Origin of the sequence: Streptomyces sp. A0592, assembly GCF_004795115.1 — a bacterium.
Classification (GTDB): Bacteria; Actinomycetota; Actinomycetes; order Streptomycetales; family Streptomycetaceae; genus Streptomyces; species Streptomyces erythrochromogenes.
This window is the reverse complement of the sequence record NZ_SSBM01000004.1, coordinates 343,579-387,796: the sequence shown is the minus strand read 5'-3', so window position 1 is coordinate 387,796 and position 44,218 is coordinate 343,579. Positions and strand designations below refer to the sequence as shown.

The window sequence follows — 44,218 nt, the reverse complement described above, 5'->3', positions numbered from 1 at the left end:
CGACCTGCCCGGCGTGTTCCTCGCGATCATCCTGATCCTCGTCGTCGGCATCGCCATCGACCTGCTGATCTTCAGCCCCATCGAGCGGTACGTCCTGCGCAGCCGCGGCCTCCTGGTCAAGAGCTGAGCCGCATGGCACCCGTACTGCTGATCATCGCCCACGGCAGCCGCGATCCGCGGCACGCCGCGACCGTGCACGCCCTCACCCGGCGGGTGCGGGCGCTGCGGCCCGGACTGCGGGTGGAGACGGCCTTCCTGGACTTCAACGCGCCGCGAGTCGAGCAGGTGCTGTCCGCGCTGCACGCCGACGGCGTCCGCGATGTCGTGGCCCTGCCGCTGCTGCTGACCCGGGCCTTCCACGCGAAGGCCGACATCCCGGCGGCGCTGTCGGACGCGCTGACCCGCCTGCCGGGCCTCTCGGTCTCGGTGGCGGACGTCCTCGGCCCGTCCCCGCTGCTCGTAGGGGCGCTCGAACGCCGGCTGTCCGAGGCCGGCCTCACCCCGGCGGACCGCGCCACCACCGCGGTGGTGCTCGCGTCCGCCGGCTCCACAGACCCGGAGGCGATCGCAGTGATCGCTGAAATCGCGCGGGAGTGGCGGCACACCGGTTGGTGCGCCGTGCGGCCTGCGTTCGCCTCCGCTGCTCTTCCGCGCACGGAGGACGCCGTACGGGCCCTGCGCGCCGATGGCTTCGCCCGGGTGGCGGTGGCCCCGTACGTCATCGCCCCGGGCCGGCTGCCGGACCGCATCGCGGCCGGCGCCGAGGCCGCGGGCGCCGACGTGGTGGCCGACGTCCTGGGCGCCGCCCCGGAACTGGCCCTCCTGCTGCTGCGCCGCTACGACGCTGCCGCCGCGGCACCCGCCCGGCTCCCGGCCCTGACGGCCTGATCCGCCGACCGGGAGGGGCGCCCGCGTACTGGACGTACTCGGGCGCCCCGACAACCTGGGGGTCCCCCGGGCGGAGTCTGGGGGATGAGGTGCGGTGCCGGGCGGCGCGGGCCCGGCAAGATCCGAAAGAGCCGGCCTAAGCGCGGGCGGCGGCCTCGTCGGCCAGGGCCGTCAGGTCCACGATGGACATCGCGCCCGGTGGCAGGCCCTCCCGGGCGAAGATGTTCGCCGCGTGCCGCAGGACGTCGTTGACCGGGGCGGGCACCCCGTGCAGCCGGCCCAGCAGCGAGATCTCGCCGTTGAGGTAGTCCGCCTCCACCGAGCCCGTGCCGCGCGCCAGGCTCTGCCAGGAGGATCCGCCCCGCACGCCCGGCGGCTGCTCGACCTTCCCGTCCCGGGCCTGCGCCTGCTCCGCGTCCGAGGCGTAGGCGATGCCGGCCGCCCCGAAGGCGGCCTTCGCCTCGCGGACGGCCCGCAGCAGCAGCGCCGCCTTCGCCGGGTCGGGCTCCGGTCCGGTCGTCGCCTGGATGGCGTTGCCCAGGTTCCCCAGCAGCTTCGCGTACTTCCACCGCATGACGTCCTCGACCACCGGCGCCTCGAAGCCGGCCTTGGCGAGGTCCGCCGCGACGGCCCGGGCGAGCGCGTCCGTGCCGCCCACGGCCCGGCCCAGGTGCAGGATGCCGGTCAGCGGGGTGCACAGCGCCGAGACGGCACCCGGCTCCAGGAAGGTGGCGGGCAGCCAGACGCACACCCCGTACACGCGCGCGAAGCGCCGCAGCGCCAGCCGCTCGCTCTCCACGCCGTTCTGCGCGCAGAGCACCGGGAGCCGCTGGGCGGCCGTGCCGCCGCCCGCGACCTCCGCGTCGCCCCACGCGTCGAGCGCCGCGATCGCGTCCTGGGTCTTCACCGCCAGCAACAGCACGTCGTCCGGGCGGAGTTCGCCCATCTCGTCCGGTCCGGTGACCACCGTCAGCCGGTGCACCCGGCTCCCGTCCGCCGTCGTGAGCCGCAGCCCCTCGGCCCGCAGGGCCTCCGCGTGCGCCCCGCGCGCGGCGAGGACGACCTCGCCGCCCGCCTCCGCGAGCCGTCCGCCGATGGTGGCGCCCACGGCGCCCGCGCCGATGATGATGTACCGCATGCCGATGAGCCTGGCACACCCCGCCGGCTCCGTCGCCCCCGGGGCCGGGCCAGGATGGTGCCATGGGTATGGACGCGGAGGGCGTGGCCGAGGCGGTCGCGTGCGAGATGCAGTTGATGAGTCCGGGTGTGCGGACGTCGAGGGCTCTGACGGAGCGGCTCCTCGATCCGGAGTTCGTCGAGGTGGGCGCCTCGGGCCGCAGGTGGGACCGGGAGTCGATGCTCGCGGCGCTGCCGGACCTGGAGGGTGCCGCGGAGGACGGTCCTCAGTACGAGGCCGCCCACATGGCGGGGGTCGAACTGGCGCCGGGGGTCGTCCACCTCACGTACGAGACCGAGATCGACGGGCGCCGGGCGCGCAGGAGTTCGATCTGGCGGAAGTCGGCCGACGGGACCGGCTGGCGGATGTACCACCACCAGGCCACGCCGGTACCGCACTAGGCCGTGGCCGGGTGGCCGGCGCGTCGGCGGCGGAGCTCCTTCAGCCATCCCCGTACCTGCTCGTCGTCGTGCAGGTACGGCTCCTCGGGGCCCGGTCGCAGGTCGATGCCGTGCAGGAGCTGCAGCGCCCACCAGGACAGGTCGTCCCATTCCAGCCCGTCGTCGGTGACCCAGCGGGCGGCCCACCGGTCGGCCGCGTCCCGGCTCGTGCGGCCTTCGGCCACGGCGGCGAAGCGCGCGTCGATCTCGTCCAGGTCCGGCTGGTCACCCTCGTGCATGCGCACAACGTACCCGGGTCAGGGCGTGGTCAGTTCCACGAGCTTGGCGACGGTGTTCCAGTTGCGGGTGGTCACGTCGATGCCCTTGACGACGGCGGGCCTGGCGAGGGCCTCGGCCAGTTTGGAGCGGCCGAGGCCGTCGGGGGCGTAGAGGTAGAGGACGCGGTCGCCGAGCCGGTACTCCTCGGGGAGGAACGCGGCCCCGTCGAGCGCGGCGAAGCGCTCCGGGCCCGGCTGCTCGGCGAAGAACGTGGCGTGGAGCTGCCGGCCCTCCAGCTCCGCGGCCGGGAAGGGGCAGGCCTCCGCGACGGCCCGCAGGTACGTCCCGTCCACCACCAGGCACGCGACCCGGAAGCCGAAGTGGTCCTCGATGGCCGTCTCCAGCTCCCGGGCGAGCGCCACCGGGTCCCTCTTCGCGCTGCTGAAGACCGCGTTGCCGCTCTGCAGGTACGTCTGCACGTCGCCGTGCCCGAGTCCGTCCAGCACGGAGCGCAGCTCCGCCATCGGGACCTTCTTGCTGCCGCCGACATTGATCCCGCGCAGCAGCGCCGCGTACTTCGTCGTTTCCGTGGCCTTCTTGGTCATGGGGGCACCTTAGGTGGCGCCTATGACAGTTCGGCCTCGATGAGGTCGGCCGCCCGGCGTGTGCCGCCCTCGGTGGCCATCGCGGCCCGGATCTCCTCGGCGCGGGTGGCGACGGCGGGGTCGGCGACGAGGGCGAGGACGGCCTCGCGGAGGGTGGCCGCGTCCGCGTCGGCCATCGGGACGTGCCGGGCAACGCCCAGGGAGGCGAGCATGTCGGCGTTGCCGAACTGGTCGACGGCCTGGGGGACGGCGACCATCGGGGTGGCGGTGGCGAGCCCCTCCTGGCTGCCGCCGGCGCCCGCGTGGGTGATGAAGGCGTCGGCCTGGCGCAGGATGTCCAGCTGGGGCACCCAGCGGTGGACCTCCACGTCGGCGGGGACCTCGCCCAGGTCGGCCTCGTCGGTGAACTTGCCGATCTGCAGGACCACGTACCAGTCGGGCAGGTCCGCGAAGGCGTCGATGCAGGCGCGGTAGAAGGCGGGCTGCTTGGTGAAGGCCGAGCCGAGCGAGACCAGGACGACCTTCTTGCCGTCAGCGGCCTCGGGCCTGTTCCAGGTGCCCTGGGTGGCGCTGCGGTCGCCCTGGCAGGCCCCGACGAAGGTGTGGACGGAGGCGTCGACGCGGTCGGCGTGGGGCTGGAGGGCCCTGGGGATCAGGACGAGGCTGCGGCGGGGGCGGCTCTGGAGGCGTTCGATCTGGCCGTCGAGGCCGTTCTCGGTGAGCCAGGCGGTGAACCGGGCGTAGTACGCCTGCCCGCGTTCGGAGGCCTTCAGTCCGGCGAACATCGGCTCGGCCACCTCCTCCTCGTAGCCCTCCCAGGCGACGAGGTTCGGGGAGAGGGAGACGGCGGGGACGCCCCAGCGGTGGGCGAGCACGGGCGCCGGGTAGGAGGTGATGTCGTGGATGACGAGGTCCGGTTCGTCGCCGTCGAACGCGGCGGCGAGCTGCGGGAGGACCTGGATGGCGTCGTTCAGGAAGGGCTCCAGGTTGTCGATGAGTTCGGTGCCCCAGGCCTCCGGGTCGTCGTCGGTGGGGAGGGTGGAGGTGTAGATCACGGGCGTGGCCCCGGTCTCGGCGACCTTCTCGGCGAAGGCGGCGGGGATGGCGTAGCTGACGCGGTGGCCGCGGGCGACGAGCTCCCGGATCACCTCGATGCTCGGGTTCACGTGCCCGTGGGCGGCGATGGAGAACATGGCGATGTGGGCGGGCTTGGCTGAGGTCATGATCCGACTCTAGCGAGACGATACGTCTCGTGCAATCTGTTTCAGGTCGACCGCGGCGGACGGGGCGCGGCCTCGGCGGTGGAGTCGGTCCCGGCCGGACCGGGGGCGCGGTAGGGCGCCAGCACGCGCTCGACGTCGAGGGTGAGCGAGTCGAGCCAGGTCTGGGCGGCGAAGAACTCCGACGGGGCGACGACCTCCGGCACCTGCGCGGCACCGCCGCCCGCGCCACCCGCGCCACCCGTACCGCCCGATCCCGCTGCACCATCCGTACCGCCCGATCCGGCCGCGCCATCCGCTCCGGCCGGCGGCACGGCATCCGCTGCGACGGCGTCGGTCCCGGCGCCCTGCGAACCGTCCGCCGACGGGATCGTGGCCGCCCGCTGCGCCGCACCCCGCATCCGGGTGGCCACACCGTCCGCCCGCCCGCTGAGCCGCTCCCCGTTGCCCGCCCCGAGGTCCGGGCCGGCCCGGGCGAGCAGCCGGCGGGAGCCCCAGAGCACGTGGTGGCCCGTGATCATGGCCGCCTGCCAGTCGGGCGCGCCGGCCACCGGCGCCCGCGGCTCGATCTGGCGCTGCGCGTACGCGCTCTCCGCCAGCGAGAGCGCGAGCTGGAGCGCCCGGTCGTCGGGGTCGGTGTCCCGCCTGCCGGCCACCACGGCGGCCGTGGTCGCCTCGACCGTCTCGGCCTCCCGCGCCAGCAGCAGCGCGACCGCGCGGTGCAGCTCGGCCTGCGCGCCCCGCGGCCAGGCCAGCAGTCCGAACACGACCCCGACCATGCTGCCGATCATCACGTCCATGAGCCGGACGCCGGCCAGCCTCCAGGTCACGGGCGCCAGCTGCGCGAAGACGAAGGACACGACGAGGGTGAACATGCCCTGGGCCCAGCCCACGCCCCGGACCGGCCCCACCGTGAAAGCGACGAGCATCACCAGCGGCAGGATGACGGCGTAGACGGTGGTGTGGCCGCCGACCAGGGCCAGGACGCCGGCGGCCAGGAGCGCACCGAGCAGGGTCCCGGCGAGTGCCTGGCGGACGGTCGCCCTGGTCTGGGAGACCGTGGTCCGGGTCAGGCTGAGGACGGCCAGCATCGCCCAGAAGCCGTGGGGCAGCGACTCCACGCCGGCGAGCGTGCGGGCGGCCGCGAGCGCGAGGCTGATCCGGACGGCGTTCTGGAAGTGCACGGAGCGCGGACCGGCGTGCGCCGCCAGCCGGTGCCACCACAGGCGGGGCGCATGACGGCCCGCGTACCAGAACCGGCCGGCGTCGGTCCCGGGGGGCAGCGGGGCGCGTCGCCCGCGGACCGCCAGCTCGGCGGCGGTCGCGAAGGCCACGGCGGCGTCCGCCACCTCCAGCAGTGCCGCCCGGCGGCGGCCGGGCAGCTCTGGCACCGGCTGCGACTCCCGCGCGGCGGCCTCCCGCACCTCTTCCCGCAGTCGCCGCAGGGCGTCGGCCTCGGCGGTCGCGCGGCCCGTTCCGGCCAGCAGGGCTCCGGTCTCGGCGGCGGACCGGCCGACGGTCTCCAGCAGCTGCTGTCCGGTCCTGTGCGGGGGCTGCCCCGGAGGGGGCGGGGGCAGGGTCACCAGCCGCCCGAGCAGGGTGCGCGCCCCCAGGCCGGTGTGGGCGAGGGCGCGGTCGCGCAGGCCCGGCCCGGCGGGGCGTTCGGCCTCCTCCACATGGAGGGGGCGCAGCGACTCGCCGGTCCTGCGGGCGGCCTCCACCTCGGCCGCGGGCAGCGTGTACGGGGGCCGGCCCAGCTCGGCGGCGAAGCGGGCGGCGGTGCCGGCAGCCCCGGCGGCCAGCTCCCGGTAGGTGGTGCCGCGCTGCTCGGGGAGGATGAACTTCTCGGCGAGGACGAGCAGGATCAGACCGAAGGTCGCGCCCCCCAGCCGCTGCCCGAGGGTGTCGGGTGCGTAGGGCGGGAAGCACGGCAGGATGTAGAGCAGTTGGAGCCCGGGGGCGGCGCCGGCCGCCCGGGGGCCGGCCGCGGCCACGAAGGCGATGGCGAAGCCGATGACCAGCATGCCGGCCACGGCGGTCCAGGTCCGCACCGCGAGGAAGGTGCCGGCGGTGAGCAGCAGCCACACCGCCGGCAGGGTCCTGACCAGTACGGCGGCCCGCTGGCCGCCGGTACCGGGGATACGGGAGAGGGCGGCCATCGAGACCACCGCGAAGAGGGCGTACGTCGCCGCCACGGGCCGGTCCAGCCCGTAGAGGCACACGTAGAACGCGCCGCACGCGCAGAGGGTGGTGCGGATCGCGCGCCGCGCCACGCTGCTGGGGCCGCGGCCTGCGCTCACGTCTTTTTCGGCACCCATCACTCCAGCATCGGGCCGGTCACCGGAAGCCACCACCCGCCGGCCGGGCTTGCGCCGCCCCCGACCGGAGAGTTTAATGAATGAACAGGCATTTATTAATAGGAGGTGGCCGGTCGTGGCACGCCCGCGCGGGGTCGAGGACGCGGTGATCCTGCGGGCCGCGGCCCGGGTCATGGGCCGGGTGGGGCCGACGGGACTCACCCTGGCGGCCGTGGCCGGCGAGGTCGGTCTGGTGCCCGGCACCCTCGTGCAGCGGTTCGGGTCCAAACGCGGCCTGCTGCTGGCGCTCGCCGACCGGTCCGCCGAGGAGGCGGGCGAGCTGGCCGCCCGGGCGCGCACGGCGCACCCGTCCGCGCTCGGGGCCCTGGCGGCGCTGACGTCGCAGACCCTGGCGGGGATGGACACGCCGGAGACCTTCGCCCACCACCTCGCCTTCCTGTGCACGGACCTCACCGATCCGCAGCTGTACGAACGCGCCCTGGCCGTGCACCGGGCCCAGCGGCGGGCGGTCGAGGAACTGCTGGCGGAGGCCGTCGACACGGGCGAGCTCCGCGCCGGCACGGACGTCGCGGCGCTGGCCGGCACCGTGCAGGCGATCACCGCCGGCGCGGGCCTGACCTGGGCCGTCGAACGCCGGGGCGGCCTCGCCGAGCGGGTGCGGCGCGAGCTGGATGCCGTACTGCGCGCCCACCTCCCCCACCTCCCCCATCCCTCGCCGGGCCACGGCCACGAACCGGAGGAATCATGACGACCGACACACACCCGCTGGCCGGCACGGTGGCCCTGGTCGCCGGCGGCACCCGCGGCGGCGGCCGCGGTATCGCCGTCGAACTCGGCTCCGCCGGCGCGACGGTGTACGTCACCGGGCGCAGCAGCGGCGCCGGACGCTCGGACCTGGACCGCCCGGAGACGATCGAGGACACGGCGGCGAGGATCACCGCCGCGGGCGGCCTCGGCATCGCCGTCCGCACCGACCACAGCCGGCCCGAGGAGGTCCGGGCCCTCGTCGAACGGATCGCCGCAGAACAGGACGGGCGGCTCGACGTCCTGGTCAACTCGGTGTGGGGCGGGGATCCGCTGACCGACTGGGAACACCCGCTGTGGGAACAGGACCTGGAGACCGGTCTGCGGCTGCTGCGGCAGGCGGTGGAGACCCATGTGATCACGAGCCGGTTCGCGCTGCCGCTGATGGTCGCCCGCGGGAGCGGCCTGGTGGTCGAGGTCACCGACGGCAACACCGCCCGCTACCGCGGCTCGTTCTTCTACGACCTGGCGAAGTCGGCGGTGATCCGCCTCGCGTTCGCGCAGGCCGCCGAGCTCCGGCCGCACGGCGTCGCCGCCGTGGCGATCACTCCCGGGTTCCTGCGTTCGGAGGCCATGCTCGAGCACTTCGGCGTCACCGAGGCCACCTGGCGCGACGGCGTGGCCCAGGACCCGGACTTCGCCCACTCCGAATCCCCCGCGTACCTGGGCCGAGCGGTGGCGGCGCTGGCGGCCGACCCGCAGATCATGGCCAAGTCCGGCCGGGCCCTGGCCACTTGGGGCCTGTACCAGGAGTACGGCTTCACCGACGCGGACGGCACCCGGCCCGACTTCGCCGCCCACTGGGCGAAGAGCCTGGCGGCGGAACACGGCCCGCTCGGCGACCCCCTCTGACCGGGGAACCCTCCTGCGGCCGGACCCTCCCGGCCGCCCTGTCCGGGCGGTGGTAGAACAGCCGCATGGACGAAGCGCGGGCAAGGGACGTACTGACGGCGGCGGGCCTCACCGGGGGCGGGACCGCGGGGCCCGTCCTGCTCGCGCTCGGCGAGAACGCCGTGTTCGCCGTCGGCGACCTCGTGGTCAAGGTGGGCCGGGAGGCCGCGCTGCTGGAGCGGGCCGAACGCGAACTGGCCGTGGCGGACTGGTTCGCCGCGTCCGGCATCCCGGCGGTCCGCGCGGCCGAGCCGAGGCCGCGACTGGTGGGCGGACATCCGCTGACCCTGTGGCACCGGCTCCCGGACGCGGTGAGGCCCGCGCGTCCCGAGGACCTGGCGGTGCTGCTGCGGGCCGTCCACGCGCTGCCCGAGCCGCCGTTCACCCTGCCGGCACGGGACCTGCTGGGCGGGGTGGAGCGCTGGCTGCGGTTGGCGGGGGACGCGATCGACCCGGCCGACGCGGCGTATCTGCGTTCCCGCCGCGACGGCTACGCGGACGAGGTGGCGGCCCTGTCCCCGCACCTGCCGCGCGGCCCGGTCCACGGTGACGCCCTGCCCCGCAACGTCCACGTCGGCCCGGACGGCCCGGCCCTGGTGGACCTGGAGACCGTATCGGCGGACCTGAGGGAGCACGACCTGGTGGTGATGGCCCTGTCCCGCGACCGGTACGGGATGCCCGCCGGGGAGTACGAGGCCTTCGCGGCGGCCTACGGATGGGACGTCCGCGACTGGGAGGGCTGCGCGGTCCTGCGCGGCGCCCGTGAGACGGCCAGCTGCGCCTGGGTCGCCCAGCACACCCCCGCCGACCCGGGCGCCCTGGCCGAGTTCCGCCGCCGGGTGGCCTCCCTCAGGGACGGCGACCCGCGGACGCGGTGGCGTTCCTTCTAGGGTTCAAGGGTGGTGGGCATACCACCGAGCTGCGAACATCTGCGGATGATCACACTCTCCGATGAACTCGGACACCTTTCCTACGTCGTCACCGGCGACGGACCGCCCGTGGTGCTCGTCCACGCCGGGATCGCCGACCACCACATGTGGGACGCGGTCGTCCCCGCCCTTGCGGAACGGCACACCGTCATCCGCTACGACCTGCGGGGCTTCGGTCAATCCGCGCCGCCGAGCGGCCCGTTCAGGGAGACCGACGACCTGCGCCGCCTCCTGGACCACCTCGGGCACGAGCGGGTCCGCCTCGTGGGCGCGTCCTGGGGCGGCCGGGTGGCGGTGGACTTCACCCTGACCCACCCGGACCGGGTCCACTCCCTGGCGCTGCTGGCCGCGCCCTGGCCGGGATACGACTGGTCCGCGGAGATGATCGCCTACGACGAGGCGGAGACGCAGGCCCTGGCCTCGGGCGATCTGGACGCTGCCGTCGCCACGAACCTGGACATGTGGGTGCGCGGTCCGGCCCGCGCGTGGGAGGACGTCGCCACGGGCCTGGCCGACCGGCTCCGCGAGCCGATCCGCACGTCGCTGGTGAACCAGGACGTCGTCGGGGAGCACTCCCAGGGCGTCGTACGGGGCGACCTGTCCGGGATCCCCGTTCCCACCCTGGTCGGGATCGGCAAGCTCGACGTCGCCGACTTCCAGGACATCGGCCGGCGCTACGCCTCCGAGATCCCCGGCGCCGCCCTGGTCGAGTTCCCGACGGCCGCCCACCTCATCGCGATGGACGCGCCCGCCGAACTCACCGCGGAGCTGGCCCCGTTCCTGGCCCGCTAGCTCCTGCCCCGTCCTTGCGCCGGCCCCCATGAGCAGGCGCAAGGACGGGGGTTCCGGCGCTACTTCGTGTAGTAGCCGGCCACGTCGGCGATCAGGTCCACCGAACCGGCGTTGTTGTAGAAGCTGACCTTTCCGTTCACCACGGGGACGACGACCAGATTCGGAATCGTCTGCCCGGTGGTGAAGTTGAGGTTCGACGCGCTGGTGCGGGTCGTGCCGTCCGGGTACACCGACACGTAGCTGTCCGTGGTCGGGTCCGTCGCCGTCACGTTCAGGACCACGGCCGTGACGCCCGACGCCGGCATTCCGGCGCTGCCCGCGACCTGCAGGGTCACCGTGCCGCCCTGGCCCACCTTCGCCTTCGGCACGCCGAGCCCGCCGCGCGTGTCCATCAACCGCGTCGGCGTGACCGGCTTGTAGGAGGAACCCGAGCCGTCGGTCGTGTAGTAGCCGGCCACGTCGGCGATCAGGTCCACCGATCCCGCATTGTTGTAGAAGCTGACCTTCCCGTTCACCACGGGGACGACGACCAGGTTCGGAATCGTCTGCCCGGCCGTGAAGTTGAGGTTCGACGCACTGGTGCGGGTCGTACCGTCCGGGTACACCGACACGTAGCTGCCCGTGGTCGGGTCCGTCGCCGTCACGTTCAGAACGACGGCGGTGACCCCGGACGCCGGAATCCCGGAGCTGCCGGCAACCTGCAGGGTGACCGTGCCCCCCTGTCCGACCTTCGCCTTCGGGACGCCCAGCCCGCTGCGCGTGTCCATCAACCGTGTCGGCGTGACCGGCTTGTACGTCGAGCCGGAGCCGTCGGTCGTGTAGTAGCCGGCCACGTCGGCGATCAGGTCCACCGAACCGGCGTTGTTGTAGAAGCTGACCTTTCCGTTCACCACGGGGACGACGACCAGATTCGGAATCGTCTGCCCGGCCGTGAAGTTGAGGTTCGACGCGCTGGAGCGCGGCGTCCCGTCCGGGTACACGGACACGTGGCTCGCCGAGGTCGGATCGGTTGCCGTCACGTTGAGGACGACGGCCGTGACACCGGACGCCGGGATCCCGGAGGTGCCCGCGACCTGGAGGGTCACGGTCCCGCCCTGGCCCACCTTCGCCTTCGGCACACCCAGCCCGCTGCGCGTGTCCATCAACCGCGTCGGCGTGACCGGCTTGTACGTGCCCAGGCCGGAGACCGCGGGCGGTGTCACTGTCAGCGTGCCCGCCCCGTACGAGAAGTTCAGGGCGCTCACGCGGATGTTCCAGTTGCCCGCGGGAGCCGAGCGCAGGTCCACGGTCGCCTTCAGGGTGCGGGCGTCCTCGGAGACCGAGACGGTCGTGGCCGTCAGCGGCGCCGGGCCGCCGGTCAGCTGGACAGTGGTGCTCATGCCCAGCGCCGTGCCCTGCACGGTGAGGGTGGCGACCGTACCGCTCTGCACGGTGGTCGGTGTGACCGTCCCGACGGTCACCTCCTCCGAGCCGCACGGCGCGGTGGTGCAGACGAGCTCGGCGCGGTAGGCCGTACGGTCCGTCCGGTCCGGCAGCGCGAGGACGAACAGGCTCTGCTCGGATCCCTGGCACTCGTACGAGGACGAGCTGTTCATGCAGAGGTTGGTCCCCGCCTTGCTGTACAGCGCGGGTTCCGGGGTGTACGTCCCGCCGTCCGTGGCGGTGATGTCCGCCCTGAACCGGTCGCCCGAGACACTCGGCAGGACGGCGCACACACCGGTCCGCTCCTCGGAGAGCGTGCCGGTCAGCGGGCCGTAGCCGTACGCGACCGAACCGACGCGCTTGCATTCGGCGGCGGGCCCGGCGGCCGTGGCGATCCGCCAGGCGTCGAGGCGGTAGGAAGCAGGCAGGGACCAGTTCTCGGGAGCCTGGGTGACGACCTGGTAGCCGGTGGACCCGGTGGGCGTGCACGCCCAGGTCCGCGGATGGCATGCGATGTTGCCGGCGTTGTCCATGATCAGCATGTTCGTGCTGTCGTGGGTATCCCGGACGTCGACGTGCAGCCGGTCCGTGGCGGCGGCCGTGGTGACCCGGTGGCAGCGCAGGGTACCGCTCTGGCCGGACGTCCCGGTCGTTGCCGGGGCTCCGACCGCCGTAGCGGCGGAGGTGGCGCAGCCGCGGGCCGCGGCGGTGACGTCGCGGCGGTCCAGGGTGTGGCCGCGCGGGACGTCCTGGCCCTCCAGGAGCACGGTGTAGGCCTTGCCTGCGGTGAAGGAGCAGCTGGTGAGGCCGTCCGTCCGGAGCTGCTGGCCCGGGGTGGGGTGGCTGTAGCAGGACGGCCCGTCGCCATCGGTGTCGATCATGGTGATCGCGTAGTCCGGGAACAGGTCCGCGTCGTCCGGAAGGCTGTAGCGGACACGGAGGAGCTCGGCGGTGGAGTGCGCGTCGGCCGGGATCGTCAGGCAGTGCGAGAAGACGCCGTTGCCGGTCTCCAGCCGCACCGTTCCCGAGTCGTCGGCGAACGTCCCCGCGGGCAGGGTCCGGCACTCCTTCTGGAGGACGTCCGTACGGACGAAGTGGACGCCGTACGGACCGGTGGCCTCGGTGTCGTCGGCGTGGACCAGCGCGCGGAACGGCGCCGTCCCGGTCAGTGCGCACTCGCCCCGCACCAGATCACCGGCGGTGCACTGGGCGGTGCCGTTGCGGTCGACCACCTCGACCTGGACGGTCAGGCCCGCGCCACCGCGCGAGGTGAGGGCGGCGATCCGGGCACCCTGCGGGCTCGGCAGCTCCAGGCAGTGCGTCTGCCCGGCCGCGGCGAACGTGCCCGCGTACCGCCCCTCGGTGACGCCGACGCAGTCCTCGGCGACCGGTGCGGCCTGTGCTGCGCCCACCGGCGCGAGCAGTGCCGCGAGGATGGCGAACAGACACGTCAATACAGTGGAAACCAGGCGTCTTCCGGACGCCGATGCGGTTGTCATGGACCCCCCACGGTGATGCGCGACGAGCGATCGTCGCACATCTGTACGGGGTCGGCGTGGCCGATCTTCGCGCGCCCCGCCACCGCCCCGCCACCGCCCCGCCACCGCCCCCGTCCGGCCGGGTCCGGTCAGGCCGGGACCAGGTCCCGCAGGGGCCAGGCGGTGTCGATCACCGCGTCCGGGGTGCCCTGGCGGCGCAGGTAGGACTGGAAGTCCCGGGCCCATCGGGCGTGCCAGGTGCCCTGCCGGTCGTGCAGGTCGGCCGGGGTCAGATCGGCCACCTGCGGGTGCCGTTCGGCTATCGCGCGGGCCACATGGACCGCGGCCAGCGCGTCCGCGCCCGCGTCGTGCGCCGACTCCAGCGTGACCCCGTACACTCCGCAGACCGCCTCCAGGGTCCGCTTGCCGCGCCGGAAGCGGTCCACCGCCCGGTCGATGGTCAGCGGGTCGACCACCGGACCGGTCGGTGCCCCGCCCAGCCGGTCGGCCAGCGAGGGCAGCCCGTGCCGGGCCAGTTCGGCGCTCAGGAGCGTGAGGTCGAAGGCCGCGTTGTACGCGACGACCACCGCCCCCGCACGCCACTGCGCGACCAGCGCCTCCGCGACCTCGTCGGCGACCTCCCGCACCGGGCGCCCCTCCGCGACCGCCCGCTGCGTGCTGATCCCGTGGATGGCCGAGGCCTCCTCCGGGATCGGTATCCCCGGATCCGCGAGCCAGCCGCGCCGCTCGTGCACCGCACCGCCGCGCACCTCGACCACGGCCGCCGTCACGATCCTCGACTCGCCCGGCTCCGTGCCGGTCGTCTCCAGGTCGAACCCGATCAGCACCCGGCCGTGCCAGCCCCCCGTACCGCGCTGGTCCTCCACCCCTTGTCCCTCCCCCGTACACCTTCGGTCAACGGGTTTCAGCCTGCCACGGGCCACTGACAAGCCCGGCGACGCCCCCTGCCGGGAGGCGCTCACGACACCGGTCGGGAGTCCTCCCACATCGACTCGAACTCCTCCCGGTAGGTCGCGAAGAGTCCGTGGTCCGCGTCCTTGGGCACCCCGCGTCCGCCGCCCCGCAGCACCAGCACGGGCGATTCCATGCCGCGCGCCCGCCGCAGGTACGACTGGACCACGGCGATGCCCGAGGCCTGCCCCTCCACCAGGTAGGCGGTGAAGCGCGGCGTCTCGTCGAAGACGTGGATCTCGAAGCGCGAGGGGTCCCGCAGGCCCGCCCGGACCCGTCGCACGTGCAGGATGTTCATCTCGACCGAACGGCTCAGCTCGCCCTTGCGCAGCCCCAGCTCCCGCTCGCGCCGTTTGACCGCGCTGCTCGCCGGGTTCAGGAACAGCAGCCGCACCCGGCAGCCCGCCTCCGTCAGCCGGACGAGTCTTCGCCCCGAGAAGTTCTGCACCAGCAGGTTGAGCCCTATCCCGATGGCGTCGAGCCGCCGCGCGCCACCGAAGAGGTCCTCGGCCGGCAGGTTGCGCTGGAGGCGCACCCGGTCCGGGTGGACCGAGACGACGTCCGCGTACCGGTCGCCCACCAGGTCCTCGACGGCGTCGATCGGCAGCCGGTCCGCGGCGGGGCTGCCGGAACCTCCGCCCAGCACCTCCAGCAGCCGCGCCGAGGCCCGCTCCGCCTGCTCCAGCACGGGCCGCGACAGGGCCCGGTTGCGGGAGACGACGTTGCGGGTGACCTCCAGCTCGTCCAGGGCCAGCTCGATCTCGCGCCGGTCGTCGAAGTACGGCTCGAAGCACGGCCAGTGCTGGACCATCAGCTCCCGCAGCTGCGGCAGGGTCAGGAAGCTCAGCACGTTGTCGTCGGCGGAGTCGAGCAGATAGCCCTTGCGCCGGCTGACCTCGCGCACGGCCACGGCGCGCTGCACCCACTCCTGCCCGGCGGGCCCGGCGGCCGCGACGACCCAGTCGTCCCCGCCGTGCACCGGTTCGTAGATCGGCCGCAGCACCGCGCCGACCACCGACCGCAGCCGCTGTTCGATCAGGTTGAGCCAGATGTACGCCCGGCCGGCCCGCTGCGCCCGCGTACGGACCTCGCTCCAGGCCTCCGCGCCCCAGTCCAGTTCGGCGCCGGCCCGCGCGCTCCCGGCCTCCGCCGGCCCGCCCGCCAGGGAGACCGCCCCTGCCGGGATCCCCGTCGGCGCCCCGCCGGGGACACCACCTGGGGCGTCCGCCGGGCCACCCTCGTGACTGCTGTCACCAGGGGGCAGCTCCAGACCTCCCGAGCTCACCCGTGCACCGCCTTCTGCGTCTGGACGCCCGTCTCCAGTGATCACGGAAGGGTATCCCGCGCGCGCGGCCCGGTGCAGCCCGATGGCCCGCACACGGACTGTCCATTGACCCATTGTCCGATGCACCGACAGTCGGCTGACCCGACTGTCAGCTCTGCGGGTCACCCGGTAGGACCACTCCCAAGTCCGCGCGTGGGGCCCCTCTTTCGGGGAAGATCTGGCAGTGACGCGGTCCACGCCGGATCATCCGGGAGTCTTTCGATACGAGGGAAGAGTCGTTGTCTATGCAGGTCTGGCCGGGACAGGCGTATCCCCTCGGCGCCACGTACGACGGCGCCGGAACCAACTTCGCTGTCTACTCCGAGGCCGCACGGCGCATCGAGCTGTGCCTCCTCCACGACGACGGTTCCGAGACCGCCGTCGAACTGCGCGAGACGGACGCCTTCGTCCGCCACGCGTACCTGCCCGGCATCATGCCGGGGCAGCGCTACGGCTTCCGTGTGCACGGACCCTACGAGCCCGAGCGGGGCCGGCGCTGCAACGCGGCGAAACTGCTGCTGGATCCGTACGCGCGGGCGATCAGCGGCAAGGTGAACTGGAACGAGGCGGTGTACGGGTACCACTTCGGCCGCCCCGATTCCCGCAACGACCTCGACTCCGCCCCGCACACCATGAGCTCGGTGGTGGTGAACCCGTACTTCGACTGGGCCAACGACCGCCCGCCGCGGCACGAGTACCACCACACGGTGCTGTACGAGGCCCACGTCAAGGGGCTGACCATGCGTCATCCCGACCTGCCCGAGGAGCTGCGCGGCACGTACGGGGCGCTCGCGCACCCGGCGGTCATCGGCCACCTCGCCAAGCTCGGGGTGACGGCCCTGGAGCTGATGCCGGTGCACCAGTTCGTCAACGACCACCGGCTGGTGAACGACGGGCTGAGCAACTACTGGGGCTACAACACGATCGGCTTCTTCGCCCCGCACAACGGCTACGCCTCGGGCGACCGCGGGCAGCAGGTGCTGGAGTTCAAGTCGGCCGTGCGGGCCCTGCACGAGGCGGGGATCGAGGTGATCCTCGATGTGGTCTACAACCACACCGCCGAAGGCAACCACCTGGGCCCGACGCTGTCCTTCCGCGGGCTGGACAACGCCTCGTACTACCGACTGTCGGAGGATCCGCGGCACTACATGGACACCACGGGCACCGGGAACTCGCTGCTGATGCGCTCCCCGCACGTGCTCCAACTGATCATGGACTCGCTGCGCTACTGGGTCACCGAGATGCACGTGGACGGCTTCCGCTTCGATCTCGCGGCGACGCTGGCCCGCCAGTTCCACGAGGTGGACCGGCTGTCGTCGTTCTTCGACCTGGTCCAGCAGGACCCGGTGGTCAGCCAGGTGAAGCTGATCGCGGAGCCGTGGGACCTGGGCGAGGGCGGCTACCAGGTGGGCAACTTCCCGCCGCTGTGGACGGAGTGGAACGGCAAGTACCGCGACACCGTACGGGACCTGTGGCGCGGGCAGCCGCGCACGCTGGCGGAGTTCGCGGGGCGGCTGACCGGCTCCTCCGACCTCTACCAGGACGACGGGCGGCGGCCGCTGGCGTCCATCAACTTCACCACCTGCCACGACGGGTTCACCCTCAACGACCTCGTCTCGTACGACGAGAAGCACAACGAGGCCAACCGGGAGGGCAACCGGGACGGCGAGAGCCACAACCGGTCCTGGAACTGCGGGGTGGAGGGACCGACCGAGGATCCGGAGGTCCTGGCCCTGCGCGAGCGGCAGATGCGCAACTTCACGGCCACCCTGCTGCTGTCGCAGGGCGTGCCGATGCTCAGCCACGGCGACGAGTTCGGCCGTACGCAGGGCGGCAACAACAACGCCTACTGCCAGGACAACGAACTGTCGTGGGTGGGCTGGCCCGAGCCCGGCAAACCGGCGCCGTCGCTGCTGGAGTTCACCCGCCGCATGGTGTGGCTGCGCCGCGACCACCCGGTCTTCCGGCGGCGCCGGTTCTTCCACGGCAGGCCGGTGGAGGGCACGCACGACGAACTCTCCGACATCGCCTGGTTCACCCCGCACGGTGAGGAGATGCGGGCGCGGGACTGGCAGGCGCAGCACGCGCGGGCGCTGACCGTGTTCCTCAATGGGGAGGCGATCTCCGAGCCGGGCAGCCGCGGGGAGCGGATCACCGACGACTCGTTCCTGCTGATGTTCAACGCGGGTGCGGAACCCCAGGACTTCACCGTCCCGCCGGGGCACGGCGCGCAGTGGCGGCTGGTGGTGGACACCTCCCGGGCGGACGTACTGCCACCCGGCACCGGGCCGCAGTACGCGGCCGGCGACCGGGTGGCGTTGACGGGGCGGTGCCTGGTGGTGCTTCAGCGGCCGGCGTAGGCGGGGTCCGGGACCGGTGGCCGGGCCTGCCCGGCCACCGGGGCGGCGGCCGGGGCCGTGTGCGTACGGGCGGCGGGCACCCGGGTGACGAGGGCGAGCGTCAGGCAGAGCGCGGCCGCCCCCACGGCCACGGCGAAGGACCCGCTCGGGCCGTACCGCTCGGCGAGGCGCCCGGCGACGACGAGGGCCATGGCCTGCCCGGCCACCAGGCTGCTGGCGGCGAAGGCCATCGAGGTGGCGAGCCGGGCCGGTTCCACGGACCGCTCGGTGAGCGCGAACGCGGTGATCAGGTGGGGTGCGTAGGCGGCCCCGAGCACGGTGACGACCACGTACAGCGGCCACAGGCTCTCGGTGACGAGCAGCGGCGCCGAGAGCACGAGGGCGGCGCCGGTCGCGACCCGCCAGCGCAGCCGCAGGCCGAAGCGGGCGGGCAGCGCGCCGAGCGCGAGGCCGACGGCGGCGCTGACGACGCCCATCGCGGAATAGACGACGGCGGCCTGGTCCGGGACGCCGAGGCGGATGGTGAGCGCGGTGATGCCGGCCTGGCAGGCGCCGAACATCACGCCCTGGAGTGCGAGGGAGCCCCGTACCGCGTAGACCACGGCGGGCGGCCGGACCCGGCGCCCCGTACGCCGTCCGCGCGCCGGGGAGCCGGTGGTGGCGGAGGCGGTCGGGTGCAGGGCGAAGGCGCTGCCGAAGACGGCGACGAGGCCGGCCGCGCCGGCCAGGGCGAAGGCCGGGTGCGCGATCAGTGCGGCGAGTCCGACCAGGGCGGGTCCGAAGACGAAGGAGACCTCGTCCAGGGTGCCTTCGAGCGCGTGTACGGCGCCCACGACCTCCTCGTCGGCCTTGGTGCGGCGGGCGAGGGCGACGGAGCGGGTCCGGGCGAGCGGCCCGATCAGCGGCACGGAGGCGCCGGTGAGGGCGCCGATCGCGGCGAGCGGGAGGGTCGCGAGGTGGGTGAGCGCACCGGCGACCAGGGCGGCGGTGGCGACGGCGTTGACCGCGGCGGCGGCCAGGACGACGGGCCGCTGCCCGTGCCGGTCGGCGAGCCAGCCGAGGACGGGTCCGAAGAGGACCTGGCCGATGGAGAGCGTGCCTCCGACGATGCCCGCGGTGGCCAGGGAGCCGCTGGTCTGGGCGACCAGCAGGAAGCTCCCGAACTGGGACATCGCCACGGGCAGGCGGGCGAGGAAAGAGACGAGCGGGAGTAGGGGCCCGGTCAGGGCGATGACTCTTCGATAGGTGTTGACGGTTCCGACCACTTGATCGACACTAACCCGGCGCAGTCACTCGGATGCATTGGGTCATGGCACGGAATCCGGCAGGTTGGGTACGTACGTTCTCATGAGCCAGCCGCGCCCGACCCCCGCATCGGAATCTGATGTTCCGAAACCCGTCACCCCGGCGTCGACCTACCGTCTCCAACTGCGTCCGGAATTCCCCTTCGCGGCGGCCGAGGCGGCCGTGCCGTACCTCGCCTCGCTCGGCGTGTCGCACCTGCACCTCTCCCCCGTCCTGGAGGCGGCGCCCGGATCGGCCCACGGGTACGACGTCACCGACCACTCGCGCGTACGGGCCGAGCTGGGCGGCGAGCCCGGCCTGCGGGCCCTGGCCCGCTCCGCCCGGGAGCACGGGCTCGGCCTGGTCCTCGACATCGTGCCCAACCACATGGCGGTGCCGACGCCGCTGCGGCTGAACCGGCCGCTGTGGGAGGTGCTGCGGGACGGGCCCGACTCGCCGTACGCACGCTGGTTCGACATCGACTGGGAGGCCGGCGGCGGGCAGGTGGTGCTCCCGCTGCTCGCCGACCCGGTGGACTCCTGCGACCTGAGGGTCGACGGCGGGGTGCTGCGCCACGGGGAGCAGGAGTTCCCGCTGCGGGAGGGGACCGAGGGCCTGGCGCTGCCGGAGCTGCTGGCGGCGCAGTGGTACCGGCCGGCCTGGTGGCGGGAGACCTCCACGGCTCTCAACTACCGCCGCTTCTTCACCATTTCGGAGCTGATCGGCGTCCGGGTGGAGGACCCCGACGTGTTCACCGCCACCCATGCGAAGGTGTTGGAGCTGGTCCGGGACGGGGTCGCGCAGGGACTGCGGATCGACCACGTCGACGGCCTGGCCGACCCCGGGCAGTACCTGGGCCGGCTGCGGGCCGCCGCCGGCGACGGCTGCTGGGTGGTGGTCGAGAAGATCCTGGCCCGCCACGAGCGGCTGCCGGCCGACTGGCCGGTGGCGGGCACCACCGGGTACGACGCGCTGCACCGGGTCGACGGGGTGTTCACCGATCCCGAGGGCGCCGCGGAACTGGCGGACCGGTACGGGGAGTCCACCGGCCTGCCGCAGTGGCCGCAGACGGCGCGGGCCTGTGCTCGGGAGGTGCTGACCGGCGACCTGGCCGCCGAGCTGGGGGCGCTGGAGCGCCGAGTCGGCGGTGAACTGGCCGGTGCGGTACGTGAGTTGCTGATCGCCTTTCCCGTCTACCGGCCCTACCCCGGCGAGCCGGAGCTGCCGCCGCAGGCGCTGGAGCGGGCGGCCGAGCTGGCCGGTCCGGCCGCGGTGGCCGGCGTACGGGAGCTGCTGCTGCGGGATCCGGCCTTCGCCGCCCGGTTCGCCCAGACCTCGGCCGCCCTGCGCGCCAAGTCCCTGGAGGACCGGGCCTTCTACCGGTACGCGCCGCTTCTGTCGGCCACCGAGGTGGGCGGTGAGCCGGGGCGTCCGGCGGTGTCGCCCGAGGAGTTCCACGCGTACTGCGCCGTCCTGGCCCGGGACTGGCCGGAGACGGGCACGGTGCTGTCCACGCACGACACCAAGCGCAGTGCGGACGTCAGGGCCCGGATCTCGGCGCTGTCGCAGGCGCCGGAGCTGATGGACCGGGAGAGCGCGGCCCCCGACCCCCACCTGGCCTGGGTGGCCCGGCAGACGGCGCTGGGGCTCGGCCGGGCCCCCGAGGCGGTGCCGCGGCTGGCCGACGCCCTGCTCAAGGGGGCCCGCGAGGCCGCCCTGCGCACCAGCTGGACCGACCGGGACGAGGAGTACGAGACGAGCGTGCCCGGCTACGCCCCGGCCCCGCTCGACCTCCCGGCGGAGCTCGCGGGGGCGGCCCGCGCGAACCTGCTCGGCATGGCGCTGCTGCACCTCGCGATGCCGGGGGTGCCGGAGGTCTACCAGGGCGCGGAGACCGAGTACCGGGCCCTGGTCGACCCGGACAACCGGCGCCCGGCGTACTTCCCGCGCGACGAGCTGGGGCGGCTGGACGCGGGGGCCGCCCCGCACGGCCCGGCCGAGGAGAAGCTGGCCCTCACCGCCGTGCTGCTGCGGCTGCGGCGGGACCGGCCGGAGCTCTTCCGCGGCTACGCCGCCGTCGCGGTCCGGGGCCCCGCGGCCGGCCACCTGGTGGCCTTCACCCGGGCCCCGGGCCTCCTGGTGGCGGCCACGCGGCTGTCCCACCGGCTGGCGGCCTCGGGCGGCTGGCGCGACACCCAGGTGGACCTGCCGCCGGGCACGTGGACGCCCGTCCTGCCCGCGCACGCCGGGCGGAACACCGCGGCCGCGCACAGCGGCTCGGCCCGGGTGGCCTCCCTGCTGGACGACCGCCCGGTGGGGGTCTGGGTCCGCCGGTGACGGCCCGCCCGTGACCGGTCCGGCTGCGGCACGATCCACGGCGGCCGGACCGGCGACGCGGAAGCCCCTCCGGCCGGACCCGTCCCGGCCGGCGCCCGGAGGAGGCCGGCGAAGTCCGCGGCCCCTCCGGCCGACGGGACCCGCGCCCGCCGCGGTGCCCTGCTCCTCGGCGGGCCCGAAGCGGTCGGACGAGCGGTCTCCGCCCACCGGACCCGGCGCCGCAACACGGGTCCGCCCCACCGCAGACCGGTGCCCACCGTACCGACCCGGGGCAGAGGATCCGCAGCCGTTTCACCGGCCGTCCGTTGCGGGCCCGCCGCCTCCGGGTCAGGCGCGCATCGCCGCGTACGCTCCGAGCCACCCTGCCGCCAGCCGGTCGCCGCGGGTGAAGACGGCCGCGCCGCAGCACCCGGCCGACGGGTCGGCCGGGTCGGCCGGCGGGAGGAGCAGTGTGGTCTCCTCGCCGTCGGCGACGTGCACCGTGGTGGCCACGCCGTTCCACAGGCGGATCGCCGATCCGGGCGGGGCCCACACCCGGACGGCGTCGCCCTGGAGGGCGAGGCGCGTGCCGGTGGCGCGCTCCGCGAGGAGGGCGTGGTAGCGGTCCGGGGAGAGGGCGCAGTCGCCCGGTGGAGTCGTGCCGTTCCAGTCGGGCGCGTCGATGCCGCGGGCCCGGGCCGCGTTCCACATCCGGGGGACGAGGCCGGGCGCGAGCGGGGCCGTGGCCATGCGCTCGCACATCCAGAGGAGGCGTCCGGCCCCCCGGTCGACCCCCAGCGTGCGCCAGCGGATACGGAGGGCGAGGTCGGCCGCGACGACGGCCACCCAGGGGTGGACCGTGCCGAGGGGGCCCTGCGCGCCGAGCCAGGCCAGGTAGCGCCGGGCCTCCTCCAGGATGCCCGTCATGGAGTCCATGGGGATGCCCAGGACGTAGGCGGGGCGGCCGCGGAAGAGGCGCGGACGGGTCGCGGCAAGGAGCAGGACCGCGCGGGCCAGATCCCCGGCCTGTGGCCGCTGCTCGTCCTCGGTCGGCGTCGGCGCAGGTTCCTTGGCCGTGCCCAGCCCCCAGGGGTCGTCCGGCTCGTCGTCCGCGTGCTCGGCCTCACGCAGGACTCGGCGCAGGGCAGCCTTCGCCCGCTCGGTGAACGGCGCCTGTTCGAGCACGGGCAGACGGGTGCTGAGCAGGGTCGCGAGCAACTGCTCGGCCGTGAGCGGGTCTTCGGGTACCGGGGCCAGCCGCAGTGCCGTCGCCAGATCGTCGGCGACCCCGGCGTCTACCATGAAGCGGCTGGTCAGCCGGCCCAGCGCGCTGGGCTCCAGGCGGGCATCGCCGGCGATGTCGCGCAGGCAGCCCACCTCGGCGAGGAACCGGGCCGCCTCGTGCAGGGGCTCCACGCTGTCGTGCCCCTGGTGGGCGGCGAACGTGCCGGCCCACCACCGCTCCGCCTCGCCGAGGGTCGAAACGCGCTCCTGAACCGCTTCGGCGAGCAGGTGGTCGGCCAAGCGCTCGTCCAGTCGGGACCGCACGCTGTATCCGGCGGCCAACCGGGCCTGCCAGTGGGCCCGTTCCGCCGGGTCGGTGAGGAGGAACGCCCAGCCCTCGCGCTCTCCGGCGCCGATGCGCCCCGCGCGTCCGAACATCTGCTGGACCATCGACACCTCGACGCGGTCCAGACCGATGGTGGTGTCGCTGACGATCACCGCGCGGGCGGGGAGGTTGACGCCCGCCGCGACCGTGGAGGTGGCGACCAGGACCTCCGCCTCGCGGGCACGGAAGGCCTGCTCGGCCTCCCGTTTGTACGGCCAGTCCCGGTAGTGCAGCCGCACCCCCGCCTTGGTGCACAGCCGCTCCACGGCTTCGGCGTCGTCGGCGTCCACGCCTGCGGTGGGCACGCCCCGGTCGGCGGCCATCGCGAGCGCCGTGGTCCGGACGCGGCGCTTGCTGCCGCAGAAGACGAGGACGCTGCCACCGTCCCCGGTGACCTGACGGGCGATGCGCACGGCGGCCTCGGTGCGGACGGCGGCCCGCTTCGCCCAGTCCGTCTCGTCGACCGGCGGCAGGAGGGGCAGTTGCCAGGTGAGCCGGGTGGGCCGCCAGGTGGTGCGGACCAGGCGGGCGCCCAGCCACCGGGCGACTTCGTCCGCGTTGGCGACCGTCGCGGACAGGCCCACGATCCGGGTTGCCGCGCTGTCCTCCCGTACGCGTGCCAGCAGCGCCTCCAGTACGGCTCCGCGGGTCGGATCGCCGAGCAGGTGGATCTCGTCGACCACCAGGCAACCGACCTCCGCGAGCGCGTCCCGCAGCGAGCCCGCACGGCAGATCGCCTCGAACTTCTCGGTGGTGGCCACCCACACGTCGGCCGACCGGATCAGCTCCGTGTCCACCGCGGCCTCGCCGGTCAGACGCACCACCCGCAGCCCGTGGCGGCGCCACAAGCGGAGCTCGCGGTCGAGTTCGTCGGTGAGCGAGCGCTGCGGCACCAGCCAGGCCGCCTTGCGTCCGCGGGCGTGCGCCTCCAGCGCCGCGACCATCCCGATCGGGGTCTTTCCCGCGCCCGTCGGCGCGACCACGACCAGATGCCCGGTGCCTTCGAGCACCACCGGGACGGCGGCGGCCTGGACCGGGTTGAACGACGGGTGCGGCAGCAGCTCGGCCCACTCGGCCGGCACCAGCTCACCGACGGGCACGTACGCCTCGCCGTCGCCGTCCGGCAGCTCCTCCAGCGCGTCCCACTGGGCGGCGAAGGCGTCCCGGGCCGCCACCGCCCAGGGCCCCGGGGCGGGGGCCGCTCCGTCCGGACCGACGGCGACCAGCCCCGCCCGGCCGCCGGTGTCGGTGACCGTGCCGACCCGGCCGGCCTCCTCCCAGTACCGGCTGACCCGGTACGGGACGCCCCGGCCCTCCAGCCATGCCCTCAGCGCCTCGTACTCCCGGCCGTCGGGGAGGATCACCCGCACGTCCTCGGCCGCCGTGAGCACGGCGTCGGGCGGGCGCCACGCGGGATCGGCGACCTTCCACCACGACAGGGCCCTCGGCTCGCTCTCGTCGGGCACGACGAGGTCCTGCGGCCACGCGGGGCCGCCGTCCGCGCGCACCCCCGAACCCTTGACGATCACGGTGACGGTGACCCCCGGCCCGTCCGGGCACGGCGCGAGGGGCACCGGCGCGGGCGCCCGGCGACGCCGGGCGGGCCGCGCGGTCTGGCGGGGCACTGTGTCGGTCAGCTGGTCGTACCGCGTCACCCCGAGCTCCGCGAGGGTGAAGGCGGTGGAACACGCAGGGCAGACCAGAGCCGTGTACTGGTAGGTGCGCCCCTGGGACTCGTACGGTCTGCGCAGGGCGTGCAGTTCACCGCCGCACACGGGACAGCCACGGCCGACGGTCTCCTCATAGGCCCATCCCGGCTCCGCGAACCGCGCCGGGTACTCTCCGCCCAGCGTGATTCCCCACCGCTCCTGTGCCAGGTCGGTGACCGATCCGTGCACGCCGGCCTCGTCAGTGCGCATGGTGCGACTGTGGCATCCCGTGATCATCTTCCGCACCCGGTTTGCGGGGTTTCCCCCGCCCGAGAGGGTTCGGCATAGCCTTGGCCAGGGGTTTCCCCGGAGTTCCGGCGAACTGTGGGGCCCGTACAGCAGTAGGGGGCGGGCCCGGCGGGCATGGCATCCCTTGTGACTCTCCTCCGTGACATGTGCTACCCCACACCGCAGGAACTCGGGCTGGCCGGCCGGGCTCTGGCGGACGAACACCCCGGCGAGGTCCGGCTCCGCCAGGCCGGCACCTCGCGGGCCGGACAGCCGATCTGGGTGCTGTCCGTCGCGGCGACCGCGGGGCCCGGCGCGGACGGCCCCGGCCCGGCCGGTACCGCGGGCGGGGACGCCCGCAACGTCCTCGTCGTCGCCGGGGCGCACGCCAACGAGCCCGTCGGCGGCGCCACCGCGCTCGCGCTCGCCCGCCGGATCGTGCGCGAGCCGGCGCCGCGCGCGGGCTGCGGCTGGCACTTCCTGCTCTGCGCCGATCCGGACGGCGCGGACCTGCACCGCACGCCCCGCCCGTACTCGCTGCTGGACTACCACCGGTACTTCTTCCGGCCGCCCGGCCCCGAACAGCCCGAGTGGGCGCCGTCCTTACTGCCCGCGGACCGGCTGCCGCCGGAGACTCTGGCGCTGACCGCGCTCATCGACGAGCTGCGGCCCGTGCTGCAGGTCTCCCTGCACGCCACCGATCTCGGTGGCACCTGGGTGCAGCTCACCCGGGACATACCCGGCCTCGCCGAGCCCTTCGGCAAATCGGCCGCCGACCTGCGCATCCCGGTGGAGAACGGGGCCTCGGACGCCGCCGGCTGGCCCTCGCCCGGGCCCGGGATCTTCGTGATCCCGCAGCCGGGGAGCGAGGCCGCCGGGGCGTTCCACCCGGAGGACACCCGGCTGAGCACCTGGTACCACGCCCACCGGTACGCCGGCACCACCGCGATCGTCGAAGTCCCCATGTGGGCCTCCGACCTGGTGGACGACCCGGCCCCGCACCCCGACCCGCGCCGCGCCCTGCGAATGCTGGCCGGGCGGCTGACGGCGGACGCCGCGCTTGTCGGCGCGGCCCGGGAGCGGGCCCGGGACCGGCCGGGTCCGGGCGCGTACGAGGACCCGGCCGCGGCCCCGCTGCTGCGCGCGGTGGACTGGACGCTCGCGCTGATCCCCCGGATCGCCTCCGAGTGGACGGGCGCCGGCGCCCCCGCCGAGGCCACGGCGGCGTACATCGCCAGCATCGACGCCTTCGGGCGGCGGCTGTCGCTGCGCGCGGCGGCGATGCTGCTGCGGGTCCTGCGCGCCGAGGGGCACCCGGCGGCGCCCGGGCTGGACCGGCTGGTCACCGGGTGGTGCGAGGAGTTCGCGGCCCGGTTCGGGGCGCGCTGGATCCCGGTGGCGACCCAGGTGGAGCACCAGTCCCGTACCGTCCTGGCCGCCTACGACAAGCTCGTGGCGGCCGGCCGCTCCACGGGCAGGGCGTAGCGGAACTTGGGGTTGGAGGCGGCGCCGAGGCGGTCGTAGAAGCGGATCGCCCCCTCGTTCCAGTCGGGGGTCTGCCACTGGACCTGCTCCAGGCCCAGCTCGCGGGCCAGCCCCGTCACGCCCTCCATCAGGGCGGCGCCGAGGCCCTGGCCGCGGGCGGCCGCGGCCAGGTAGAGGCAGTCCATGTGCAGGTGGTCCCGCGCGTCCCAGAACGCGAACTCGACCGAGCAGGCGGCGTATCCGGCGACGACGCCGTCGGCGTTCTCGGCGAGCAGCACCCACAGCCGGGAGTCCTCGGCGAACAGCCGCGGGCCGAGCCGCCCGGCGAGGTCCGCCGGGCGGGGGGCCGACTTCTCGTGGGCGACGTGCTCGTGGATGAGTTCGACCAGCCGGGGCAGGTCCCCGACCCGGGCGCGGCGGATGACAGGCGTGTGTTCCATGACCGCCATCCTGCGTGGTCGCTCCCGGCATCGCACCGGTGGGGGCCGGTGAGGGTGCGGGCCGGGCGGAGGCGGAGGGCGCGCCCGGCCCCGGGATCAGCCCGCCGAGAGCCGGAAGCTCATGTTCCCGAAGCTGACCTGGTCGCCGTCGCGGACGACCGCGGAGCCCGTCACACGACGCCCGTTGACGCTGGTGCCGTTGGTGGAGCCGAGGTCCTTGAGCACCCACACGCCGTCGCGCAGGCTCAGTTCCGCGTGCATCCGGGAGACGGTCTCGTGGCTGAGTCGCAGCCCGTTGCCGGGGTCGCGGCCGATCCGCAGGGCCGCCGCACTCGGATGCGGCAGCAGCAGCTTGGGCAGCCGCTCGGCGGTCCAGGCCCGCCGGACACCGGCGGACACCGCCGACACCCGGCCGACCCAGCCGAACAGCCGACGGGTCCACGGGCTTTCGGCGGCCTCCCTGGACTGGAGGTCGGCGGTGAGGACCGCGAGGTCCTCGGAACGGCGGGCCACCAGGGCGAGTTCCATGCGGCGCAGGAAGGTGTCGTGGGACAGCTTGCCGAGGGCCGCGCCCTCCCTGAGCTGGCCCAGCGCACGGTCTCGCTCGGCGTCCGACAGCCGCGGCGCGGGAAAGGCAGGAAGTTCGAAACTCGACGTCACAGGGTGATTGTCGGCCCGTCGGGGCCGGAGTGTCCAGAACTCCCCCACCACGCCCGGAATGATGGGCACGATAAGCATGCTGGACACCGCCGGAGACGAGGGGACCGCCCGTGCAGTTCGAGGTGTGGGCACCGCTGTCGGGCCGGGTCGCCCTGCGACTCGACGACGTGACGTACGACATGGCACGCGATCCGGACCGGGACGGCTGGTGGACCGCGCAGGCCGCGGCCGGGGACGGCAGCCGCTACGGCTTCCTCCTGGACGGGGAGGCCTCCCCGCGGCCCGACCCGCGCGGCCGTCGCCTGCCGGACGGCCCCGACGGGCTGTCGGCCGTCGTCGACTTCGAGGCCCTGGCCCCGCAGCCCGCGCCGTCGCCGCGCGTCCCGCTCCAGGACGCGGTCCTCTACGAGCTCCACGTGGGCACGTTCACCCCCGAGGGCACCTTCGACGCGGCCGCGGCCCGCCTCGGCCACCTCCTCTCCCTCGGCGTCACGCACGTGGAGCTGATGCCGGTGTGCTCCTTCGCCGGCCGGCACGGCTGGGGATACGACGGGGTCGCGCCCTGGGCGGTGCACGAACCGTACGGCGGCCCGGCCGGCCTGGCCCGGTTCACGGCCGCCGCCCACGCGGCCGGGCTGGGCGTGGTCCTCGACGTGGTGCACAACCATCTCGGGCCCTCCGGGAACCACCTGCCCGCCTTCGGCCCGTACTTCACCGACACCCACCACACCCCGTGGGGCTCCGCGGTCAACCTGGACGCGCCCGGCTCCGACGAGGTGCGCGCGTACCTCATCGGCAGCGCGCTGGCCTGGCTGCGCGACTTCGGCATCGACGGCCTGCGCCTGGACGCGGTGCACGCGCTGGCCGACGGGCGGGCGCTGACCTTCCTGGAGGAGCTGTCCGCGGCCGTCGAAGGGCTCGCCGCGGAGACCGGCCGGCCGCTCTTCCTGATCGCCGAGTCCGACCGCTGCGACCCGCGCACCACCACCCCGCGCGCCGCCGGCGGCCTGGGCCTGAACGCCCAGTGGAACGACGACTTCCACCACGCCCTGCACTGCGCGCTGACCGGTGAGTCCCAGGCGTACTACGCCGACTTCGCCGAAGCCCCGCTGGCCGCCCTGGCCAAGACCCTGAGCCGGGTCTTCTTCCACGACGGGACCTGGTCCTCCTTCCGGGGCCGCACGCACGGCCGGCCGGTGGACCACCGCCGGACCCCGGCCCACCGGTTCGTCGGCTACTCCCAGACCCACGACCAGATCGGCAACCGGGCGCTCGGCGACCGGCTCTCGGCCTCGCTGTCCCCCGGGCTGCTGGCCTGCGCGGCGACGGTGGCGCTGACCGGGCCCTTCGTGCCGATGCTGTTCATGGGCGAGGAGTGGGGCGCCCGCACCCCGTGGCAGTACTTCACCGACCACCCCGACCCGGAGCTCGCGGAGGCGGTGCGCAGCGGCCGGCGCCGGGAGTTCGCGGCGCACGGCTGGAAGGCCGAGGAGATCCCCGACCCGCAGGACCCGGCGACCCGGGACCGCTCCTGCCTGGACTGGTCGGAGCCCGAACAGCCGCTCCACGCCCGCCTGCTGGACTGGTACCGCACCCTGGTCGCGCTGCGCCGCACCCACCCGGACCTGCGCGACCCGGACCTGGCGGCGGTCCGGGTCGCCCACGACGAGGAGCGGCGCTGGCTGACCTTCCGGCGGGGAGACGTACGGGTCGCCGTGAACCTCTCCGCCGAGCCGGTCACGATCGCGCTGGGCCGCAACGGGGTACGGGTGCTGGCGTCCTGGGAACCGCTCGAACACCCCGGCCCCGACGGGCGGATCCACCTGCCCGGCGAGTCGGCGGTGGTCCTCGCTCCCTGAGCGAGCGGGGAGCGGGGAGCTGGGCTACTCGACGACGGCGAGTTCGCGCGGGGCGTTGTTCAGGCGGCGCCCGCCGTCCTCGGTGACGGTCACGATGTCCTCGATGCGGACGCCGAACCGTCCCGGCAGGTACACGCCGGGCTCGACGGAGAAGCACATGCCGGGGACCAGGGGCTGCTCCTCGCCCTCGACCATGTACGGGGGCTCGTGGGTGGTGACGCCGATGCCGTGGCCGGTGCGGTGGATGAAGCGGTCGCCGTACCCGAACTCGGTGATCACGGCCCGGGCGGCCCGGTCCACGTCCTGGCAGGCGGCGCCCGGCCGGACCGCCGCGAAGGCGGCCTGCTGGGCCTCGCGGACGATGTCGTGGACCCGCTGCTCCTCGGCGGTGGGCTCGCCGACGTGCACCGTGCGGGAGATGTCGGAGCCGTAGCCGAAGCGCAGGCCGCCGAAGTCGAGGACCACCGTGTCGCCGTGGCGGATGACCCGCTCGCCGGCCTCGTGGTGCGGGTTGGCGCCGTTGGGCCCGGAGCCGACGACGGTGAAGTCCACCTGGGAGTGGCCGTGCGTGCGCAGCAGGGCGGCCAGGTCGGCGGCGACGTCGGTCTCCCGGCGGCCGGCGAAGGGGAGATGGAGGATCTGCGCGTAGGCGGCGTCGGCGGCGGCTCCGGCCGCGGCGAGGCGCTCCAGTTCCCGCGCGTCCTTGACGGCGCGCAGCATGGGCAGGCAGTCGGTCAGCGCCGCGTAGGAGGTGTTCGGCAACTGCCGCTGGAGGCCGAGGAGATGCAGGGCCCAGGTGTTGTCGCTGACCCCGAAGCGGCCGCGGGGGTCCAGCAGCGGGGCGGTCAGGGCGTACGGGTCCTTCCCGTCGGCCCAGTCCCGCAGGGTCAGCGCGCCGGCTCCGGCGGCCTTGGCCGCGTCGGGCGCCTCCAGGGCGGGCACGACGAGCACCGGGTCCTGCCCGGCGGCCAGGACGAGGAGGGTCAGCCGTTCGGTCTCGGCGGTGGGGCGGTATCCGGTGAGGTGGGTGAGGTCGGGGCCGGGGGCGATCAGCAGCCCGGCGAGCCCCGCCCCGGCGGCGCTCTGCGCGGCCGAGGCCATACGGGCGGCGTAGTCGGCCGCGCTGAAGGGGGCCGGGCCGGCGGCGTCGGTGTCATCGGTCATACGGGGGATCCTGCCGTGAGCCGTGCGGCGAGGGCGGCGGCCGCGCCGGTCGGGGCGCCGGGCGAGAGCAGTTCCGTCCGGTGCACCAGGCGCGGGGCGGACAGCGGTACGGCTACCCCCGCGCCGGCGGCCTCGGCGACGCGGCGCGGGAGAAGGGCGAGGCCGTGCCCGGCGGCGGCCAGCGCGCAGAGGGCGAGCAGGTCGGTGCCCTCGTAGCGGACGGAGGCCCGGGCGGCGGTGAGCGGCAGGCCGATGCCGGGGGCGTCGATCCAGCGGGCGTCGGCGAGGTCGTCCAGGCGGACGGCGGCCCGCCCGGCGAAGGGGTGCCCCTCGGGCAGCAGCACGGCCAGTTCCTCCTCCCCGGCGCCGGTCACGGTGAGGGGTGCCACGTCGGGCAGCCGCAGCGGGTCGCTCGGGGCGGCCGGGCCGTCGACCAGTCCGAGGTCGCAGCCGCCGGTGGCCACGGCGGCGGGCACATCGGCCGGGGGCAGCACGCGCAGGGTGACCCCGGTCGCGGGCAGGGCGGCGAGCAGCCGGGGGCCGACGGCGAGCGGGGAGGCGGCGAGCGTGACGCGGCCGGGCGGGGCGGCGGCCAGCCGGAGCACGTCGGCCCGTGCGGCGTCGAGCCGCAGCAGCAGCGGTCCGGCGTGCTCCAGGAGCCGCACCCCGGCCGGGGTCGGTGCGACGGGCCGGCGGGTGAGGAGCTCCGCCCGCAGGTCCCCCTCCAGCGCGGCGATGTGCTGGGAGACGGCGGACTGGGTGTAGCCCAGCTCGCGGGCGGCGCCGGAGAAGGAGGCGAGCCGGGCCACGGCGACGAAGGTGCGGAGCAGGTGCGGATCCATGGACATCAGGATCACTTATCGCCGGTGCACGAACAATCGTTGGCACTGAAGGGGGTGGCGGTCACAAGATGGTCGACATGACCACCGCACCCACCTCACCCACCTCACCCCCGCAGGTGGCGCGGATCGCCCTCGTCGGCGACCGCTCCCCGCACGTGAAGTCCCACACCCGGATCCCGCTGCTCCTCGACGCCCTCGCCGCCCGCGACGGGCTGGTCCTCGACGCCTACTGGATCCCGACCGCCGACGCGGCGGCCGAGGCCGCCGCCGGGACCCTCGCCCGCTTCGACGCCGTGTGGGTGCTGCCGGGCAGCCCGTACGCCAGCGAGGCCGGGGCGCTGGCCGCGATCCGGGTGGCCCGCGAGGAGGGCGTCCCCTTCCTCGGGACCTGCGGCGGCTTCCAGCACACGCTGCTGGAGTACGCCCGGACGGTGTGCGGGCTGGCCGAGGCCGCGCACGCCGAGAACGACCCCGGGGCACGGGACCCGCTGATCGCCCCGCTGGCCTGCTCGCTGGTCGGCCACGAGGGCGTCGTACGGGCCGAGAGCGGGTCGCTCGCCGAGGCCGCGCTCGGCGCGGAGCGGTCGACGGAGCGCTACCACTGCAGCTACGGGCCCGCCCCGCGGCACCTGCCTGCCCTCATCGCGCACGGGCTGCGGCTGTCGGGGTACGACGAGGACGGGCAGGTGCGCATCGCGGAGCTGCCCGGGCACCCCTTCTTCCTGGCCACGCTCTTCCAGCCGGAGCTCCAGGGGGACGGGACCAGGCCCCACCCGATCATCAGGGCCCTCGCCGTGGCGGCCGTGGCGCACGCGGCCGGCCGCGCCGACGGGGTCGCGGCCGGGCTCACCGCCACCCCGGCCGCGAGCCGGTCGGCCGGATAACGCGTCGCGGGACCACCCCGCAGATCGGCTATGCTGTGCATGCACATCGACGGGCGGTCCGCCGCCCCTCGTGGTGGGTGTAGCTCAGTTGGTAGAGCACCTGGTTGTGGTCCAGGTGGCCGCGGGTTCAAGTCCCGTCACTCACCCTGATCCCCCGGGGTACGAGGTCTCCTCGTAGCCCGGGGGTTTTTTCGTACCCTCGCGGCTAGTCGCGGAGGAAGGCTTCCACTTCGGTGGCGAAGGCCACGGGGGTCTCGTGCGGCGGGTAGTGCCCGGCGCCGGGGAGGGTGCGGATGCGGCAGTTCGGGTACCAGACCTGCCAGGTGGCGCGCATCACGTCGGCGGTGAGCGCGAGGTCGTACTCCCCGACCAGGACGAGCACCGGGACCGTGTTGCCCTTGACGGCGGCGGAGAGGTCCAGGGACTGCCAGCTCGCGAGGTAGTCGGCGAAGGCCTCCGGGCGGGAGATCTCCAGGGAGTGGGCGACCATCCGGTCGATCCAGTGGCCGCTCGCCCGGTTGCCGGTGACGAGGTCGAGGATGGCGCGCCGGTGCTCGGGGCTCTCGGCGGCGCCGAAGAAGAGCGCGTGGGCGGCGTCGTCCATCTCGTACGGCGCGGCGGGGACCGGGTTGATCCCGACGAGCTTCTCGATCCGCTCGGGGGCGCGGACCAGGACCTGCTGGGCGGCCTTGCCGCCCATGGAGTGGCCGAGCAGGGAGAAGGTGTCCCAGCCGAGCTGGTCGGCGAGTTCGAGGACGTCGTCGGCGATCTCGGGAAGGGTGTGGCGGCCGGCGACGTCCCGGCGTTCGCCGTAGCCGCGGTAGTCGAGGAAGGCGTAACTGAACCCTTCCGGATCCAGGTGGTCCAGCACCGAGCCCCAGTTGGCGGACGTGCCGAACCAGTCGTGCAGCACGATGACGCGAACGGGTCCGGTGCCGATCCGGCGGTGGGCGATGGCCATGCGTTCTCCCTCGGTGACGGGGATGGTGACAACCGACGCGGTACGTCATGCCCACCGCGCCTACCATCACACCGTGAGCCCGACATCGCGCACGGACCGGCTGGTCATGGGGAGCTTCTCGCGGCCGGACGGGGCCCGGCACCCCCATCACCCGCAGAGCTACGAGATCACCGACCCCGCCGAGGCCGCCGAGGTCCGGGCCGTCCGGGAGCTCGGCCGCAGGCTCGCCGGCGACGACCTGTTCGGCTGCTCGTGCGGGCACGACGACGGGACCCTCCACCCCACCCCCGAGTCGCACCGGCTGCTGGACCCGCTGTCCCCCGACGGGATCCCGGCCCGCCACCGCGCCCGCTGGGTGGCCGCGGCACCCGGGGCCCTGCGCGAGTACGCCGGGGCCCTGGCCGCGGGCGCCGAGGAGCCGGCTCCGCCGCGCGGGGTGCCGCTGAGCGTGGTCTTCGGCTGGCTGGGCGCCGTACGGCAGGAGCCGCGCGACGCGGCCCTGCTGCTCGCCGAACGGGCCCCCCTGCGGCTCCTGGCCGGGGCGGCCACGGGGGAACTGGCCTGGGCGGTGCGGGAGTCGGACCGCGCCGGGCTGGAAGGGGCCGTGCGGTTCTTCGCGGGCGAGGAGTTCACCACCCGCCACCCGAAGCGGCGCCGGGTCCCGGACACCGCCCGCGACCTCCTGCTCCGGCACGCCCGCGGCCACCGCCCCGGGGACCTCGCGGTCCTGGAACGGCGGCTGCTGCGCGCGCCGGAGGACCGGATCAGGCGGTCCTGATCGCCGGGTCGGAGACGCCCGGGGCGCCGGTCTCCACGTGCCCCGCGAAGCGCCGCAGGAAGGTGGCGTCGAGGTCGGAGACGACCTTGACGTCGTACCAGCGGCCCGTGGGGGCGAGGTTCACGGTGTGGGTGAGCGTGCCTCCGGCCGCGACCCGGAAGGTCTGGGCCGCCCCGCCGTAGGAGTTGGTCACCGTGAGGTTGACCGCGGCCGTGCCCGAGTTGGTCATCGTCAGGGCCAGGTCGCCGGCGGCGCTCACGTGGCGGGCCGTGACCTCGGGGCCGGCCTTCTTCGCCGGGCCCTTCCAGGTGCGCAGGAAACCGTTGGGTCCCCACACCGTCAGATTGATCTGGTTGCCGGTGGAACTGCTGGTGGACCACGTGTCCGAGAGGGTCCTGCCCGCCTCGACCGTGTAGGGCCAGGGGCCGTCCGTGCGGTTGCCCGAGGTGCTGTGGAAGTGGGCGCCCAGGGTCGGGCCGGAGGCGAAGGTGAGGGTGAACTTGCCGGTGGAGACGGTGCGGGCGCCGTCCACGTACGGGACGTAGCCGAGCGCGCGGGTGGGCTTGGACCCGGCCTCCTGCGGTGGCAGGGCGCCCGTCGCCGGCGGCGTCGGGTGGTAGGAGGGGTGGCGGTCCTTGTCCGGCGGGACGTAGCCGGCCGTGGACGGCAGCGCGGCGGGGGCGGCATCGGCCCGGGTGAAGTCGAAGGCCGAGGTCATGTCGCCGCAGACGGCGCGGCGCCACGGGGAGATGTTGGGCTCCTGCACCCCGAAGCGCTTCTCCATGAAGCGGATCACCGAGGTGTGGTCGAAGGTCTCTGAGCAGACGTAGCCGCCCTTGCTCCACGGGGAGACCACGATCATCGGGACGCGCGGGCCGAGCCCGTACGGTCCGGCGGCGTAGCCGCCACCGCCCGCGTAGAGGTCCTTGGACACGTCGGCCGTGGACAGGCCCCACGCGGAGGAGGCCGGCGGGTACGGCGGGACGACGTGGTCGAAGAAGCCGTCGTTCTCGTCGTAGGTGATGAACAGGGCGGTCTTCGCCCACACCGCCGGGTTCGCCGTCAGCGAGTCCAGGACCTGCGAGATGTACCAGGCGCCGAAGTTCGTCGGCCAGTTGGAGTGCTCGCTGAAGGCCTCGGGGGCGGCGATCCAGGAGACCTGGGGCAGCGTGCCGGCCGTCACGTCGGCGCGCAGCCGGTCGAAGTAGCCGCCGCCCGCCTTGACGTTGGTGCCGGTGCGCGCCTTCTCGTACAGGGGGCTGCCCGGCTGGGCATTGCGGTAGGTGTTGAAGTACAGCAGCGAGTTGTCGCCGTAGTTGCCGCGGAAGGCGTCGTTGATCCAGCCCCAGGAGCCGGCGGCGTCCAGGCCGTCGCCGATGTCCTGGTAGACCTTCCAGGAGATCCCGGCCGCCTCCAGGCGCTCGGGGTAGGTCTTCCAGCCGTAGCCGAGCTCCTGGTTTCCGAGGACCGGACCGCCGCCGACGCCGTCGTTGCCGGTGTGGCCCGTCCACATGTAGTAGCGGTTCGGGTCCGTGGCGCCGATGAAGGAGCAGTGGTAGGCGTCGCACACCGTGAAGGCGTCGGCGAGGGCGTAGTGGAACGGGATGTCGTTCCGCGTCATGTACGACATCGTCGTGGCCGTCTTGGCCGGGACCCACTTGTCGTACTTGCCGTTGTTGTAGGCCTGGTGGCCGCCGGCCCAGTCGTGGTTGAGCCCCTCCAGGAACTGCATCCCGAGGTCCGCGATCTGCGGGTGGAAGGGCAGGATGTCCTTCGTCCCGTTCGACTGGTGGAAGATCGTCTTGCCGTTGTCCTGGAGCACCGGCCGCGGGTCGCCGAAGCCGCGGACGCCCTTCATCGCGCCGAAGTAGTGGTCGAAGGAGCGGTTCTCCTGCATGAGGACGACGATGTGCTCGATGTCCTGGATCGTTCCGGTGGTGCCCTGGGCCGAGATGGCGGCGGCCCGGGCGATGCTGTCGTTCAGCATCGCGATGGCGGCCGTGCCGCCGGCTATCTGCAGGAACCTGCGGCGGTTGAGTTCTGCCATGGGGTGACGACCTCTGGGGGTGAGGGGGGAGTCGAGGGGCGCCCCAAGGACAGCGGCCCCCGGGTACCGGACGGAGATGCCTTCGTGACACGGCGCCGTACACCTGGCGAACGGACGGCGTTCCGGCGTACCGCTGCCGCGCCGCCGGCAGGGTACGGCGATCCCCGCACCCGCAACAGGCGTCGAGAACGGGCCACATGGCCGGAACGGCGGATTCCTACTCATCCGGACCGCGCACCGGACCCCGGCTGCTTGAGCATCCGTACTCAGGACCCGCCCGCACCCGCTTTGCCATCGTGAGGGCATGTTCATCGAGCCGTGTGACCCGCCGCGGAGTGCCGGGCCGACCGCCGTCGGCAGCTTCCTGCCCGAGGAGGTGCTGTCCTCGGAAGCCCTCCGGGCGGAGGTGGCGCGCCGCAGTGGCCTGACGCTGCCGCCCAGGCTGCTGACGCAGGCCACCGGGATCCTCTCCCGCCGTGTCGCGGGCGAGGGCGAGTACGCCTCCACGCTCGCCGTGGGCGCAGCCCGCCGGGCCCTGGACGCCGCTTCCCTCTCCCCCCTCGACATCGACCTGCTGCTCTTCGCCTCCGCCTCCCGCGACATGGTCGAGCCCGCGACCGCGCACATCGTGCAGGCGGAGCTGGGCTCGCGGGCCCACGCCCTGGACGTCACCAACGCCTGCAACAGCTTCGTGAACGGCATCGACCTCGCCCGGTCCATGATCCTCGCCGGGCGGGCCCGGCGGGCCCTGGTGGTCACCGGCGAGACCCCCAGCCGGGCGATGCGCAAGGACCCCTCCGGACTCGCGGAACTGCGCGACGGGTTCGCCGGCTACACCTTCGGAGACGCGGGCGCGGCCGTCGTGGTGGAGGCCGTGGAGCGCGGCGGCATCCTCGACGTGGACACCGAGACCCACTCGGAGCACTGGGAGGTCGGCGGCATACCGGGCGGCGGTTCGCGGCACCCGCGCGGGGACGCGTACACCTACTTCCGGGGCGACGGGCACGAACTGCGCGGCGTCTTCGAGAAGGTGGGCACCGCCGTCATCGACCGGACGCTGCACCGCACGGGAATGGGCTGGGACGACTTCGCCAAGGTGCTGGTGCACCAGGTGACGGTCCCCTACCTGGAGCGGTTCGCCGAACTGACCGGGGTGCCCGCCGACAAGCTGGTGGTGACCGTGCCCGAGCTCGGCAACGTCGCGAGCGCGAGCATCGGGGTACAGCTGGACCGGGTGTTCCCGGAACTGGCGCAGGGGGACCGGGTGCTGTTCGTCGGCCTGGGCGGCGGCATCAGCATCATGACGATGGTCTGGGAGAAGTCGTGAGCCGCATGTGGGTCGTGGTGCCCGCGCACGAGGAGGAGGCCCGGCTCGCGGACACCCTGCGGGCGCTCGCCGCGCAGCGGGACCGGGACTTCACCCTGCTGGTCGTCGACAACGCGTCGGCGGACCGCACCGGGTGCGTCGCCCGGGAGTTCGCGGCGCACGCTCCCTTCCCGGTGGAGGTGATCGAAGAGCCCGAGAAGGGCGTCGGCTCCGCCGTGGACACCGGCTTCCGGTACGCGATCGCGCGCGGTGCGCGGCTGCTCGCCCGCACCGACGCCGACTGCCTGCCGCGGCCCGGCTGGACCGGGGCGGCGCGGACCGCGCTCACCCGCCGCCCCGGGCTCGTGTGCGGGCGGATCACGGCCCGCCGCGACGAGCACGGCCCGCTGGGCCGGGCCGGTTTCGGCGCGGTGGTGGCGCTCGCCGCGCTCTTCGGCCGGCTGCGGCCGCGGCACGCCCGCCGGCACGGCTACCGGGCGCCGTACCGCATGCACGCCGGGAACAACATGGCGATCACCGCCGAGCTGTACCTGGCCGTCGGCGGCATGCCGCGGCGGCCCTCGCCGACCGACCGGCTCTTCCTCAACGCCGTACGCCGCCACACCGACCGGATCGTCCACTGCCGGGAGATGGTCGTGGAGAACTCCACGCGGCGCCTGCGGGCCTACGGGCTCGCCGGCACCGCCCGCTGGTACCTGGACCAGGGCAGCGGCACGCACGGAACGGACGACCCCCGCTGATGCTGGACCGACTCGACCACGCGCTGCGCAGCCGCCCCGAGCGGCCCGCCGTGCTGACCGCCACTCGTACCGGCGCACCGCGCGTGCGGGCCACCCGCGGCGAACTCGCCGAACTGGCCGACGCGTACGCCGCCGCCCTGCACGCGCGCGGACTGCGGGCCGGGGACACCGTCGGGGTCGCCGTGCGCCCCGGACCGCGGGCCCTCGCCGTCCTGCTCGCCCTGTGGCGACTCGGCCTGCGCGGTGCCGTCCTGGACCCGGGCGCCGGATCCGACGTACTGCGGGCCCGCCTCGCTCTGGCGCGGCCCGCGCTGGTGCTGGCCGACGCGGCCGCGCAGGCGGTGGCCGGCTGGGCCCGGCCGCTGGCCCGCCGGGCCGGGCTCGCGCTGCCCGACCTGGCCGGCCTGGGGCCGGTGGCCACGGTCGGACCCCGGCTGCCGGGGTGCGCGCCCGCGCTGGACCTGGGGGCGCCGCGGGGCGGCGTCCCCGCGCGGGCCGGCGTGGACGGCGACGCCGACGCGGTGATCGTGTTCACCTCCGGGACCACCTCCCGGCCGCGTGCCGTGGTGCACACCCGGGCGGGCCTGTCGGCCGGCATGGCCACGGTGTCGTCCCTCTTCGACGCCCGCGGCGACGAGCCGGTGATCGGCGGCACCTTCTTCGTCCTCGTCCCCTCCCTGACGCGCGGCGCGCCCGTGGCCCTGCCGTCCGGCAGTTCCCGCGTGCTGGCACGGCAGTTGCACCGGCTGCGCCCCTCCGACACGTATCTGACCCCGCCGCGGCTGCGGGACGCCCTCGGCGCGGGCGCCCCCTTCCACGGCAGGGTGTGGACCGGCTCCGCACCGGCCGGCGCCGGCCTGCTGGAACGCGTACGGGACGCGGGCGCGGCCGAGGCGTGGGGTGTGTACGCGCTCACCGAGCTGTTCCCCGCCGCCGCGGTCGAGTCCCGGGAGAAGTCCGCCTTCGACGGGGCCGGGGACCTGGTCGGGGCACCGCTGCCCGGCGTACGGGCCGTCCGGGACGCCGACGGGCAGCTGCTGCTGTCCGGGCCGGCGGCCCGCCACCGCTACCTCGGGGAGGAGCCCGACCCGTGGGTGCGTACGGGCGACCGGGCGCGGCTGGACGACACCGGCCGGATCGTGCTGGAGGGCCGGTGCAAGGACATGGTGCTGCGCCGGGCCGAGAACATCTACCCGGGCCTGTACGAGCCCGCCCTGCACGTGCCGGGGGTGGAACTGGCCGTGCTCGTCGGGATCCCCGCGGGCGACGGCGACGAGCGCCTCGTCGCCGTCGTCCAGCCGCGGCACGGAGCGGACGAACCGGCCCTGCGCGCGGCCCTGTCGGAGCCGGTCGCCCGCATGGGCACGGCTCGGCCCGACGAGGTGCTCCTCGCGCGGATCCCGCTGTCGGGGCGCTCACGCAAACCCGACCGTGCGGCGACGGCCGCGCTGGCGGCCCGACGCCTGGGCCCGGCGCGATGACCCGCGCCGCCGGTGCGGGCGCGCGCCGCCGGACCGCGACCGGGTGGGCGGCCGTTGGCGTGTCCGGAACCCCTTTTCCCGTGGAGGTACAGCCCTGATGGCCCCGATGGACCCGACGGCCCCACCGGCCCCGATGAGGCCCACGTCCCAGGCACGGGCGCGCCGCCGCGACCGCCGCGTCTACCTGGGCGGCCACCCCCTTCTGTTCGGGCTGCTCGCCGCGACGCGCGGACGGCCCGTGCGCCGGATCGGCGGCACCCTGCTCGTGCACGGGGCGGAGGCCTACCGGGAGGCACTGACCCGGCTGCCGCTCGACCGGACGGCGGCCGGTACGACGGGCGGCGCGGCGCGCTCCGCGCTGGCGGGCGGCGGCGGGGTGCTGTTCGACCAGGAGGGCGGCGAGCACCGGGTCGGCCGGCGGGACCTCGCGGCCGGCCTCGGCGCGGCGGGTGTGGAGGAGTTGCGGGCCCGGTGGCAGCCGCTGCTCGTGCGCCGTCTCGAACCGCTGGCGCGGGGCGGGGAGGTGGACCTCGTCGAGCTGGCCCGGGAACTGTCCGGGACGGTGGTGTGCGCCCTGCTGGGCTCCGGCTCCGACCCGTGCGAGGTGGCGCGGGCCGCGGCCGAGGCGGCGGCCGCCTCCGTACGCAGCCACCTGCCCGGACCGCGCCGCCCGGGCGCCGAGGCCGCCGCGGCCCGGGCCGCGGGACGGCTGGGCGACCTCCTGGGGGGCGGACGCGGGGCGCCGGCCGCCGCGGGGGCGGGCTCGGCGGTGTCCGGTGCGCGCGACGGCGGGGCCGGGGAGGACCGCCTTGCGGCGGACCGGCGGTCGACGGCGCGGCACGGATGCGGGCCGGACACCCCCGAACGGGCGGGCATGCGCGGGCACGGCCCGGGCCCCGCCGGCGGCGCGCTGGCCGCGATGGTGGCGGTGGCCGCGGTGAACACCACGGTCGCGGCGCTGCCGCGGGCGGTGGCCTGGTGCGCCGACGCCGGGCTGTGGGAGCAGGCCGGCGACGCGGCGCTGCGCCCGGCGCTGGCGGCCGAGCTGCTGCGGGTCACGGCGGCCTCCCCGCTGCTGCCCCGCGTCGCCGCCGCGGACGGCACGGTCGGCGGCTGCCCGGTGCGGGCCGGGAACCGGCTGCTGCTGGTCGCCCGGCACGCGGCGGACGCGCACCGGCGCGACCCGGACGCCCTCGGGCCCGCGGAACCCGCCCTGTCCCGGCTGGTGTTCGGGGCCGGGGCGCACGCCTGCCCCGGCGCCCGGCTGGCGTCCGTCCAGCTGGCCGACGTGCTGGCGGCGCTGGCCCCGTACCGGCCGGTGGTGACGCGGGCCCGGGTGGACCGGGGTGCGGCGCTGCCGGGCTGGCGGACGCTGTGCGTACGGGCGGCGTCATGATCGCGGTCACGGGCGCGAGCGGCTTCTGCGGCGGGCACGTGGCGCGCGCCGCCGCGGCGGCCGGTGCGCGGGTGGTGGGTCTGGGGCGCAGGCCTGGCCCGGTGGGCGAGCACCGCTTCTGGGATGCGGCCGCCGGCGGCCCGGACCTGAACGGGGTGGACGTGGTGGTGCACTGCGCCGCAGCGGTCGGCGACCCCTCCCCCGGCTCCCCGGCGGAGGCGCTGATGCACGAGGTCAACGTCGCCGGCACGGAGCGGCTGATGCGGGCCGCGGCGGGCCGGCCGGTGGTGTGGGTGAGCAGCGCCAGCGTCTACGACCCGCGGCTCGACCGCTCCCTGGTCGGCGAGGACCATCCGCGCACCGGCCAGTTGAACGCGTACGGCCGCACGAAGGCGGCGGGCGAGGCCCTGGCGCTGGCCGCCGGGGCGGTGGTGCTGCGCCCGCGGGCCGTGTACGGACCCGGCGACACCACGCTGCTGCCGCGGCTGCTGTCACGGGTCCGGGCGGGCACCCTGCTGCTGCCGGGTCCGGACGTGCGGCTGAGCCTGACAGCGGTGGAGAACCTGGCGGAGGCCTGTCTGGCGGCCGCGGCCTGGCCGCCGGGGGCGTACAACGTGGCCGACGCCCAGCCGTACGGGCGGGACGCCGCGGTCCGCGCGGTGCTGGCCGCGCACGGCGTCCGGGCCCGCGTCCGCCACCTGCCGCTGGGGCTGGCCCGTACGGCGGCCCGGGTCGCGGAGGCCCTGCCGACCGCCGAGCCGGCCCTCAGCCGCTACGCGGTGGACCAGCTGGCCCACCCGGTGGTCCTGGATCTGACCCGGGCCCGCTCCCGGGGCTGGACCCCGCACCGCACCCTGGCGGACCACCTGGACGCGCTGCCGGGCGGGGCGGGGGCGGTCAGCCGGTGACGGCCGCCCGCGGGTGCTGTGCCTTGTCGATGAGCACGTCGAGGAGGGAGAGCAGGGACGCGCGGACATCCGTGCGCGAGCGGGCGTCGAGCATTAGGACGGGGGTGTTCGGGTCCCGCAGGTGCAGCGCCGCGCCGATCTCCTCGGCGGTGTAGGGCTGTTCGCCGTGGAAGCAGTTCGCGCCGACCACGAAGGGCAGGCCGCGGCTCTCGAAGAAGTCGACGGCCGGGAAGCTGCGGTCGAGGCGGCGGGTGTCGACCAGCACGATCGCCCCGAGGGCGCCGCCCAGGAGGTCGTCCCACATGAACCAGAAGCGTTCCTGGCCCGGTGTGCCGAACAGGTAGAGGACGACTCCGGCGTCGGTGAGGGTGATCCGGCCGAAGTCCATCGCGACGGTGGTCAGCGTTTTGGACTCGATGCCGTCGAGGTCGTCGACCCCGACGCCCGCGGCCGTCAGCCGCTCCTCCGTCCGCAGCGGCTCGATCTCGGAGATCGTCTCCACCAGGGTCGTCTTGCCGACCCCGAAGCCACCGGCGATGAGGATCTTGACCGGGGCCGGTTCCCGGGAGGAGGGCGGGGCGGGCGTGTCATATCCGGGCAAGGTTGTCCCTGATTCTCATGAGCAGGTTGACGTCGGTGGTGTCGGAGGCCGCCAGGGGCGGCCGGTGGGTGATCAGCCCGCGGTCGGCGAGTTCACCGAGGAGCAGCGTCATCGGTGTGAGGCGGATGTTCATCCGCGCCGCGATCTCCGCGACCGCGCGCCCGCCCGGCGGCGCGCACATGACGAGGATCTCCTGCCACTCGGTGGGCAGTCCCCCGTGCGCGTCGCCGGCGACCGCCGCCGTGATGGTGGTGTCCATGGTCAGGACGGTGTGCTCAGCGGCGGTACGCCCGTCGGTGAGGGCGTACAGCCGCGTGCGGCGGCGGCTCGCGGGCTGTGGCGGCTCGTCCTGCGGCATTACGAGTTCGGCGCCTGGCCGCGCTCGGGGGTGCCCAGCCATTCGCCGAGCGCCTGCGCGGTGCGTACGGCCTCGCCGCCCAGCTCGCCGAGGCGCGCCTTGCGGGAGGTCACCACGATGAGCGTGCTGCCTTCACCGCAGCCGACGATGCACAGGTACCGGTCGTCCATCTCGACGAGCTGGCGGATGACGCGGCCGCCGTCGATCTCCCGGGATATCGCCTTCATCGTGGAGGCGATGCCGGAGGCGGCAGCCGCCATGCGCTCGGCCTGGGGCTGGTCCAGCAGGTAGTCGCTGAGCCGGATGCCGTCGTTGGACAGGAGCACGGCTCCCTGGATGCCGGCGATCCTGCTCAGGTTGTTGTCGAGGACGCTGTAGATCGCGTCGTTGGATGCCGCGGTGTTCGATGAGGTGGTCATGGCTGATCCCGTCGGAGCTCTTCTTCCACTGTCTGGGTCCCCTGTTCGTAGTCCGCCCAGGCGTCGGCGACCTCTTCGGGTGTCGCGGTGTCCTGGGGGACCTGTGTTTCCGGCGCGTGGGGCGCGCGCAGTTCGTCGGCTATGTGGGTCTGCGGGACGCGCTCGGGGAGGGCCGGCCGCGCGGGGGCGGACGCCGGGGCGGGCCGGGTCGCGAGTGCCGTGGCGGGCGCGTGCCGGGGCGTCTTCGTACGGCGGCTGGGCAGTCCGGCGCTCGTGTGCACGACCGGCTCGGGATCCGGCTCCGGATCCGGCTCGGACACGGACTCGGGCACGGGCTCGGGCTCCTCCGCGGGGACCGGAACGGCGACGGCCGGGTCGGGGGCGGGAGCGGCGGGCGCCGCCGCCGGGACCGCGGCCACGGGCGCGGGTTCGCGGCGGGCGGGCTCGCGCGGGATCTCCTCCTCGCTCGGCAGCAGCAGCTGCGCGGGCAGGACCACCACGGCGCAGGTGCCCCCGTACACCGAGCGGCGCAGGGTGACCGTGGCGCCGAGCTGGTCGGCGAGGTGGCCCACGACGAAGAGGCCGAGGCGGTGGGCGTTCTGTGCGAGGACGGAGTAGGGCGGGGCCTGGTGCAGGCGCCCGTTCATCTCCTCGTAGCGCTCGGGGGTGACCCGGGGGCCGCGGTCCTCTATCTCCACCGACAGGCCGTCCGCGACCAGTTCGGCGCGGATGACCACCTTGGACTTCGGCGGGGAGAACCGGGTGGCGTTGTCCAGCAGCTCGGCCAGCAGGTGGCTGATCTGGCTGATGGCGCTCGGCTCCACGCTGGTCTCGTCCAGGGCCTGCCGCTCGATGCGCCGGAAGTCCTCGACCTCCGCGGCGG

At 74.7% G+C, this 44,218-nt stretch carries 37 protein-coding genes, 1 tRNA gene and 1 pseudogene (1 of these 39 cut by a window edge); 19 read left to right on the top strand and 20 right to left on the bottom strand.

What is annotated here, in order from left to right:
• Both E6U81_RS40955 and E6U81_RS09240 read left to right on the top strand, forming a co-directional pair.
• Nucleotides 1-127, top strand: a pseudogene (locus E6U81_RS40955) (ABC transporter permease); the annotation flags it as partial.
• 5 nt (nucleotides 128-132) lie between these two features.
• On the top strand, nucleotides 133-888 hold the full coding sequence (locus tag E6U81_RS09240; protein ID WP_136229592.1) for a CbiX/SirB N-terminal domain-containing protein: 756 nt from the start codon (nucleotides 133-135) through the stop codon (nucleotides 886-888).
• Between the two features lie 136 nt (nucleotides 889-1,024).
• On the opposite strand, the gene E6U81_RS09235 is transcribed toward E6U81_RS09240, so the two are convergent.
• On the bottom strand, nucleotides 1,025-2,026 hold the full coding sequence (locus E6U81_RS09235; RefSeq protein WP_136229591.1) for a 2-dehydropantoate 2-reductase N-terminal domain-containing protein: 1,002 nt from the start codon (nucleotides 2,024-2,026) through the stop codon (nucleotides 1,025-1,027).
• Nucleotides 2,027-2,088: 62 nt separating this feature from the next.
• Here E6U81_RS09235 and E6U81_RS09230 point away from each other — a divergent pair, with 62 nt between their 5' ends.
• Nucleotides 2,089-2,466: a DUF4440 domain-containing protein gene (locus E6U81_RS09230; protein WP_136229590.1), complete on the top strand. Its 378-nt coding sequence runs from the start codon at nucleotides 2,089-2,091 to the stop codon at nucleotides 2,464-2,466.
• On the opposite strand, the gene E6U81_RS09225 is transcribed toward E6U81_RS09230, so the two are convergent.
• The 4 genes from E6U81_RS09225 to E6U81_RS41685 are packed head-to-tail and all read right to left on the bottom strand — an operon-like array spanning nucleotide 2,463 to nucleotide 6,867.
• The gene (locus E6U81_RS09225; protein WP_136229589.1) at nucleotides 2,463-2,744 is read right to left on the bottom strand and encodes a hypothetical protein; all 282 of its coding nucleotides are present in this window, start codon (nucleotides 2,742-2,744) and stop codon (nucleotides 2,463-2,465) included. The genes E6U81_RS09230 and E6U81_RS09225 overlap by 4 nt on opposite strands.
• Nucleotides 2,745-2,762: 18 nt before the next feature.
• Nucleotides 2,763-3,329: a DUF1697 domain-containing protein gene (locus E6U81_RS09220; RefSeq protein WP_136229588.1), complete on the bottom strand. Its 567-nt coding sequence runs from the start codon at nucleotides 3,327-3,329 to the stop codon at nucleotides 2,763-2,765.
• 20 nt (nucleotides 3,330-3,349) lie between these two features.
• Nucleotides 3,350-4,552, bottom strand: coding sequence for a macrolide-inactivating glycosyltransferase (gene mgt, locus E6U81_RS09215; protein WP_136229587.1), 1,203 nt, complete (start codon nucleotides 4,550-4,552; stop codon nucleotides 3,350-3,352).
• 41 nt (nucleotides 4,553-4,593) lie between these two features.
• The gene (locus E6U81_RS41685) at nucleotides 4,594-6,867 is read right to left on the bottom strand and encodes an FUSC family protein (RefSeq protein ID WP_276615801.1); all 2,274 of its coding nucleotides are present in this window, start codon (nucleotides 6,865-6,867) and stop codon (nucleotides 4,594-4,596) included.
• 76 nt (nucleotides 6,868-6,943) lie between these two features.
• Here E6U81_RS41685 and E6U81_RS09205 point away from each other — a divergent pair, with 76 nt between their 5' ends.
• From E6U81_RS09205 to E6U81_RS09190, 4 genes are all read left to right on the top strand, one after another.
• Complete coding sequence (locus E6U81_RS09205) at nucleotides 6,944-7,615, top strand: TetR/AcrR family transcriptional regulator (protein WP_136229586.1); 672 nt, start codon at nucleotides 6,944-6,946, stop codon at nucleotides 7,613-7,615.
• The gene (locus E6U81_RS09200) at nucleotides 7,612-8,523 is read left to right on the top strand and encodes an SDR family oxidoreductase (protein ID WP_136229585.1); all 912 of its coding nucleotides are present in this window, start codon (nucleotides 7,612-7,614) and stop codon (nucleotides 8,521-8,523) included. The genes E6U81_RS09205 and E6U81_RS09200 overlap by 4 nt, the downstream gene beginning before the upstream one ends.
• A 65-nt stretch (nucleotides 8,524-8,588) precedes the next feature.
• Nucleotides 8,589-9,452 carry an aminoglycoside phosphotransferase family protein gene (locus tag E6U81_RS09195; RefSeq protein WP_136229584.1) on the top strand — a complete coding sequence of 288 codons (864 nt, stop codon included), beginning with the start codon at nucleotides 8,589-8,591 and terminating at the stop codon, nucleotides 9,450-9,452.
• Nucleotides 9,453-9,497: 45 nt separating this feature from the next.
• Nucleotides 9,498-10,283, top strand: coding sequence for an alpha/beta hydrolase (locus tag E6U81_RS09190; protein WP_136229583.1), 786 nt, complete (start codon nucleotides 9,498-9,500; stop codon nucleotides 10,281-10,283).
• A 59-nt stretch (nucleotides 10,284-10,342) separates the two neighbouring features.
• On the opposite strand, the gene E6U81_RS40945 is transcribed toward E6U81_RS09190, so the two are convergent.
• The 3 genes from E6U81_RS40945 to E6U81_RS09175 form a co-directional block, all read right to left on the bottom strand.
• Nucleotides 10,343-13,159 (bottom strand): hypothetical protein, encoded by a 2,817-nt coding sequence (locus tag E6U81_RS40945; RefSeq protein WP_136229582.1) that lies wholly within the window; start codon nucleotides 13,157-13,159, stop codon nucleotides 10,343-10,345.
• Between the two features lie 173 nt (nucleotides 13,160-13,332).
• Nucleotides 13,333-14,070, bottom strand: coding sequence for a 3'-5' exonuclease (locus tag E6U81_RS09180; protein ID WP_136229581.1), 738 nt, complete (start codon nucleotides 14,068-14,070; stop codon nucleotides 13,333-13,335).
• A 92-nt stretch (nucleotides 14,071-14,162) separates the two neighbouring features.
• Entirely contained in the window at nucleotides 14,163-15,440 is a 1,278-nt protein-coding gene (locus E6U81_RS09175) for an SAV2148 family HEPN domain-containing protein (RefSeq protein ID WP_136229580.1), read from the bottom strand.
• A gap of 284 nt (nucleotides 15,441-15,724) precedes the next feature.
• On the opposite strand from E6U81_RS09175, the gene glgX reads away from it, so the two are divergent.
• Complete coding sequence (gene glgX, locus E6U81_RS09170; protein ID WP_136229629.1) at nucleotides 15,725-17,839, top strand: glycogen debranching protein GlgX; 2,115 nt, start codon at nucleotides 15,725-15,727, stop codon at nucleotides 17,837-17,839.
• Here glgX and E6U81_RS09165 read toward each other — a convergent pair.
• Nucleotides 17,824-19,104 carry an MFS transporter gene (locus E6U81_RS09165; RefSeq protein ID WP_136229579.1) on the bottom strand — a complete coding sequence of 427 codons (1,281 nt, stop codon included), beginning with the start codon at nucleotides 19,102-19,104 and terminating at the stop codon, nucleotides 17,824-17,826. The genes glgX and E6U81_RS09165 overlap by 16 nt on opposite strands.
• Before the next feature lie 82 nt (nucleotides 19,105-19,186).
• On the opposite strand from E6U81_RS09165, the gene treY reads away from it, so the two are divergent.
• Nucleotides 19,187-21,460: a malto-oligosyltrehalose synthase gene (gene treY, locus E6U81_RS09160; protein ID WP_136229578.1), complete on the top strand. Its 2,274-nt coding sequence runs from the start codon at nucleotides 19,187-19,189 to the stop codon at nucleotides 21,458-21,460.
• 327 nt (nucleotides 21,461-21,787) lie between these two features.
• Here the strand turns inward: treY and E6U81_RS09155 are convergent, their stop codons facing one another.
• Complete coding sequence (locus E6U81_RS09155) at nucleotides 21,788-24,967, bottom strand: DEAD/DEAH box helicase (protein ID WP_240803723.1); 3,180 nt, start codon at nucleotides 24,965-24,967, stop codon at nucleotides 21,788-21,790.
• A 183-nt stretch (nucleotides 24,968-25,150) separates the two neighbouring features.
• On the opposite strand from E6U81_RS09155, the gene E6U81_RS09150 reads away from it, so the two are divergent.
• Complete coding sequence (locus E6U81_RS09150; protein ID WP_240803722.1) at nucleotides 25,151-26,470, top strand: M14 family zinc carboxypeptidase; 1,320 nt, start codon at nucleotides 25,151-25,153, stop codon at nucleotides 26,468-26,470.
• Here the strand turns inward: E6U81_RS09150 and E6U81_RS09145 are convergent.
• Both E6U81_RS09145 and E6U81_RS09140 read right to left on the bottom strand, forming a co-directional pair.
• On the bottom strand, nucleotides 26,425-26,910 hold the full coding sequence (locus E6U81_RS09145) for a GNAT family N-acetyltransferase (RefSeq protein ID WP_346766135.1): 486 nt from the start codon (nucleotides 26,908-26,910) through the stop codon (nucleotides 26,425-26,427). The two genes, E6U81_RS09150 and E6U81_RS09145, sit on opposite strands and share 46 nt — an antisense overlap.
• A gap of 96 nt (nucleotides 26,911-27,006) precedes the next feature.
• A complete protein-coding gene (locus tag E6U81_RS09140) occupies nucleotides 27,007-27,570 on the bottom strand; it encodes a DUF1707 and FHA domain-containing protein (protein ID WP_031151271.1) in 564 nt (187 codons plus the stop codon).
• Between the two features lie 110 nt (nucleotides 27,571-27,680).
• Here E6U81_RS09140 and treZ point away from each other — a divergent pair, with 110 nt between their 5' ends.
• The gene (treZ, locus tag E6U81_RS09135; RefSeq protein ID WP_136229575.1) at nucleotides 27,681-29,429 is read left to right on the top strand and encodes a malto-oligosyltrehalose trehalohydrolase; all 1,749 of its coding nucleotides are present in this window, start codon (nucleotides 27,681-27,683) and stop codon (nucleotides 29,427-29,429) included.
• 24 nt (nucleotides 29,430-29,453) lie between these two features.
• On the opposite strand, the gene E6U81_RS09130 is transcribed toward treZ, so the two are convergent.
• Together E6U81_RS09130 and E6U81_RS09125 are read right to left on the bottom strand one after the other, a co-directional pair.
• Nucleotides 29,454-30,593, bottom strand: a complete 1,140-nt coding sequence (locus E6U81_RS09130) for an aminopeptidase P family protein (protein WP_136229574.1) — start codon at nucleotides 30,591-30,593, stop codon at nucleotides 29,454-29,456.
• Nucleotides 30,590-31,435: a LysR family transcriptional regulator gene (locus tag E6U81_RS09125; protein WP_136229573.1), complete on the bottom strand. Its 846-nt coding sequence runs from the start codon at nucleotides 31,433-31,435 to the stop codon at nucleotides 30,590-30,592. The genes E6U81_RS09130 and E6U81_RS09125 overlap by 4 nt, the downstream gene beginning before the upstream one ends.
• Nucleotides 31,436-31,512: 77 nt before the next feature.
• On the opposite strand from E6U81_RS09125, the gene E6U81_RS09120 reads away from it, so the two are divergent.
• Together E6U81_RS09120 and E6U81_RS09115 are read left to right on the top strand one after the other, a co-directional pair.
• Nucleotides 31,513-32,319 (top strand): hypothetical protein, encoded by an 807-nt coding sequence (locus E6U81_RS09120; protein WP_136229572.1) that lies wholly within the window; start codon nucleotides 31,513-31,515, stop codon nucleotides 32,317-32,319.
• A 73-nt stretch (nucleotides 32,320-32,392) separates the two neighbouring features.
• Nucleotides 32,393-32,465: transfer RNA gene (locus E6U81_RS09115), tRNA-His, on the top strand.
• A 59-nt stretch (nucleotides 32,466-32,524) separates the two neighbouring features.
• Here E6U81_RS09115 and E6U81_RS09110 read toward each other — a convergent pair.
• Nucleotides 32,525-33,280 carry an alpha/beta hydrolase gene (locus E6U81_RS09110; protein WP_136229571.1) on the bottom strand — a complete coding sequence of 252 codons (756 nt, stop codon included), beginning with the start codon at nucleotides 33,278-33,280 and terminating at the stop codon, nucleotides 32,525-32,527.
• Nucleotides 33,281-33,353: 73 nt separating this feature from the next.
• On the opposite strand from E6U81_RS09110, the gene E6U81_RS09105 reads away from it, so the two are divergent.
• Nucleotides 33,354-34,058: a hypothetical protein gene (locus E6U81_RS09105; RefSeq protein ID WP_136229570.1), complete on the top strand. Its 705-nt coding sequence runs from the start codon at nucleotides 33,354-33,356 to the stop codon at nucleotides 34,056-34,058.
• On the opposite strand, the gene E6U81_RS09100 is transcribed toward E6U81_RS09105, so the two are convergent.
• A complete protein-coding gene (locus E6U81_RS09100; RefSeq protein WP_136229569.1) occupies nucleotides 34,045-36,105 on the bottom strand; it encodes a phospholipase C, phosphocholine-specific in 2,061 nt (686 codons plus the stop codon). The two genes, E6U81_RS09105 and E6U81_RS09100, sit on opposite strands and share 14 nt — an antisense overlap.
• A 304-nt stretch (nucleotides 36,106-36,409) precedes the next feature.
• On the opposite strand from E6U81_RS09100, the gene E6U81_RS09095 reads away from it, so the two are divergent.
• The 5 genes from E6U81_RS09095 to E6U81_RS09075 all read left to right on the top strand — a co-directional run bounded on the left by E6U81_RS09095 (nucleotide 36,410) and on the right by E6U81_RS09075 (nucleotide 41,957).
• Nucleotides 36,410-37,432: a ketoacyl-ACP synthase III gene (locus E6U81_RS09095; protein WP_136229568.1), complete on the top strand. Its 1,023-nt coding sequence runs from the start codon at nucleotides 36,410-36,412 to the stop codon at nucleotides 37,430-37,432.
• A gap of 5 nt (nucleotides 37,433-37,437) precedes the next feature.
• On the top strand, nucleotides 37,438-38,172 hold the full coding sequence (locus E6U81_RS09090) for a glycosyltransferase family 2 protein (RefSeq protein ID WP_136229627.1): 735 nt from the start codon (nucleotides 37,438-37,440) through the stop codon (nucleotides 38,170-38,172).
• The gene (locus tag E6U81_RS09085; protein ID WP_136229567.1) at nucleotides 38,172-39,653 is read left to right on the top strand and encodes a class I adenylate-forming enzyme family protein; all 1,482 of its coding nucleotides are present in this window, start codon (nucleotides 38,172-38,174) and stop codon (nucleotides 39,651-39,653) included. The genes E6U81_RS09090 and E6U81_RS09085 overlap by 1 nt, the downstream gene beginning before the upstream one ends.
• A gap of 97 nt (nucleotides 39,654-39,750) precedes the next feature.
• On the top strand, nucleotides 39,751-41,049 hold the full coding sequence (locus tag E6U81_RS09080; protein ID WP_206309883.1) for a cytochrome P450: 1,299 nt from the start codon (nucleotides 39,751-39,753) through the stop codon (nucleotides 41,047-41,049).
• On the top strand, nucleotides 41,046-41,957 hold the full coding sequence (locus E6U81_RS09075; RefSeq protein WP_136229566.1) for an NAD-dependent epimerase/dehydratase family protein: 912 nt from the start codon (nucleotides 41,046-41,048) through the stop codon (nucleotides 41,955-41,957). The genes E6U81_RS09080 and E6U81_RS09075 overlap by 4 nt, the downstream gene beginning before the upstream one ends.
• Here the strand turns inward: E6U81_RS09075 and E6U81_RS09070 are convergent.
• The 4 genes in view from E6U81_RS09070 to E6U81_RS09055 are tightly spaced (each overlapping or abutting the next) and all read right to left on the bottom strand, a layout consistent with a single transcriptional unit that may run on beyond the window.
• The gene (locus E6U81_RS09070; protein ID WP_136229565.1) at nucleotides 41,947-42,558 is read right to left on the bottom strand and encodes an ATP/GTP-binding protein; all 612 of its coding nucleotides are present in this window, start codon (nucleotides 42,556-42,558) and stop codon (nucleotides 41,947-41,949) included. The genes E6U81_RS09075 and E6U81_RS09070 overlap by 11 nt on opposite strands.
• Nucleotides 42,545-42,916, bottom strand: a complete 372-nt coding sequence (locus E6U81_RS09065; protein WP_030824354.1) for a DUF742 domain-containing protein — start codon at nucleotides 42,914-42,916, stop codon at nucleotides 42,545-42,547. Before E6U81_RS09065 ends, E6U81_RS09070 begins: the two co-directional genes overlap by 14 nt.
• Nucleotides 42,916-43,335: a roadblock/LC7 domain-containing protein gene (locus E6U81_RS09060; RefSeq protein ID WP_030824337.1), complete on the bottom strand. Its 420-nt coding sequence runs from the start codon at nucleotides 43,333-43,335 to the stop codon at nucleotides 42,916-42,918. Before E6U81_RS09060 ends, E6U81_RS09065 begins: the two co-directional genes overlap by 1 nt.
• Nucleotides 43,332-44,218, bottom strand: partial view of a sensor histidine kinase gene (locus E6U81_RS09055; protein ID WP_240803721.1) — the end only. It continues 1,444 nt past the right edge of the window; only the last 887 of its 2,331 coding nucleotides appear in the window; its start codon lies beyond the right edge, outside the window — the gene reads right to left on this strand; it ends in the stop codon at nucleotides 43,332-43,334. The genes E6U81_RS09060 and E6U81_RS09055 overlap by 4 nt, the downstream gene beginning before the upstream one ends.

What these genes read in the sequence shown, in the direction of transcription:
- E6U81_RS09100 (WP_136229569.1), bottom strand. Translation starts at nt 36,105, where the DNA reads ATGGCAGAACTCAACCGCCGCAGGTTCCTGCAGATAGCCGGCGGCACG.
- E6U81_RS09060 (WP_030824337.1), bottom strand. Translation starts at nt 43,335, where the DNA reads ATGACCACCTCATCGAACACCGCGGCATCCAACGACGCGATCTACAGC.
- E6U81_RS09230 (WP_136229590.1), top strand. Translation starts at nt 2,089, where the DNA reads ATGGGTATGGACGCGGAGGGCGTGGCCGAGGCGGTCGCGTGCGAGATG.
- E6U81_RS09190 (WP_136229583.1), top strand. Translation starts at nt 9,498, where the DNA reads ATGATCACACTCTCCGATGAACTCGGACACCTTTCCTACGTCGTCACC.
- E6U81_RS09220 (WP_136229588.1), bottom strand. Translation starts at nt 3,329, where the DNA reads ATGACCAAGAAGGCCACGGAAACGACGAAGTACGCGGCGCTGCTGCGC.
- E6U81_RS09120 (WP_136229572.1), top strand. Translation starts at nt 31,513, where the DNA reads ATGACCACCGCACCCACCTCACCCACCTCACCCCCGCAGGTGGCGCGG.
- E6U81_RS41685 (WP_276615801.1), bottom strand. Translation starts at nt 6,867, where the DNA reads ATGGGTGCCGAAAAAGACGTGAGCGCAGGCCGCGGCCCCAGCAGCGTG.
- E6U81_RS09085 (WP_136229567.1), top strand. Translation starts at nt 38,172, where the DNA reads ATGCTGGACCGACTCGACCACGCGCTGCGCAGCCGCCCCGAGCGGCCC.
- E6U81_RS09155 (WP_240803723.1), bottom strand. Translation starts at nt 24,967, where the DNA reads ATGCGCACTGACGAGGCCGGCGTGCACGGATCGGTCACCGACCTGGCA.
- E6U81_RS09125 (WP_136229573.1), bottom strand. Translation starts at nt 31,435, where the DNA reads ATGGATCCGCACCTGCTCCGCACCTTCGTCGCCGTGGCCCGGCTCGCC.
- E6U81_RS09205 (WP_136229586.1), top strand. Translation starts at nt 6,944, where the DNA reads ATGAATGAACAGGCATTTATTAATAGGAGGTGGCCGGTCGTGGCACGC.
- E6U81_RS09090 (WP_136229627.1), top strand. Translation starts at nt 37,438, where the DNA reads ATGTGGGTCGTGGTGCCCGCGCACGAGGAGGAGGCCCGGCTCGCGGAC.
- E6U81_RS09075 (WP_136229566.1), top strand. Translation starts at nt 41,046, where the DNA reads ATGATCGCGGTCACGGGCGCGAGCGGCTTCTGCGGCGGGCACGTGGCG.
- E6U81_RS09065 (WP_030824354.1), bottom strand. Translation starts at nt 42,916, where the DNA reads ATGCCGCAGGACGAGCCGCCACAGCCCGCGAGCCGCCGCCGCACGCGG.
- glgX (WP_136229629.1), top strand. Translation starts at nt 15,725, where the DNA reads ATGCAGGTCTGGCCGGGACAGGCGTATCCCCTCGGCGCCACGTACGAC.
- treY (WP_136229578.1), top strand. Translation starts at nt 19,187, where the DNA reads ATGAGCCAGCCGCGCCCGACCCCCGCATCGGAATCTGATGTTCCGAAA.
- E6U81_RS09130 (WP_136229574.1), bottom strand. Translation starts at nt 30,593, where the DNA reads ATGACCGATGACACCGACGCCGCCGGCCCGGCCCCCTTCAGCGCGGCC.
- E6U81_RS09235 (WP_136229591.1), bottom strand. Translation starts at nt 2,026, where the DNA reads ATGCGGTACATCATCATCGGCGCGGGCGCCGTGGGCGCCACCATCGGC.
- E6U81_RS09095 (WP_136229568.1), top strand. Translation starts at nt 36,410, where the DNA reads ATGTTCATCGAGCCGTGTGACCCGCCGCGGAGTGCCGGGCCGACCGCC.
- E6U81_RS09225 (WP_136229589.1), bottom strand. Translation starts at nt 2,744, where the DNA reads ATGCACGAGGGTGACCAGCCGGACCTGGACGAGATCGACGCGCGCTTC.
- E6U81_RS09080 (WP_206309883.1), top strand. Translation starts at nt 39,751, where the DNA reads ATGGCCCCGATGGACCCGACGGCCCCACCGGCCCCGATGAGGCCCACG.
- mgt (WP_136229587.1), bottom strand. Translation starts at nt 4,552, where the DNA reads ATGACCTCAGCCAAGCCCGCCCACATCGCCATGTTCTCCATCGCCGCC.
- E6U81_RS09145 (WP_346766135.1), bottom strand. Translation starts at nt 26,910, where the DNA reads ATGGAACACACGCCTGTCATCCGCCGCGCCCGGGTCGGGGACCTGCCC.
- E6U81_RS09150 (WP_240803722.1), top strand. Translation starts at nt 25,151, where the DNA reads ATGTGCTACCCCACACCGCAGGAACTCGGGCTGGCCGGCCGGGCTCTG.
- E6U81_RS09200 (WP_136229585.1), top strand. Translation starts at nt 7,612, where the DNA reads ATGACGACCGACACACACCCGCTGGCCGGCACGGTGGCCCTGGTCGCC.
- E6U81_RS09110 (WP_136229571.1), bottom strand. Translation starts at nt 33,280, where the DNA reads ATGGCCATCGCCCACCGCCGGATCGGCACCGGACCCGTTCGCGTCATC.
- E6U81_RS09195 (WP_136229584.1), top strand. Translation starts at nt 8,589, where the DNA reads ATGGACGAAGCGCGGGCAAGGGACGTACTGACGGCGGCGGGCCTCACC.
- E6U81_RS09240 (WP_136229592.1), top strand. Translation starts at nt 133, where the DNA reads ATGGCACCCGTACTGCTGATCATCGCCCACGGCAGCCGCGATCCGCGG.